The sequence below is a fragment of the Microvirga rosea genome (assembly GCF_020595095.1).
Lineage (GTDB): Bacteria > Pseudomonadota > Alphaproteobacteria > Rhizobiales > Beijerinckiaceae > Microvirga > Microvirga rosea.
On sequence record NZ_JAJDOP010000022.1, the window covers coordinates 1 to 41,291 of the forward strand.

Below are 41,291 nucleotides of genomic sequence, written 5' to 3' on the forward strand. Positions count from 1 at the left end.
TGGCCGAGCCCAGGAGCACGATGGCGCCGTCGGCGACGTTGGCAAGGTTGATGTTGAGGGTCTGGCCCGGGGCTGCCGAGAGGAGGCTGGCGTTCACCAGGCTCAGGGGATTGGCCAGGGTTGCGATACCGGTGATGTTGGAGCGCAGATGGCCGCCGTTGAGGGTGACGCCACCGCTGCCCAGCGCGGCGCCATTCTGGATCTCGAGGGTGCCGGTGAGCACGCTCGTGCCGCCAGAATAGGTGTTGGCGTTGGTGAGGGTAGCGGTGCCGGGGCTGGTCTTGGTGAGGGCGCCGGTGCCGGCGAGCACGCCGTTGACGGTGCCGGCCTGCAGGTCGAACGCGGTGCCGGCATTGATCGTGGCGTTAGCGGCGACGGTCCCGTCCGTCATCTGGAACTGGCCGACATTCATCATGCCGGTCCGTATGGTACCGCCGGCCATGTTGAGCGTGGCTTGGGTTTGGGTCGTGCCGCCCAGATCGAGCACCGAGCCGAACTGAAGGGTGGTGGTGTTCGAGCTCGCACCGAGCGTGCCGACCGAACCCAACCGCAGCGTCCCCTCCGATATCGTCGTGCCGCCCGTGTAGGTGTTGGCACTCGTCAGCCTCAGCATACCGTTTCCGGTTATCACCAGCGTGCCCATGCCGCTGACTTGTCCGGAAACGGTGAAGTCCGGTTTGCTATGGGTGTCGAACGTGACGTCACCAACTCCATTCAGCACAACCGGGTTGTGGAGCGTCAGGCTACCGTTGTCCACCCGCAAGCTGGTGCCCGCATCAAGACTAACGACACCGAAGCCCAACGCAGTAGAACTCAGAAGGCCGATCGTGGCGCCACCGGTCACGTAGAATCCGCCGGTGGAATTGTTCGTGCCTAAAAAGGAGTTGTTGCCGCCGATCTGTCTGATGGAGATTGCGCCGGCGGTCTGGTTGATCGTGCCCGAGTAGACGGCGTTGCCGCCGACGCTGGTCAGGTTCGCCAGCGCACCACTAGTGTTGATGATTCCGTCAGAGCCATTGAGAAATGTCGCACCGCCGAAAAAGCCGACTTGCGGCAGCACGACGGCGAGCCCGTTCAGATCCAGGTTGGCCGCGTCGGCGGCCTTAGGGGCCAGCAGCGCCAGCGCTCCGGCAAGAGCTGTGCTGGCAAGCAGCAGATAATCGCCGCGTCCGGCAGGTTCGCACTTGCCTCGCGGCGCATCCGTGATCGATGCCTCTCCCTCCCGGTTGGAATCGGCCAGGGTTTCGCGGCGAGCGAATCGGTGATGGGCCATGCCGTCTTCTCAAGTGTGCCGAGGAGCCACTAGGCTCTCCCGAGGTTATGGGAGTCTTAAGAAAAAAACCTTAAAATGCACCTGGCGTCAAAGGACTCAGGGCAAATTCACGCGCCATGTCACCAAACGGCAACGTCCAACCTCGGCGTTATGTTGGATCAACTGCCGGTCCAGACCGAACTCCTAGCCTGCTGCAGGGACTCGCCTTCGAAGCGAGCATCAGCTGGGCGGTGCGGTCATGTAGTGCTCACTGCGCCATTGCGCTGCACAATGCTGCGCCGCCATTCCGGCGAACTGTTGCGATACGAACCCGACTGACCCAACGCTGGCTCATAGCGCAGTCTGAGACCGTCCTCGATCGCGATTTCGTACGTCCGAGATCACGTTTGAAGGCGCGATTATCGGGCCGGGTCATCATCCTCAACGCATGGACCCGTCCCGATTGCGATCGGCGAAACTTTCAAAGCGGGGTCCTTGTCTCGACGATGGTGTCGGCTCGTAGGGGAGGGCGATGAGAGTTCGGAAACAAGGTATGGCCATTCTTGCGGGGCCCGTGCTCCTTGCATTGGCGCAGCAAGCGGCCGCTGCCGATGCGGCCGGTGTGCGTCGGATAGAAATCCCGTCGACGGCCCGCGATAGACCCCTCAATGTGACCGTCTGGTATCCGGCTTCGGTGGGAGGCGAAGCGGTCATGCTCGGGGAGAGCCCGTTTTTCGTGGGGACGTCTGCGATGCTGGACGCTCCTGTCCTCGAACACCGCTATCCGCTTGTGCTGCTCTCCCACGGTGCGGGGCTTGCGGGCAGCGCCGAGGCTATGAGTTGGATCGCGGCTCCCTTGGCAAAGCGGGGTTTTGTGGTCGCGGCCCCCACACACCCGGGAAACATCGGCCTCCACAGGTCCGCTGCCGAGACGATGAAGCTCTGGCTTCGACCTGCCGATGTCTCGCAAACCCTCGACGCAATGGAGAAGACTTCCTTCTTCAAAGAGCACATTGAGCCCGGTGAGGTTGGGGTCCTTGGTCTTTCAATGGGCGGCAGCACCGCTTTGGCCTTGGCCGGGGCGCGGTTCGACCCGCAGCGGTTGGCGGCCTATTGCGACACGGACGCGCTTAACCCTTCGCTTTGTGGTTGGCTCCGGCAAAGCGGCGTCGACCTCCGTGCCATGGACATGAAGGAGGCCGACCGCGACAACCGGGATGCTCGTATCCGCTTCGCCATGGCGATCGATCCGGCTCCTGTCGATGTCTTCGATTCCAGGACTTTCTCGCAGATCGAGATTCCCGTCGAAATCGTTAACCTCGGGCGGACAGGGGAGATTCCCGTGTCGGCGCAAGCTGCGGACGTCGCCAAGGCCATTCCAGGTGCTCGTTACATCGAGATTAAGGATGCCAGCCACTTCAGTATGTTCGCGGAGTGCAAACCCGGTGCAATGGAACTTGCTGAGACTGAGAAGATCGAAGAGCCAATCTGTTCGGATGGCTACGGGCAATCGCGCCGCGCAATTCATGCACAACTGATCGATCTCGTCGCGAGGGCATTCCGCCGAACGTTGAGGTCAGATCATTGAATGCCAGGGGACAGGCAGCCTCGTGACAGTCGTCCCTCGACGATTTAGCTGGAGACGATCGGAAACGAATTGTCGCTCCGGCTCGTTCGCATAAAATGGCCAGCCTTGTCGCTATGACTGTGCAGGGAGGGTGAAGATTGACCCGAACTCTCCCAACCCTTCGCAGGTGAATGTCACCACCCGTCCGGCATCACGCCGAACCCAACCCTTCTCAAGCAGCCGCGACAGGATCGCGGCTCCCAATGCGCCACCAAGATGGCTACGCCGCTCGCTCCAGTCGAGGCAGGCCCGGCACACCGGACGGCGGCCTTTCTCCAATTGGTTCAAATCAATCCCGAACTCGCTGAAGAAAGCTCTTCCCCTGTCGGTCAGGGCCAACTGCTCCTCGCCAGCGATGAACCCCTGCTGGCTGGCTCCGTTGAGCAGCTCGACCCCTCGTTCGCCCGCCAGGTGATCGTAGCAGACGCGGGCTGCTCGCAATGCGGCATCCTTCGGACCTGTCCGGACCCGGGTGGCACCCGTGCGCTGGGCGAGGCCCATCAATGCCTCCAAAACCTGCGCTACGTCCGGGTCCGAGAGCCGGAAATACCGATGCCGTCCTTGCTTCTCCGCCGTAAGCAGATTAGCGGCGTCGAGTTTCGACAGATGGCCACTGGCAGTCTGTATGGTCACGCCTGCGGCCTCGGCGAGCTCGCTGACCGTCAGGGCTCGCCCGTCCATGAGGGCCGTGAGGATGTTAGCCCGGGCCGGGTCTCCCAGGAGTGCGGCCACGGAGGCGATAACGGGTCCTTCTTTCATACTTCGACCGTAGCCGAAGCAACGCGGTTGCTCAATCGAGTAAATATGAATTCTCACGGATTTTAGAAGGACGCCTAAGCATGATCACCTGCTTCATTCGCTACGAGATCGACCCGTTCAAGGTCGCCGCCTACGATGAGTACGCCCGCAACTGGGGTCAGGCCATTCCACGCTGCGGCGCCGACCTCATCGGCTATTATTCTCCCCATGAAGGATCGAGCACGGTCGCCTATGGTGTTTACAACATCAAGAGCCTGGCCGACTATGAGGCCTATCGCGAGCGTCTGCGCAACGACCCGCTTGGGCGAGCCAATTACGAGTTCGCCAAGAAAGAACAGTTCATCCGCCGCGAGGACCGCATCTTCTTGCGTCTGGCTTCGGCACCGCATGCCGAGCTCATCTAGCCATGATTGCAGTGATTTTCGAAGTGCGCCCCGCCGAGGGCGAGACGCAGCACTATCTGGATCTTGCGGCCACGCTCCGAGAGGATCTCGTCCAAATTGACGGGTTCATCTCCATCGAACGTTTCCAGAGCCTGAGCGAGCCGGACAAGATCCTGTCGCTCTCGTTCTGGCGAGATGAGGAGGCGGTACGGCGGTGGCGCAACCGTCCTGGCCACCGCGCCACCCAGGTGAAGGGTCGCAACGGCGTCTTCGCCGATTACCGTTTGCGGGTTGCCAGCGTTATTCGCGACTACGGCCTGCACGACCGGGATCAGGCCCCTACCGACAGCCGCAATGTGCATGAAGGGAAGCGCCATGACGTCTAAGGCTGCTGATCAGGGAGGGGATCGCTCGCGCTATCTCGTTGGGGCACTGTTCGGCCTTGCCGCAGTGAGTATTTGGGCGGGTTGGATGCCGATCACGCGCCTGAGCGTGACGACCTCGCTGACACCGTACGACCTCGCCATGCTGCGATTCGGAACGGCCGGACTCCTGCTCCTTCCCGTGTTGATCCGCCGTGGCCTGGCCCTCGACCGTCTGCGGTGGTGGGAGCTTCTCGTCATGGTTGTTGGCGCTGGCGCGCCGTATTCACTAGTAGCGGCCAGCGGACTCCGGTTCGCTCCGGCTGCCGATGCTGGGGTTCTGACCCCGGGCGTCATGCCGTTGGTCGTGGCCGTGCTCGCGTCGGTGGTCCTGAGGGAAAGGATTATACTTCGGCGCAAAGTCGGTTACGGCCTCATCCTCCTCGGCGTGATCGTCATCGCCGGACTCGCGGCGCTGCTTCCAGGCCTGCAACGGAGTGTGGGCCATCTGCTGTTCCTCTCTGCTGCCTTCATGTGGGCGTGCTACACGATCATCCTGCGCAAGGCGGCCCTGGCACCGCTCCATGCGGCCGCCATCGTGGGGGTCGGTTCGGCTGCGGGGTTCACGCCGATTTATCTTGCGACCCAGGGCATGCACTTCACGCATGCTCCCGTGAAGGAAATCGCCTTCCAGATGATGTTCCAGGGCATCGTGGCGACGATCCTGTCGCTGTACCTGTTTGGAAAGGCGGTCTCGATTCTCGGCGCATCCGCGGGGGCAGCCTTCGGAGCGCTGGTTCCGGCGATGGCGGCTCTGTTGGCCATCCCGATCCTGGGGGAGGCACCGTCGCCGGGTGACTGGGGTGGAATCCTGGCCGTGTCTCTCGGCGTGTATCTCTCCAGCGGAGGACCTCTGTGGCGGCGAACACGGATGGTTCTTCCCGTTGATGCCACCGAAGGAACATGACCGTTCTCGTCACAGGTGGAAGTCTCATCTTCATTCAGCAATCCGTGAGCGAGCTTCATTTGCCTCGGCGTCTGGTTCGAGATCGTGAACCTGGTGTATTTTGCTGTCGTCATCACGACGGTAATTCAGCTCAGGGGAGGATCCGTGTTCGACCGCTTCATCCCGACCTCCCTCGCAAGGGCGAGCAGTATCGGCGTCGTCGTGTGCGGGACCCTCATCATCCCGTCCGAAACCCTCAATGGGCAGCCGTAATTCGATAAGGATCAGGAGGAACCATGGCACTGAAGGTCGCGCTAATGCGCAGCGTCGTCATCAATGGACAGCGTGTGAAAATGGCGGATGCCCGGGCATTGGCGGAGCGCGTCGGCGGAACGGACGTGCAGTCCGTGATCGCGACCGGCAATCTCCTGTTCCGCTCCGGCAAGGCCTCCCGCGTTCTCGAGCGGGAGCTGGAAGCCGAGTGCGGCGCGTTCTATGGCCGGGCAACCGAGATCGTGGTCAAGACTGCGGAGCAATGGCGCTCGCTCCTCGCGGCCAATCCGTTCCCGGGCGAAGCGGGCCGAACCCCGTCACGGCTGCTGGTATGGGCAATGAGGGATCCTATACCGGATGCCGGCATCGCGCAGTTGCGTCGGCGCGCGGCCGGCGACGAGCGGGTCGAGCGGACACCCGAAGGAGACTTTTATATCTGGTTCGGCGATGCCCCGATCTCGGGATCGAGGATGGCATCTGGCTTCGGCCTCAAGGCTCTGGGCGCGGTGGGAACGAACCGCAATTGGAATACGGCCATTAAAATCTCGCGGACATTGGATGCGATGGCCGGATGAACGCGGAACTATGGCGACGATCGATCGTCGGCTGGAGAGGCTTTCTTGTTGCAGGTCCGGAAGTCGGATCGCCTGGAACGGAACCGCGAGGGTTTCGTTGAACGGCGCAACCAACGGAGACGCGCATGACCGATGTTCACCCTGTCACCCCAATCCCTTCGCTTGACCTGAACCGCTACCTCGGCAGGTGGTACGAGATCTGCCGCCTTCCCCTGAAATGGGAGGATGAGGCCGCTACCGACGTCACCGCCCGGTACAGCCTGGAGAATGATGGCACGGTGCGCGTTGATAATCGCTGCTTCGATGCCGAGGGCAAGCCTACCCAGGCCGTCGGCGAGGCCACGCCGATCAACGAGGGCAAGTCGCAGTTGAAGGTGTCCTTCCTGCCGGAGGGCCTGCGCTGGGTTCCGTTCACGAAAGGCGACTACTGGGTGCTGAAGCTCGACCCGGACTACCGACTGTCCCTCGTGGGAACGCCCGAGCGAGATCACCTCTGGCTGCTGGCAAGGGATCCGCACGTCGATGAGGCGGAGAAGGAAGCCTATCTTGCCGAGGCGCGGCGGCAGGGCTTCGATCTGGGTCGGCTGATCTCGCCACGGCAGACAGGACGGGAGGTCACAGACGAACTCCTGTCACTTTAGGCTGTGGCAAGCTCATCCCAGTGATCGGCTCCCGATCACTGCGCATGAGCGCGATGGCATATCTAGTCCGGGACCTGCGCCAGTCCCGCGAGGAGACACTTCAGAAGCGTGTGGACCTTGCGCGGGACAAACCACCTTGGCGGATGTGCCGCTTCAGCGATCTGCCGATCACAACGGAAGTCGGCGCAACTCGTGCACTTCGTCTGTCTATATGTTTCCGCTGTTGGAACTACGAACGAGGATCGGGGAAGTCTTTGAAGCCTCGCAACAGCTAAGGTCAGCTCCGAGGCAGAAGCTGACCTTCCTGACTTTGGGTTCAGTTTCGCAAAAGCGACTAGGGAACAAAGCTGTCGTCTCCCATAGAATGCGGGGCTCGCTAAAATTCACGCTTGAAATCCCGGTGCAAAGATACGCAGCAGGCTCTCGACCTTTCGGCTCGTTTTGTCGTTAGGCTTCAGATGTTTGTGGCGGTTGTAGAACTCCATGAAGCCGCTTACGACCTTGTTGAACTTGAAGGCCCGCACGTCCCGGTCGATCTGATCCTCGAAGGCCGGCAGGTCAATCGGGTCGGTGCCCCGGTGCGCCAGCCACCGCCGCATCCGCGACAGGAACCGACGCTGGCCAGCAATGTGCTCGTCCGACCACTCTCCGCCCTCGGAGTAGGGGCCGATGAACATCAGGTATAGCCGCAACTCGTCGGGATCGTAGTCGTCGGGGCTAACCGCGTTCCCCTTCGACTTCGACATCTTGGCTCCGTCCTTCCTGATGATGCCCTGGTGGATCACCTTCCTGAATGGCTCCTCCTGCGGGACGATCCCCATATCGAACAGCACCATGTGGATGAATCGGCTGTAGATCAGGTGCATGCAGGCGTGCTCGGCCCCGCCCACGTACAGGTCGACCGGCTGGTAGCAACTTTCCGGCAGGAACTCGGTGTCGCTGTCGGTCAGGTACCGCAGGTAGTAGAACGAGGAATCAACGAAGGTATCCAGGGTGTCCGTCTCGCCCTCGACCGGGATCGGACAGCCCCATGCCCGCTGTCGCGAGACGCACCAGTCCCTCTGGCCGGCCAACCACGCCCGCTGCATCCGCTTGGTGGAATCCGGCATGCTGATCCTGTCCAGGCCAGCGATCAGCCGGTCCCGGTAGTCCGTGATCCGGAAGTACCACTGGTTCATGTCCCGTCGGTCGACCGCGCGGCCGCAGCGTTCGCAATGGCCGTTGATGACCTGCTCGTTGGCCAGCACCGTCTCGCAGGACGGGCACCAGTTCACGTCGCCCCATGCCTTATAGGCGAGCCCGCGCTCGCGCAGGCGCGTGAAGATCCACTGCGTCCACTTCATGTAAGAAGGATCGCAGGTGACGAGGCGCTCCTCGTAGCACGTGTTCATGCGAGCCATCTGGGTCCTGAACTGCTTGATGTTCTCGTAGGTCACGTCGGCTGGGTCGCGCCCGACCTTGCGGGCGTAGTTCTCAGCCGGCAGCCCGAAGGCGTCATAGCCGAAGGGCTGAAAGACGGTTGTGCCGCGGTGCCTCAGCCAGCGGCAGTAGGAATCGATGATGGCATAGTTGTAGTAGTGCCCCAGATGCAGCCCGGCCGCTGACGGGTACGGAAACATCACGGCACAGTAGAAGTTGGCTTTCATGGCTCAACTCTCTGCGTTCGGACGAACGCGTGAGAGGAGCGTCGCCCAGACTACTTCGCGAAAACGACGAATGACCCGGCCGTCGAAACGACCGGGAGGCGAAGTCGCAGAGTATGGGCGAATGCATTCATGGCTTTAACGTAACAATGGCTCTTGTACCGGTCAAGGTGCGGCCTGGGCAAACCCATTGGGAAGTATCCATCGTGCCGGACTGAGGGTTCAGTGCTGGGCCAGGGAATGTCTTTGCTGGACCACAAGTTGACTTCTATCAGAGGGGAGGAGATCTCTTGAATTCGCGGATCGTGGGTGAAGCTCTTGCGGCAAATGTGCTCATTCTGTTTCATGAGAAGCACGGACATTTTCAGCTGCGGCTTTCCCCGGATCTATGAATGCCCGGCACCCGGGGCATCAAGGCCGAACCGGTCGAGGGCGAGCATCGGCCCTACAGCTTTCTGACCTGCGAGCCGAATGCCGAGGTGAAGCCGATCCATCCCAAGGCCATGCCGGTCATCCTCACGACAGCGGAAGAATACGACACAGGGCTCAATGCACCGATGGAGGAAGCGCTGAACCTCCAGCGACCATTGCCGGAAGGTGCCCCCGAGCTTCGGGTTAAATTTCGGAGAGGGCTGTTTATAGAACCGGATAGTGTGTTGTTTCAGCATATTCGGAAAATTTCACAGCGACCAGATTGAGTGGGCAGCAAACAGGCACTCTAACTGGCTTTCCGGTCGGGCCCGGCTCAGGCATGAATACTTACAGAAGCTCTAGTGTGAGGCGGGGCATGACGACCGCGGTTCCGCCTATCACGACTCCACGGCTGATCCTATGCCTCCTAGAGATTGCCGACGCGACGGCCGTGCAGCAGCGCTTTCCTCATTGGGAGATTGTGCGCTTCCTCCCAAGGAGGGTCCTTGGCCGTACCCGCCGGATGGTGCCCTGACATTCATTCGAGATCATGCGCTCCCAGCCATGGAAAACGAAACAGGGTGGCGCTGGTCGATCAGGCCAAAGGCTGAGCCGGAGCAGCTTATTGGCGTGATTAGCCTCATGGATAAACCAGGCAACAACCGCGGGTTCTGGATCAATCCCCGACTGGCAAGGGCAAGGCTTGATGTCAGAGGCCAGCTCCGCGGTCACAGACTTCTGGTTCGAGACGTTAGGGCGGCCTGTCCTTCAGGTGCCAAAAGCTATTGCAAACGAGCGCTCTCGTCGCATCTCCGAGCGCCAGGCAATGCGGATCATAGAGAGGTGCGAACGAGACTAGGTGTCGGGCCGCTTTCTTGCGGAAGTATGGGAGATTACTCGTGACGAGTGGCGAAATCGCCGCGATAGAAGTCGCCTGATCGAGACCATTTCTGCTCATTTCTATCCAAAATGGGATCTTGCGCTGGTTCACTTTCCTCCGGCAGGCCAGAAATCATTCGAAGGCATCGGCCAACCAATAGAACATCTTAGTGAGGACACGAGCAGCCAAAAGTTCATCGCCGTCACACGTTACTTGACCCTACCTCTATCCTTTATCATATTCCCGGTCATGAAAGTCGCTCCGAGTACCATCTAGATCCGGCTTCCGCACTCCGCTGCGTGAGGCCCGAGCGTGGGTAACATAATGCTACCCACCGTCATCCGCTTGCTCAAAGCGGATCGCCGCTGCGTGCGCAGCTCAGGACATTGGTACTTTTATGACAAACTACTTTGAAAGTCCCTTCAGGGGCATCACCCTCGATAAGCAAGTCACCAACCCAAACCTTATCGTCGGGCGCTACAGTTACTATTCCGGCTACTATCACGGACATAGTTTCGAAGACTGCGCTCGCTTTCTCCTCCCGGATGAAGGCGCGGACAGGCTCATTATCGGTAGCTTCTGTTCGATTGGATCAGGTGCTGCCTTCATCATGGCGGGCAACCAAGGTCACCGGCACGACTGGATTAGCACCTTCCCGTTCTTCTGGATGCCCGAGGTACCGGCCTTCATCGGTGCCAGTAACGGCTATCTGGCATCGGGAGATACGGTCATCGGGAATGATGTCTGGATCGGCTCCGAAGCGATCGTCATGCCCGGCGTGAAGGTAGGTGACGGTGCAATCATTGGAACTCGGGCCTTAGTGACGCGAGATGTGGAACCTTACACCATCATTGGCGGCAACCCTGCTAAGCCAATCCGGAAGCGTTTGGATGAAGCTTCCATAGACAAACTGCTCGAGATGAAATGGTGGAACTGGCCCGATGACGAGTTGCAGAAAGTGATGCCAATTCTGACAAGTGGCGACGTTGAAGCTCTTCATAGCCATTGGCGAAAGGCCGCCAAGGAGAGCTGACAGGACATCATCTGCTTCTGCCCGTCCGCGTCCAATAGCGGGCGGGCAACTGTTTACCTTCGATCAGGGTTCTTTATATCGGCTTGTCACGACGGAAGCACTGAATGTCACCGAATTTGGGTGAGCTAGGATGGTAAACTCGCTCACATTGCTTAGTACAGCCTAGAATGCTGGTAGCACTATTGGTTCTTCCTCAATGGTAGTCACAATGAATGATGATCCAATCACCATTCGCGCAGCCGGTGTGGTCGACGCAGAGGCAATCGGCCAGGTTGTGCTGAGCGCACTCCGGTCCAGCAATGCCAAGGACTACACGCCCGAGATCATCGCGCGGGTAGCAGAGAGCTTTTCCCCTGCTGGCATGGCCACCCTCATGGCGCGGTGTGAGGTTCTTGTGGCCGTCGAGGGACCCAGGATTGTCGGGACAGCCAGCTTGGACGGCAAGGTTGTGCGAACCGTGTTCGTGGCACCTGATTGTCAGGGCAAAGGGGTCGGGGCGGCGCTGATGCGGGAGCTCGACCGTCTAGCTCGTGCAAAAGGCAACACCACGTTGGCGGTTCCGTCCTCCGTGACGGCCGAAGGCTTCTATGCCAAGTTGGGCTTCAAGGCCGTTCGTGACAGCTATCATGGGGACGAGAGAACCATCATCATGGAGCGCTCGCTTTAGCAACTTCGGCGAACGGGTCTTATGGAATTCCCTTAGATGGGCAAGATGGACGACCTGTGGGCGCGAGGACCTTGATCCGGCTCAGGATTTCCAGGAGATTGTCTGGCCAGACCGTTTCAGATGTTTGAGCCAGCTCCGCCATCGACCACCAACGATGAGCTGCCATGACCTCACGCTCTTCATGCGTCCAGCCCTCACGGGACAGGTCCGTATGCTGAGCCCGAACCACAAAGAAGCGTTCTTCCGCCATAACATGCTCCCCATCGGAGAGCTGCAGAACGAACTCTCGGGTCGCTACCTCCGGCCCGATGGTCTCTATGTGGAGGCCGGTCTCTTCCCTGAGTTCACGGATGGCCGCCTGTTGAAAGGTTTCCCCCTCTTCGAGGCCACCTCCCGGTGTCGCCCAGTAGGCTTGACCTGCCAGTGGCCCTCGCTGGTGCGAGAAGTGGAACAACAGCACTCGTCCGGCTGTGTTGAGGACGAGCAATCGGGCTGAGGGACGACGACGCATGGAACGCTCCTCAAAAGTGTCAGAAGACAGTCTAAGGAAACTTAAGCCGTTAGCGTCAATAGGCAAATTACGTAAGTAAGGTCTCCGAATCAGCCGGTAAATCCATAAATACTCTCCATGCGAATGCTAATGGAAACAAAGCTGTTGAATCACCAAACTCTGCTCTCCCGAATCTATTGCTTCAGAACCGGAAGTGACCCAGTGTAACCGAGTTCGCGTGACTGGTGAGAAAGGTGGACTACCATTAGGGAGCGCGAACTCCACAGACGCCGCTCGCCTGGGCACTCTCAAGATTTGCACAGAGATGCCCATGCCTGCTGCCCGACATCAAGATCCTGGCCCTAACCTCAAGGCCACCCTTGGCCGCCTCGATCATCTGACCAATTGGGAGAGCCGACCGCGCGGAAGCATGCGGGTTAGGCTCGAACCCATGCTCGATTTGCTTAAGCGCCTCGGCAACCCTCATCACGCCTTTCGATCCGTGCATGTGTCCGGAACGAAAGGGAAGGGCTCAGTTTGCGCTTTGGTTGACGCCGGACTGCGACGCGCCGGGTGGCGCGTTGGCCGATACACCTCACCCCACGTTGAGCACGTGACGGAGAGGATCTGTCTTCTCGGGAAACCTGTCCGTGAGGACGTGCTTGCGGCTGCCCTCGCCAAAGTGCTCAATGTCTATGAGGAGGCTAAAGCGCTCACATCGCCCGCACGGGATGCGACTTGGTTCGACATCCTGACTGCTGCGGCCTTTGTGGTCTTCAAAGACGCGGATGTTGAGATTGCAGTTGTCGAGGTTGGCCTTGGGGGGCCGGCTCGACTCGACCAATGTGGTGAAGTCAACCGTTGCGGTCGCTACCAATGTGGAACTTGAACATGCCGAGATCCTGGGGACTACCCGCGAAGCGATCGCGCAGGAGAAAGGAGGCATGCGGCAGGCGTAGACCTGCCGCAGATCCGGGATGGTATTTTCTGGGATTCCTGGAAGGTCGGACAGCCCCACGGTTAATGAGAAAGTCTTGTGGGTGGCGGAAGGGAAGTTCACCCCGTTAGAAAGGAAGAACTATCCGTGCCGCCACAACTGTGGTGGGAAGCGAAGTTCCGTCGGTGGATCCTCTAAGCTATTGAGATCGATCGTGGGCCAATAGGTGCGTTCGGACTGAGTTGCTGCAATGCCAGGTGAAGCCCTGCCGCAGATCAGAGTTGGTAAGCGAGCGCTCAATCGAGAGCAGCGTCCGAATGGCAACGAACAGCGGACATTCAGATGGTCATGTTCTTCATCTCCGTTCGACCCGATGCAGAGATACGCCGCGCAAGAAATCCGTCAACTCCACGGCGCACAGCCTGATGAAGTTGCCTTCTCATCTGCGTTCTCGTCCTTCGTTTGAGCGCATCTTGTCACAAATGCCGCTATGCGGGCGGAGGACAGGAGGAACGCGGCACTAACGCCAGTCGCATTGCCCGTCAGTAACTCCGCGCAAAGGCGCCAGGCGTTACCCCCACATACCGGGTGAATGCCACGTTGAAGGCGCTGGCCGAGGCATAGCCGACCCGCGCGGCAATCTCGATAAGCGGCGCCTTTTGGCGAAGTAGCATGTCCTTAGCGAGTGCCATGCGCCAGCTCGTCACATATTCCATGGGCGGCACGCCCACCTCGCGCCGAAAGCGGTCGAAAAAGGCCGAGCGTGACATCGCGGCCGCTTCAGCCAGCTCCTCGACAGAAATTTCACCGGCTGGGTTCTGATGGATGCGTCGCAGGGCAGGAGCCAGTCGGATGTCGGCAAGACCGCGTAATAATCCGGGAGATGCCATCGCACTACCCGCGCTGCGCAGTGCGTCAATGAACAGCACCTCTAGTAACCGGGTCAGGATCATGTCTCGCGCCACCAGCAGACCGACTGTCTCAGCATGGATCATGCGCACAAGTTCCGCGAGCCTGCTCATATTCTGAACATGAACGATGTCCGGCAGCAGCGAACTCAGCAGCCGCTCGTCATTCGCCCCGAAGGCACAATGACCCACCATGGCTTTCACCTCGACCACCGCCCGCGGATCGCCCAGGCGGAAGACACCGGGGCTCATCTCCAGCCGTTGCGGCAGCGTACCTCGCGGCGGTTGCTGAAGGCTGCTCATGGTAAAGGCATGGATTTGCGGGACCAGAACAAAATCCCCGGCTGCGAGCCTGATTGGCGATCGGTCGCCGATCGTGAGCAGACAATGTCCCTCTACAATCGCACAATAGAAAGGGCTTCCGAGCTCCCTACGCTCCACGAGCCAAGTACCGCCCGCCATCACCAGCTTGGCAATCGACGGGATGGGCTTGAGAAGCGAGACGATTTCGGCCAGCGGATCCGACATCTTTGGACGCTCGCTAAATAAACATGGATGATTGAATATAGATCGTCCGATCGATCGCGTCCATCTTGATGCTCTTTGCAGGAGCCTACCAATGACAACTAATAACCTGATCGATATCGCACTCCATATCCCGACCCCGGGCGCCGCTCTCACTGTCGCCTACTCGCCGATCCGCCTCGATCTTGCTGGGCGGCAGCCTTTGGAATTGCGTCTGACCGCCCCAGCGAGCGGTCACAAACTGCCTATCGTTATCCTATCGCATGGCTATGGGCCTTCAAATTATCTTCCGTCCAAGGACGGTTACGCGCCATTGGCGCAGTTCTGGGCGGAGCGCGGTTTCGCCGTCATTCAGCCGACGCATGCGAGTTCCCGGGTCGGCGGACTTCCGGCCGAAACAGAAGGAGCCCCGTTCTTCTGGCGCGAGCGTGTCGAGGAGGTGAGGGCAATCCTCGATCGGCTGATTGAGGTCGAAGAGCAAGCGCCGGCCGTGGCGGGTCGGTTGGATCATGGAAGCATCGCCGCAGTGGGGCATTCCTTGGGGGGCCACACCGTCAGCCTGCTCTTGGGCGCGCGTCTCCATGGCGAGGTATTTGGCGACTCCCGTATCTCGGCCGGCATCCTGCTCACGGCGCCAGGCCGGGGCGGAAAGGATCTGACGGAAGAGAATGAGGCACGCTTTCCATTCTTCGATCTCGATTTCGCTCACCTGGCGACGCCAAGCCTTGTCGTATGTGGGGCAGACGACAATCCACGTTTCACGCCGCGTGGTCCTGAGTGGCATGCCGATGCTTATCACGATGGGCCGGGGGCACGAGCGCTGCTCACCCTTCATGGCGTTGGCCACGGCTTGGGTGGCATCGCCGGACTCGATGCCAAGGAGACAGAGGTGGAGGTGCCGGATGGACTTGAGGCAACGAAGCGGATGACCCTGGCTTGGTTGAGGACCGCGCTAGGTTACGATGCTGCGGCCTGGGCTTCCGCTTGCGCAGCACTAGCCGGCCCAGCGAGCACCCTTGGACAAGTCGAAGAAAAGTCCTCCGGGTGACTTTAATCTGCTGGATGGAAGTAATGGCGGCACTGCTTCAAGTGCCGTCTGACCTCTTTCCATTGGTCAGGTGAGGGAACTCCGCTCTGTGACAAGCCTGACACCGCTCGAGGACGCAAACACGAGCTGCCTCCGGCTTTCTGCATGTCCGCTATTGGCACGTTTCAGACATAAGCCGAATGTCTGCCCGTGAGACGAAAGGGGACAAACGTTAGTTGTGTTCGCAAAAGAAAGGCCGCCTGAGTGGCGGCCTCCTTTAGAGTCGGTTGCGGCAAAGAACGCTCAATTGGGCAGAACTTTGCCTCTCATTTCATCATCAACCAAGTCGGCATACTCAGCTGCGCCCGGTTGTCGATCCGCGCCTCTAGTAATTTGGGCACCTCGCAAACTGCTCCACACCCCACTGTGCAAAGTGGGTGAGTAAGTACTTCGTGTTCTTTTGAGGCACAAAAGTCGAAACTCAGGTCATCCTTTGCGAGCATTCACAGCCGGGCTCTGTGCCATCAGCGGATTATAGGACTCCTTGCCTACATTGTCCAGTATGTCACAATATGGAGCAAGAATCACATCCAAATGCGAAGCGCTCAGGACTGAAGGGAAGGGCCTTTTTATGTCATCCGAGAAGAAACTAAATATTGCCCCCCCAAAAAGCCATTACGAACTCGACCTTGTCTCTCCAGCTATCGCTGACGGATCTTTGTCTACAGAAGCTGAGGCACTGTCGCACAGCCTGTCCGCTTCTTCCGTCATTTCTGGCACGACTGGTGGGGATTCACTCACTGGCAGCTCCAGCGCGGACGAGATCCACGGATATGGATCGTATGACAGCAATGCCCCAGACTGGATTCGCGCGGGCGATGGCAATGATACGATCTATGGAGGAACCGGATATGAGAACCTATTTGGCGATGCCGGAAATGATGAATTTCGGTCTGGTCTTGGCACTGGGTTCCAGTACGGTGGCGAAGGAGATGACATATTCCATGTGACCTCCTTCGGGGCGACGGGGGGATTCGACGTAATCGACGGGCAAGGTGGTTCTGATACAATTATCTTCGAACTCGGCGATCAGATCGGGACAACACAACAAAGCATTGGCCTGAAGCAAGTTCAGAATGTTGAGCTTATCCGAGGCAGCACCGCTGGCAATACAGACATTCGTGGTGATGATGCTGGTTCGATCTTGGACCTTCGCGGGACGACGCTTGAGAACATCAGACATATTGTCGGCGGCACGGGCGACGACACAATCTACCTGTCTGGCACTGATCAAACGGACCCCACATCCACCACTCGCAATGATACTGTCTTGGCTGGTGGCGGTAACGATACTGTCTACGGTGGATATGGCGACGATAGTATTGTCGGCGGAGCCGGGAACGATGTACTTGTCGGCGGAATTGGCAACGACACCCTCGATGGAGGCGCCGACTTTGACGTCGCGCGTCTTGCTGGAGACGCCAGTGAGTGGCAGCTTAGTCAAGTGGTCGGCAAGCCATTTACCTGGCAGTTCACACGGACAGACACGTTAACAGGAGCCACAGAGACAGAAACCCTGATTGGGATTGAGGTTGCGCAGTTTGAATCAGGCGCAAGCGTTGTCCTGAATCAGTCCCCTACCGCTCCCGTTGATAGTGACGCTAGTGCGAATGAAGTCTCTGAGAATGCTACGAATGGTACCTATGTCGGTATAACTGCGTCCTCATCGGACCCTGACTCGAGTATTCCTGTAACGTACTATCTGATCAATAGCGCCGATGGGATATTCTCGATAGATCCAGTTACAGGCGCAGTATATGTCGCCGACGCATCTCGCCTAAATTATGAGGATCGCACAGCGTATACAATTGTTATTGGCGCTTCCGACGGTTCTAGTTCGAGTAGAACTACCTACCAAATTAACGTTCTTGACGGGAGTGACATTATACACGGCACGTCAGGTGACGACTCAATAAACGGCTCTCAGTTCGATGACACCATTTTGGGCGGAGCAGGGAATGATACCCTCAACGGCGCCAATGGAAATGACGTGTTCCTTGTTGGCGGCGCTGGGGACGGGTTTGACGCCATTAATGGCGGTTTCGGGAACGACACCATTCGAGCAACAGCCAACAATACAGTTATAGGGCTTGCAAGTCTCGGTCTTATTGAACGAATTGATGCAGATGGTTTCACGGGAGTTACAATCAAGGGCAGCGACGACAGCAACCTACTGTCGTTTAGCGGGATCACCCTCACCGCTATCAGTCTCATCAGCGCCGGAAGAGGCAACGATAGTATCACTGGAAGCACAGCAAACGACATTATCTCTGGCGATCAGGGAAACGACTTCTTAGACGGAGGTCTTGGAGACGATACATTCCTGTTTTCCGGCGACGCAGATGGATTTGATCGAATTAGCGGCGGAGGCGGATACAACTCCATAAGAGCAACCTCTGACAATACTGTGATTGGACTCACCGATTTCACCTCAATCGCAGAGATCAGTTCCGGTGGCTACACCAACGTCTCAATCTCGGGAAGTGATGCCGGCGACACCTTGAACTTCGTCTCTGTCACGTTGAACGGCATTACACAAATTCGCGGCGGTGCTGGAAACGACGCCATTACTGGCACCGCAGTTGCTGACATCATCAGCGGTGACTCTGGCGACGACACGTTGATCGGTGGAGGCGGCGATGACATTTTCCGCTACACTGGGCAAAGTGATGGCTTCGATAGCGTCGTGGGTGGCATCGGAACGGATACCATTATGGCTATGGTCGATAACACGGCCATCGGGTTGAAAGGCGTCGCAGTCGAGGAGATTTCGTCGAATGGGTTCGCAAACGTCTCGGTCCAGGGAAGTGGTGGAGCGGACGTGCTGAATTTCTCGTCCACCACGCTAACAGGCATCTCTCACATAAGTGGTGGGGATGGGAACGATACAATCACTGGAAGTGCGGCAAGTGATACCCTTTTTGGCGATGCTGGGGTCGACTCCTTGAGTGGCGGCTTAGGCAACGATACCATCATCGGTGGATCCGGTGATGACTGGTTGTATGGCGACGCTGGCGACGATGTATTCTATTCGGACGCGGCCGAGGGATACGATTATGTTACCGGCGGTATCGGGTTTGACGCCATCAGAGCGACTGCGAGCAACTCGGCGATTGGGCTCCGTGGCCTCACCGGAATTGAGGAAATTAGTGCCTCAGGCTATAGCAACGTCATAATCCAGGGAAGTTCAGGTGCTGATACCCTAAACTTCACCGGCGTGACCCTATCCGGCATCAGCGAGATTGATGGGGGCGCCGGCAATGATGCAATTATTGGAAGTGCGACAAATGACACGATATCAGGGGGAGCCGGAGATGACAGTCTCAACGGCGATCTCGGGAATGATATCTTTCTAGTGTCAGGGAATGCTGACGGTTATGACATTGTGCAAGGCGGTGCCGGCCATGACATTCTTAAGGCAGTTTCAGACAATACCGTTATTGGCCTGAAAGGCATCTCAACGCTTGAAGAAATCAGTGCCGACGGTTTCGCCAATGTCATGATTTCCGGAAGCTCCGGTAAGGACAACTTAGACTTTTCGACTGTCGTTCTGACAGGGATTGCACAAATTGATGGCGGAGCCGGAAACGACACTATCATTGGCGCAGTCAGCAACGACGTAGTCCTCGGACAATCTGGGACGGACTCTATCAGCGGAGGAGGCGGCTCAGACACATTGGTCGGTGGTCTCGATGACGATTTTCTGAACGGAGACGCTGGCGACGACGTTTTCCTGATGTCAGGCTCATCGGATGGGTTCGATTTTTTCAACGGTGGCGACGGTTACGATGTGATCCGAGCCACTGCTGATAACACGGTTATTGGGATTAGGAGCCTTCTAGGGGTCGAGGCGATACAGGCAAACGGCTACGCCAGTGTCATTATTTCTGGCGGCAATACTGCCGACACATTGAACTTCAGTACCATCACCCTGGATGGCATCGGCCAGATCAATGGAGGCGCTGGGAATGATACGATTACTGGAACGAGCCAGGCCGACACTATTTCGGGAGACGCTGGGAATGATCGGCTCGATGGCGGCGCCGGGGACGATGTCTTCTTAGTAGCAGGCTCTACCAACGGCTTCGACAATATTAATGGTGGCTCTGGTTACGATGTTGTCAAGGCGGCGGCGGCCAACACGGTTATTGGTTTGACCGCGGTGGGAGCGGTAGAAGAAATCTCCAGCGGCGGCTTCTCTAACGTCTCCATATCAGGAAGTACCGGGAACGATAGCCTCGATTTCTCGACCGTCCTGGTCACCGGCATTAGCGAGATTCTGGGTGGCACAGGGAATGACACAATCTTTGGTAGCGCTGGGGATGATGTTATCTCGGGCGGAGCCGGAGCAGACGTCCTCACAGGCGGTGGAGGCTCAGACACAGTCTCATATGCGTCCAGTACCGCGGCAGTGACAGTAAATCTCAGTCTTGCCGCCCAGACTGGTGGCGACGCGCAAGGCGACACACTGAGCGGATTCGAGAATGTCACGGGAGGCAATTTCGCTGATACAATAACAGGAGACGTTGGTAGCAACGTTCTATCAGGCGGTGGGGGAGCCGATCGCTTGACGGGAGGCGCCGGGAACGACTTTCTGTTTGGAGGGGCCGGGGCGGACGCCTTCGTTTTCCGCACAGGCTTTGGAAGCGATACCATCGAGGACTTCTCTGTCAGCTCAGGCGACGTGATAGAGTTGGGTGGCCTAAGCGGCATTACAAGCTTTGCCGATCTGATTGGCCGAATGACTGAAACTGCAGGGGCCACAGTCCTTTCATTCGATGATGGAAACTCGATTCTCTTGAAAGGCGTCCTGCAAGCCTCCCTTTCCGCAGATGACTTCCGCTTCACAGCGTAGCCGAACTTAGCTATGTGGCCGGAGTCTTGATAACAGGCATCCGGCCAAGTACGGCCTCGATGAGGCCCTTGGGATTTGAAGGATTGACAATCGGGCCAGAGAAGCTGGCGGTATCACCGTAACTCCAGTTGGATGCACTGCTGCAGCTGGGCCAGCAACCATCCATACTGGAACACCCCTTAGTGATTTCCGACTTCTATGGCGCTGAGGCCGATCGATCTTTAACTTAAGGCCACTACACGCCGTCCAATTAAGGAAAATAATCTTACATTTCAGTAGATATCTGCCCAAGAATAAGCAGGCTTTTAGGGCGCCAGAGGTGCAGCCAAAAGGCATGAGCGATGATCTGGGGTAATAGGCGATGGCACTTGCTTAGGAGACCGCTCTGCGTTGAGCGGTGCAGATCGCTTACTTTCCGGCGATGGCTATCGAAACAGGTTCGGCAGATCGTCTCGATGACGGCACGACCGAGAATCTTCTGCAAGGCCAGCAGATCTGCAGCAATTGCGCAGATGTGGGACGTAGTCGCGCCACACCGCGCGTTCAGAGGAGGCCGGGCCTGAGCCGCAGTTGTTTACTTGGCCTCCAAGAGAGTACTCGACACGACTGGAACTTTTCACCGTTCCGGATTCAGTGGAACAGCGAAGATGAAGGTAGGCCGTGCGGCACCGCCTTTTGTGATGTGGTGATATGACGAGATGGTAGGTCGTCCGCAATGGAAGACTTCTGTTGCAAGAGCAACCAAGCTGCTGTGCTTCCTGCCCCGATTACCAATCTAGTCGTCCGTACAACAACGCAACAGCGAATAGCACAGCTTCGCGCAAGCTTCCGATTGTACAAGGAGCCAAATAGCAGGTTGAGATCACAGTCCAAAAGACCAGTAACTCAATTGCATGATGCAATCCTGCTATACCGGTGCAAGTCCGGTATGTCCCTCAATTTTGAAATCAATGGGATGACCAATGCTTAGGTCTGTCCCGCAAAACTTGCTCACTCAAAGGGACAGCCCATGTCTAGCCTTCTGACAAACACCTCCGCCATGACCGCCCTGACGACGCTGAAAAGCATCGCAGGTCAGCTCGACCAGACCAGCAGCCGGATCTCCACCGGTCTGAAGGTGAATGACGCTTCGGACAACGCAGCGTACTGGTCGATCGCCACCACCATCCGCGCCGACAACGGCTCGCTCGGTGCAGTGAAGGACGCTCTCGGCCTTGGCGCCGCTTCGGTCGACACCGCCTTCAACGGCATGAACCGCTCGATCGAGCTGATGAAGGACATCCAGGCTAAGCTCACGGCCGCGATGTCTCCGAACGTCGACCGCGCCAAGATCCAGACCGAAATTGACGCCAAGCTGAAGGAGCTCAAGCAGACCTCCGACGCTTCGGTCGTGTCGGGCGAAAACTGGCTCTCCACCGATTCCTCGGCGGGCAACTACGTTTCCGATCGTAAGGTTGTGGCTTCGTTCACCCGTATCGACGGCAACATCACAGTCGACACGGTGACGATTTCCGTCAACGACACGAAGCTGTACGACAAGACCACCACGGCTGCTTCCGGCACTGCCACGAACGCCGACATCTCGGCCGCCAAGGCAGCCTACACGACGGCCGAAGCGGATTGGGATGCTGCTCAGTCGACTTGGGACCGCAGTGCTAAGGACGCGGCTGCCAAGACGGCTCTCGACACCGCTCAGACCACCTTCAACACCGCCAAGCAGACCTATGCGACCGCCATCGACACGGCGAACAAGACCGCTCAGGCCAAGATCGACGGTGAAGGCGGCATTCTCAACAAGGAATGGGGCGTTCTCGGCAAGGACGAGGATGGAGCCTACAAGGCCTACGAGGTGTCGATCGACAAGATTGATATCTCGAACATCCAGAACCAGGACCTTTCCAAGCTGCGCGCCTACGTGGCAGCCGTGGACAAGGCTCTGGGTGCGATGACCGACGCAGCGACCACGCTGGGTGCGAACAAGTCGCAGATCGCTTCGCAGACGACCTTCGTCGAATCGCTCATCAAGGCGAACGAGCGCTCGATCGGCACGCTGGTTGACGCGGACATGGAAGAAGAGTCGACCCGCCTTAAGGCTCTGCAGGTTCAGCAGCAGCTCGGCGTTCAAGCCCTCAGCATTGCCAACGGCAGCACGCAGAGCATCCTCTCGCTCTTCCAGGGCTAAGCGCGATTATATAAGGAACAGAGAACCACGCTTCGTACGAAGCGTGGTTCTATTTATATTCGGAAGAAACAACCTGTCCCACGTTGGGACAGATCTATTGCAAACAGATCTTGTTCAGCAGGGTGCACCAACACGCTGAAGTGATCGCTATAACTCCGCCCAATTCAGTCATAGCTCGGCCAAAAGCAAATTTCCATTAGCATTGCCAGCCGAGCTCTAAGAGGTATTTATGTCTGCCTCACGTGATCTTTTGGTTACAATATCATGGCTGCAACCTCTCGATATAGCAGCTGCATCAATGATACGGCGCGGCCTAGAATTGTCGCGAAACGTTCTCGTGCTGCTCAGAGGGAAAGCGCTAGCACCTTCAGCACATCTCAATCTCTTCACAGCTCACGAGCGCACAGAGATGCTCCGCTCCGCGTTTCCAAAGGAAATGGAGACTGGTCGGCTGATAGTGCGCGCACTAGAAGACGAATTTTATCTCGATCACTTCTGGGAAAGAGCTGTGCAAGCTCATGTGGACCAAGTCCTTTCAGATATCGGCGGTGCGACGAAAGTTGGCCTTCTGGGCGACGTAGATGGAACTCTATCAACCTACACGCACCGGTTTCCTGATTGGGCAAGCCACAGTGTGAGAGTTCCAGGCCTTGCAGAACTTCCCAGTGCATCGAAGCTGCGCATCTCATACCTCGCAGAAAAACCTGAAGATTTCATCTTAGCGTGCCCTAAGGCTGTAGAACCCTTGCTTCATGAGCACATGAAATCGGCCCGTTTCCGCTGGTTGCGTGAAGACGCGAAAGCGCTACAAGAATTTCGAGAGAGCGAGGAACTCGCACTCAACGCGTCGCCTGCTTTAACTGTCAATACGGTTTGTGAGCAGGCGGGGGCCGTCCTCCTGATCAAAAAGCGCTCGTGGCCTGGCCGGGGTCTCTACGAGCTTCCCGGCGCCCCTGCGATATCCAAAGAGAGCCTCAAAACAACTGCTATACGGGCTCTTCAAAGGCAAACGGAGGTCGCGGACCAGCGTGGCCCAATTCCTGAGGGCATTCTTAGTCGATACGTTGCTCGATCAGCGTACTTCGACGATGCGGATCGGGATGGTCGGGGCAGATTCATATCCCAGGCATTCTTGGTCCAGTTTCCACGAGGGAAGACAAGGTTCACCATCAATGGTTCCAATGCCGACGCAGATCCGCATTGGGTGCAATTCTCCGACATTGATCGCGTACAACTATATGGAGACCATCGCATGATCATCCGGAATTTTCTCTCCATATAGTGCATCGACCAAACAGAATTGGTTGTCCCCGACATTTGGTCCACTGCTCAACACAGCAAGTTTAGCTGATAGAGCGCTAGATCATGTCCTGGCATGAGCGAACAGCTGTTCTGCGATCGCAACCCGTTGCCGGCTCAGCCCCGCGCAAGGTTGCTCTCTTAGGTTGGAAGTAGTCTCCATCTCATCAGTAATCACCGTCGCTGTACTAAATAAGTCAGACCCGTTAGCGTGATGCGAGTGTTAATGGCGGCGCCTTGAATTCCAAGATGGTGCTCTTCCAAAATGAAGGTCGTAATTCTTGCGGGTGGACTGGGCTCGCGCCTAGCTGAGGAAACAGGAGTCCGACCCAAGCCGCTCGTAGAGATCGGCGAGAAGCCTATTCTTTGGCACATCATGAATATCTACGCTGCGCACGGACTGACCGATTTCATAGTCTGTGCCGGTTACAAAGGCTATATGCTCAAAGAGTACTTCGTGAACCTCGTTCTACATCATAGCGACGTCACGATTGATCTCGCTACAGGTTCGATCACCCATCATGTGGGGAAGCGGCCGAGCTGGCGGGTAACAGTCGTCGACACGGGCCTGCACTCAATGACGGGTGGTCGCCTTGGACGTGTGCGAAGCTATCTAGATCCAGACGAGCCGTTTTGCCTAACGTATGGTGACGGCGTCGGCGATATCGACATCGCAGCAGAAATCGCGTTTCACAAGCAACACGGCCTGAAGGCTACGATGTGCGCTGTGATGCCCCCAGGCCGCTTCGGAGCGGCCACTATCGATGACTACAGAGTGAGCGCGTTCATTGAGAAACCTAGAGGTGATGGGCAGCGCGTCAACGGTGGATTTTTTGTATTGGATCCCTCGGTCTTAGATTTGATTGAGGGGGACGATACAGTTTGGGAAACGGGCCCACTTGAAGGGCTCGCATCATCCAAGCAGCTGGCGGCGTTCAAGCACGACGGCTTTTGGCAGCCGATGGACACTCTCCGCGACCGGATGATGCTTGAGGAACTCTGGAACTCCGGCAGGGCGCCATGGAAGATTTGGGACTAGATCGCTACTGGAAAGCGCGTCGGGTCTTCATGACCGGAGCTACAGGGTTCAAGGGAGCTTGGCTCTCACTCTGGCTTGAGAGTCTTGGTGCAGACCAATACACTGTGTCGCTACCTCCTGACTCCTCATACCCATTATATGAGAAATTCGACCTTCCACGAGGTGGTAGTCATCACTTTGCAGACATTCGGGATGCGGTGACCTTAAGTCGTCATCTGGACGCAGCGCAGCCGGAAATAGTGATTCATATGGCTGCGCAGGCTCTCGTCCGACGATCCTATTCTGACCCGATCGAAACATACACGAGCAACGTGCTCGGTACCGTCAATCTCCTCGAAGCCGTCAGAAAGTCATCCTCAGTCAAGGCTGTTCTAGTTGTTACATCCGACAAAGTGTACGCCAATGATGAAAGCGGGCGTCACTTCTCGGAAGGAGACAGGCTTGGTGGTAAAGATCCGTACAGTACCTCCAAGGCGTGTACAGAGCTAATTTGCGACAGCTATCGAGATGCCTTCTTTCGCGACACGCAGATCAAGCTTGTGACAGCGCGTGCGGGGAATGTGATCGGGGGAGGGGATTGGGCAGAAGAAAGGCTGGTGCCAGATATTGTGCGGGCCTCCGCCAAGGGTGACACTATCCTTTTGCGCTTTCCTCACGCCACTCGACCTTGGCAGCATGTTCTTGAGCCGCTGTCGGGATACCTCAGGTATATCCAGGCGCTTGCAGAGAGTCGTCCTGGCGCAGTTCCAAATAGCTTGAATTTTGGACCTTCAAGACGCAACGCCGTGTCTGTCTCGACACTCACCACTGCGTTCCAAAAAATGCTGGGCCTTGAAGCTACCTCAGAACAGGACGTCGGCGCCCATCCCCGCGAAGCGACATTGCTCACATTGAACTCACAGCTGGCCTCTGACTCCATTGGGTGGCAGCCACGTCTCACGCTCGAACAGACGGTCGAGTGGACCGCAGAATGGTACCTTGCGAACCGCGAGGGACATGACATGCGGGAATTCACGCTCCAGCAAATTGCCAGATACGGAAACCTAGCATGAAGGCCCATAGCTGCAGATTCTGCAACACGCCAACTACATCCGTTTTCGCGGACCTCGGATCGACCCCGCTGGCGAACTCTTATATTGCGGCGGATCAGCTCTCAGATGCGGAACAATTCTTTCCTCTCCGCGTCCTCGTCTGCAACGAGTGCTGGCTTGTACAAACAGAGACAGTTGTAGAGCCTGAGGCGATTTTTAGCGAATACGCCTACTTTTCGTCTTATAGCGACAGTTGGGTAGAACATGCTCGTCAGTTTGCGCTGACTGCAATCGACCGCTTTGACCTTACGCCTTCGTCACAGGTGATTGAAGTTGCCAGCAATGATGGCTACCTTTTGCGTCATTTCGTGAATAAGGGCATCCCAGTCTTGGGGATTGAACCTGCGCGCAATGTCGCCGAGGTAGCGCGTGACGCAGGTGTTCCTACGGATGCTGTCTTCTTCAATCAATCGAGCGCTGTCGACTTGATCAGACGAAACGTCCTTGCTGACCTCCTCATTGGGAACAATGTTCTTGCACATGTTCCAGATATAAATGATTTCGTCGGATCTCTGGCTAAAATTCTCAAGCCAAACGGCGTTCTTTCAGTCGAGTTTCCTCATCTGATGAAACTCATCAAGGAACGTCAGTTCGATACAATCTATCATGAGCATTTCTATTATCTTTCGGTGACCGCCGTAGAGAAAATTTTCGAGAAGCATGGCCTCCGAATTTTCGACATCGAAGAGTTGTCAACGCATGGCGGGAGCCTGCGTGTCATGGCGTGCAAACGTGATTGCACAGCGCATCACACTACTACCAACGTCGCGAAGTTCCGCGACCAAGAAACTCAATTCGGGCTCACTGATCTCGCTACCTATACGCACTTCCAAGCTGATATTGCGCAGGTCCGCGACGACCTCATGTCGTTCCTCAAGAGCACAAAGGAGAGTGGGAAAACTGTGGCGGCCTATGGAGCGGCTGCTAAGGGTAATACGCTCCTGAATTTCTGCGGGATCGGAAGCGATCTCATCGAATACGTCGTGGACAGAAATCCATACAAGCAAGGGCGCCATCTGCCGGGTAGTAGGATTCCAGTGCACACACCCGATCGCTTTGCGCAGACTAAGCCTGACTATATTCTAATCCTCCCATGGAACCTCGCTAGTGAGATAACTCACTCCAACCAGCACGTGCGTTCCTGGGATGCGAAGTTTGTGGTGGCAGTCCCTAGAACAGTTGTCTTGTCGTGAAGTTCCTCGAAACAGCCGTTGCCGGAGCCTTCGTCGTTGAGCCCAGCCCAAATGTAGATGAGCGCGGCAGCTTTGTACGCACATTCTGTGCCAAGACGTTTTCCGAGAAAGGGCTCGCGAACGTGTTCCCACAGTGCAGCCTTTCATCCAATACTCGTCGTGGCACACTTCGGGGAATGCACTTTCAGGTTGCCCCTCTTGAGGAAGCAAAGCTCGTTCGCGCGACCAAAGGAAGGATCTTTGATGTTGCTGTCGACTTGCGACCGGGATCTGAATCGTATCTGAAGTGGTGTTATGTCGAGCTCGATGCAAGAAAAGCCAACGCAATCTATATTCCACCCGGCTGCGCCCACGGCTTTATAACGCTTGAGGACGACTGCGAAGTCTTCTATCAGATCTCGGTTGAACATGATCCGAGCTTGGCGCGGGGTGTCCGATGGGACGATCCGCTGTTTGCAATTGATTGGCCGATCCGTCCGAATGTCATTAGCGCGAGAGATGCGACATATCCGGACTTCGAGCCTCCAGTGAAACATCGGAAGAACCGGACGTCCGCCTGCGCAAGCAATTCGTCGAAGGAAGAACCTTCGACCCTAGGTGCTCATGTAACGTGAGCTGCCGGTTCAAGTGAAACGCCATTCTCACGCCTCGCTCAAGCGAACCCCGGTGGAATAGCAAGATTAAGACTGAAGGATTTTCTATGAGCGACGTTAAGCTTAGCATTTGCATACCGACCTACAATCGGGCCCCATTTCTACGCAAAGCGCTGACCTACTGCGAAGCATATGCGTTTGACTTCCCGTACGAGATTATCATCTCGGACAATGCTTCAACGGATGAGACCACCGAGGTCGTTGCGGAGTTCGTCGCCAAGGCGCTTCCAATTCGTTATTATCGCAGAGCCACCAATGGTGGTGGAGCTCCAAATCTAGCGTGTGCATTTCGGGAGTCGCGCGGTGAGTATGCCCTCTACTTGGCGGATGACGACTTGCTTATTCCTGACGCAGTGCAGGAGGCTGTTCGGTATCTAGACGCTAATCCCGACGTCACGGCCTGCTATGCCCCATGGTATATGTATGACGAAGTGCAAGGCGTTGACGTTATGCCCTTTTATTCGGTCGATCAGGATTGCAAGTTTCCGCGCGGCTCATTTTCCGATATGTTCGAATTTGTTGTAGGGAGGCATGTCTTTCCTGAGATTGGAATATATCGCTCTTCCGCCTGGCGTTCGATCTTAATACCCTACGAGTTTTGTTTTTGGGCCTTTGTGTATCTCGCGCACTTCCTCGACCATGGTTCCGTCGCGTTCCTCAGAAGGCCCTTCTATCGATCAGTCACAAACTCCCTTGTTGCCCATCAACGGCCCCAGGCCGGTGCCGAGGAAGTGATGACGGCGTGGGATCGCTATAGGGGAGGACTGGAGTATCTCCTGCACGTAGGGAACAAGCGCTGGGGTTTGGACATGTCGTCAGGACAACGTGTCCGTTGGGAGCAGATGTGCAAGATCTTCACTCTCACTCGAATGACCGTGGCGCTCAGGTTCTGGATCGCAAAGAAGGACTTCATAAAGGCATACGAACTTTACACCCGTATCACCGTTGGTGGATTGGGTGATCACCCTGAGGTGGCGAAGGTTCGGGACACGCTTCCATTGATGGTGGCAGTTCAGAACCTGGCTTGGCAGGTAAACTCGGTAGCGGGTCTAAAGCGCGTTGTCTTGAGCGGCGTTGACGATGCCGGTTCTCTTGAGGGGTTATTGCGGGAGCTTGGCCTTAACCCTGATATTGAGGTGCATGGGGATGGATTGGTCAAAGGATCCGCAACAATCGAGACAACCGCGGTTTTCGTTCCGAATCCAGAAGATCGTACGCCATTCCTGGCGCAAGGTTACCTGCCGAACCTTGTTTTCAGCGAGGAAGATCTTGTTCGCAATACGGTGCTGTGAGCAGTGAACCACTGCCACACATCCGCGCCAAGAGGTTGTGTGGCACTGCTAGTGGCTCCTTGAAGAGCCATTGTAGCTTTACGGCTTGATCAAGTACGCTCCCGGAGCGTTCGCCCAAGGAAACCTTTTGAGAGGGGCAGTGATACCTCGGGAGCGCGAAAACTCATCCCAAGCCTTTGCCTCACCTGGCCACTTCGAAGTTCCGTATTCATCTAGTATGAGTACGCCGCCTGGCACAATTCGGTCCCAAGCTTCCTCAAGTGCAACTTTCGTCGGTTCGTAGAGATCGACATCCAAGTTCAACAGACATATGCGAGCCTCTGGGTTGTCGAGGAGCCATTTCGGAAGCGTCTCACAGACATCCCCCTTGACGACAATCCCGCGACCGGTAGGCAATACCCCGTCGCTATTCTGGAGTGCGAGCAGGGTCTCAAACTCCTCAAGGAAGTTCTCTGAGCTTAATCCTCCCACACTTTTTTGAATACTAACGTCTGCGTCCCCATCCTCTACCGCTAACTTTGGGAACCCCGCGAAGCTATCGAACCCGATAACCTTTTTGTGCGTGGCCGTCGGTGTCAGGACCTCGAGATACTTGTGCCAGCTAAAGAAGGACTTGCCATAGTAGACTCCGACGTCGACGTAATGTCCCGGCAACTCCATTGTGAGTTTGAAAAGCTCGTAGTGGGCAAGTTGCCGTATGAAGGAACGCCGGCTGGCATATACTGGGAAGAGATCAAGATAGTGGCGCACCTCATGAGGCCAACGCTCAGTGATGCTGGCGAGCTTCTGGTAGTAGGTTTCCTCTCCACCAGAAGGATAAAAGAATGTGTCAGTCATTAGACGTTCCTAAAGCCAGTTCTATCGCTATACGCGGCGCAAAAACCCATCAGCTGAAGCTGTGATGACAATCTTATGCTCAATGGTCTTGTCGTATTCGAACTTGAGACGTCCACCATCTGCCGCCGTTCTGCCCTCTTCCGACAGTCTCCTCATATACTCCCATACCGCTGTTTTGGGATTGTTGCCTTTCCCCCAGGGACGGTCTGCACACATTTGGTCCGGTAGATCTTCGACACCCGTGTCCCAAACGACGCAGTAAGAGCCTTCCGAAGTAAGCGGAGCATATTGCTCTAATTCTTCGAGAACGTGATCATGGGTGTGATTGGAATCTAGAAATACCATGATGCGTTGGTAATTTCGCGCGATATCTTTAACTTGCTGGACGATGGACGGTTCGATTGACGACCCCTGAAGCATTTGGATTTTGTGGCTGAGGGGATGCTCTTCAATCGCCGCTTTGTTGTGAGCCCGAATATCGATGTCGATGCCAAGGACTTTGCGCGCACTGTGCTGTGGATGGAGAGCCGTGCCAGTAGCCACTGCGTCACAGTAGTCGAGCAGGGCAAGCATTGACGCGCTCATGACCAGGGAGCCGCCATGGGCAATACCCGTTTCAATGACGAGGTCAGGACGACACGCCCAAATCAACTCTTGGATCGCATAGACATCTTGCGGCACCTGGATAATTGGCCGCCCTAGCCAAGTAAAATTCTGCGCATATTCGTGACGAATTGCTTCTCGGACCCATACGCTCGAAAGTCCAAGGAACGCTTTGTCTTGGCCGAGCCCCTCAATGTTTCGGGCAACGCGCTCACGGAATTGTAGTGACGGATTCACACTGTATCCTTTTCTCAGAAATGGTTAGTCCTTCCAGCAGTAAAGAACCGTCTCCATCAGCCGAGGAGAATGATGTCTCAGCGCGAAACGGTAGTCTGGTACTAGCTGGCGGACGAAGTCGGTAATCTGTGGGATGTCTGACGGGAGGTGATAGACGCATATTGCGAGTTTCGGCGTGTGGCATTTGATAGTCGCCTGAGCGCCGTGAAGTAGCTGCATTTCCATGCCTTCGACGTCAGCCTTTATGAAGGTCACGCTGCGACCCATAAGATAGTCGTCAAGAGCAACTGTGTTTACGTCTCCGCTTCCCAGGGAGAGGGCTAAGCTCTGTAGGTCGGTGTTGGATGATATGGTCGACGCGCTGCTTGCCTGATCTGATAGACCCATGGGCTCAAGGACTATATTATCGCTGTCAACGGCCCATTCCGTCGAAAGGCGAGCGCATCGTGTGGTAAGAGCCTCGAACTGACGCCGCCCTGGTTCAAAGGCATAGATTCTCTCGAAGCTCCCTGCACTTGCCCAGAGAAATCGCTCGACGGTGTCCCCAACATAGGCGCCGGCATCAATATAGATGTCCCGTTCGGAGCCTCGGAACCGAGGCAGACAGAAATATTGGCTGGGCTCGAAAACTGTTTCTAGAGAAGTTGTGCGGCCGCGCAGCATGCTGGCCATGACTGCGCGGAGAGTCTCTTGGGACCGTGCGTCGTTTAAGATAAGGTCATGAACCTTCTCGAATGCGAAGAACTGCGTAGCGACGTAGTACGCGTCTAATGATACTCCGAGGACGCCCTGCTCTTTAAGGATTGCAGACACGGCATGAACAGCATGACGTGCTGTGATGAGCACGAAGTCGAGAGCAAATGCGCCTAGATCAGATGGACCGTGAATCTGCACTTCGAGGAGGCGCGACCCAATTTTGCTCGGGTTAGTATCGAAGCATGCAACGGGTTCAATTCCATTCTGCCTAAGCCAATTTACGGCCCATGTTCCAAGGAATCCGGCGCCATAAATGCCAATACGCATTTTGGAACTAAGTAAGCCTGCTGGGACTGCGCTCAGTAATCGGTGCGCTTCGTCCTTTAGCTCCACCATTGACGGAACAGTCACGATGCTCTCTCCAAAGGAACCCCGTATACGACCGCGCCGGTACCGCACCAACTGTGAAGACGCATTAGAAAGCGATAGTTTGGAAGGTTCTTCATCATGTAGTCGGGGATCTGCCAAATCCCATCTTCGTTGTGATACGTTGTGACAGTGACAATTGGGCGCTTTGAAAGGATCGTTTGAAGGCCGCCCTGAAGAGCTGCAAGTTCATGCCCCTCCAAATGTAGCTTTAGAAAGGTCGGAGAGACCCCCATGCTATCGATCGTCCGTGTCTGCATATCTTCTTGACCGGTATCCGAGAGCTGTGATGCGTAACCTAGTCCTGAGTGGAACTTCCGTGAACGCTCGACTGCGTCAAGCGCATAGGGAGCAAGCTTGATTTTGCTGTGACTGCCCTCTACCTCGGCACGAAAACGACCCTGAAATACCTCTCGACTATCAGCATCGGGTTCAACCGCGTAAATCGCTTTGTAGGTTCCGCCAACTGCGTCTATAAATGAGCTGATTGCCTCGCCCCGGTGAGCGCCGCCGTCGAGAAACACCTCACATTCACTGAGACAGCTCAGCACTTCTGGAATGAGGTAGCGGTTACCAAGGGTAACAGGCGCGGACGCGAAGAACCACTCCTCTCTTAGAAGCCTCCAAGCCAAGAACTGGAGATGATGGGCTCGCGACGTGTCGTCATGCCAAGCGCGGAGAACTGCTTCTGTTTTCCGTATGGCGTCGGCGCCCATTTTCTCGGCGAACCACCCATTCGACAGAGGGTGCTTGTATCGCAGAGTCTCAGCAATGTCATAAAATGGTACGACATCGGTCCACCCGTCGAGCCTCAACGAAGATTCAATCGGTGTAAATGGACTTGTTGCGACGGTCACGCCGAGCAAAGCCGATTCCTTGACCACGTCCGGTACTTGGTCTGGGGTCATAACAGTCACGCCCGCCCAACGTGAATCATGCCGAAGTTGGTCTGCGGCCCGATCGACCACTAGATCTAAGCTGATCTCAGCTGCTCTCAGGACACTGATGGCAAGTTGTCCGAATGTGCCGGCGCCATAAATCGCCAGCGGCTTACGAGCCTGCCTCGGCGCATATCGGCATATTCCACCATTAAGTTGAGATAGCAGAACTACGGCTTCATCTGCCGTTGGCGGACGATCAAAATGCCTTGTGGTGTGTGGCACCTCACGCTTCAGTTGATCCGCGATTTGCTCTCCTGCATGTGTCATTAAATACCTGCGAGCGATTCGTCTCGTTATTTAAGTTCAGCCTTTAGCTTAGAAAGCAGTCGCAATGCCTGCCGGATACTGCACAACTAATAGCCTCAAGCTTTCGCGGGCCTTGTCATGAGCATCATCGTCCTCACAGGGGGTACGGGGTTCGTTGGACGTCAGATCCATAAGGCCTTAGTTGCTGCAGGTAAATCTGTGCGCCTAGTAGTTCGGCCGGCAGCGAAAGCTCGGCTCGAATCTCAGTCAAGCACAGCTGAGTTGGTCGAAAGCGAAGACCTTTTCGCAGAGCAACCTGAATGGTGGGAGAGGATTTGCCAGGGGGCGGACGCCGTTATTCATGCCGCGTGGTATGTGGAACCAGGGCGATATTTGGGTGCCACGGAGAATATTGCGTGTGTTTCGGGAAGTCTAAGCTTGGCACAGGGCGCGCTTGGCGCCGGAGTAGGTAAGTTTATCGGTCTTGGAACATGTATGGAATATCGGCTTCCGTCAAGTAATTTGTCAGTGGACTCTGAGCTTGATCCAAATACACTGTATGCATCATCCAAACTGTCAACTTTCTACATGTTGAGGGAATTGTTCCGAGATACTGACGTTGTTTTTTCCTGGTGCCGACTATTCTACTTGTATGGTGAAGGCGAGCATCCGAACAGACTCTTTCCATATGTCCGTCGGCAGATCGAGAGCGGCCAGATCGCCAAGCTTTCTCATGGTGCTCAAATTCGCGACTTCCTCGACGTCGCTGACGCCGGAAGGATGATCGCACAGGTTTTGGAAACTGGTCAGCCTGGCGCAATCAACATCTGCTCAGGTATCCCGATAACCGTTCGGCAGTTTGCAGAGCAGATTGCCGACGCCTATGGCCGCCGTGACCTTTTGGAGTTCGGGCCCCATGTGGGGCACTCGTTTGATCCGGCTGCTGTTGTGGGTATATGCAACCTTGTTTCTAGCAAGGGTATCGGAGAAAGACCATGAAGGCGCAGCTGAAGCCTCGCATCAATCTGCATGATCGCACGCCGCTAGAAACGGTTATCCCGCTAGAGACTCCCTTTATTATCTTTGTCGATCCAGCAAGTTCTTGCAATTTCAAGTGCACCTTCTGTCCGACGGGCCACCGGGACATGATCGCTGAGACTGGTCGCTTTCAAGGCGCAATGAAATACGAACTCTTCCAGAAGATCGTTGATGACCTTGGAGACTTTCAAAAGCCCATCAAAGTCCTTCGCTTGTATAAGGACGGCGAGCCGTTTTTGAACAAGCGTCTGGCAGACATGGTTGCGTACGCGAAGAAGAGCGGTGTCGTCGACTATATTGACACAACCACAAACGGCACTTTTCTGACGCCGGAGCGAATGGCCCCAGTCATCGAGGCCGGACTTGATAAAATCAACATCTCCGTGGACGGAATGACGAACGACCAGTATCGGGAGTTCACGGGCTTCAATTTCAATTTTTCTAAGTTCGTCGAGAACGTTAAGTGGCTGTACGCAAACAAGGGCGATCTTGAGATCGCGATTAAGATCCCGGGCGAGCTAATCACCCATGAACAGAGACAGCAATTCTTCGACACCTTTGGAGATTACTGCGACCGTATTTTCATCGAGAATTTCGCTCCATGCTGGCCTGAATTCGATATTGAGAAGCACACAGGCGTTAAGATTGAAAAGGGTATCTATCAGCAGGAGATCGGCACTACGGACACCTGTCCCTACATTTTCTATGGCTACTCCGTGAACGCTGACGGTCTTGTCAGCTCTTGCTTTTTGGATTGGGGCCGAAAGCTCGTGATTGGAGATGTACGGCAGCAGTCGATGAAAGATATCTGGAACTCGCCGCTCATGAATGCGCTACGGCTGCAACATCTTCAAGGACGTCGCTCGGAAAACAGCACATGCGGCAACTGTGGGCAGCTAACCCATTGTCTCCCTGACAATATAGACGCGCATCGTCCGATGTTGTTGGAGAAGTTCCAAAACATAATTCCTCTAGATCCAAGTGTTGCGGCTCCCGGCGGTTTGAAGATGCCTCACGCAACTGCAGCCGAATGAATATTCTCCATATAACTCCGCATCTCGGCGGAGGAGTTGGGAAGGCCCACTCTGCGATTTACCCAGCATCGGCTCGGCGCATCCGGCGAGAGTACATTCTCCTTGAGGAGCCGCGCGACCGCCGGTACGTTGAGGTACTCGAGAGTGCTGGCGCAGCCATTCGGGTGATGCCGGGTGTGAAGGAATTATTCGACCGCGCGCAGTCAGCTGACATTGTACAAATCGAGTGGTGGAATCATCCTCGTGTTTATGAGTTTCTCTGTCGCGTGCCGCTGCCTGCCATGCGCACCGTATTCTGGTCTCATATCTCTGGCATCTGTTCGCCGTATATTCCGTCACGGCTTATCGAGACCGCACATCGCTTTCTGTTCACGTCTGAGTGTTCCCTCAACGCGCCCAATGTCGCGTCACTTTCAAAGGACGTCCTTGCGCGGCTTGATGTCGTCAATAGCGGCTTTGGATACGGTGAATCTGCTGATCCTCGTGCAAGGACGGATCATGGCGTACCCACAGTAACATACTTGGGTACTGTTGATTTTTCCAAAATGAGCCCGCTCCTATTTGACGTTGTTGACCGGGCGCGCGACGAGAACCTGAAAGTGTCGGTCTGGGGAAACATGGATTCCTCTGGAGAAGTGTCTGCTCGTGTTGCGAAGATGCGCGGAGCGCACCGCGTTCAGCTGATGGGACACACACAAGATCCGCGCTCAGTCCTCGATGCGACCGACATCTTTCTTTATCTGCTGCAGCCTAACCATTTTGGCACTGCTGAGAATGCTCTAATTGAGGCAATGTCGCTCGGATGCGTACCACTGGTCCTGTCGAATCCTGCTGAATTGGCGATTGTACGACACGGTGAGACGGGCTTTGTTGAGAGCGATCTGGACGCTGTCGTGGCTAGACTCGACTGGATGATGGCCAATCCCGATCTTCTAACAAAGATCGGCCAGCGCGCTGCTGCGGACGTAAATAGCACGAGAACGCCCAAGCTCGCGGCACTTGCGCTTGAAAGAAACTACGAACAAGCAATGGAATTCGAAAAGCAGCAACTCGACTACTCAGATGTTTTAGGGCGGACGGGCTTAGATTGGTTTCTATCAACCCAGACATTAGACCCCATTCAAGACATCGCAGTAATTAACTATCATCAACGGAGCCGCAATAAAGGTTCGCTCCTTCATTTTGTAGATTGTCTTCCAGAAGATTCTGCGCTGATCGATTTCGCTGCAAGCTAAGTCGGATGCAAATTATGATTTTGTCTGTTTGAAACTTGAGAGAGATTAAGGGTACGAAATTATATACTCGAATTTAGTACGTCAGGTGCATCTGCATTGAGCTGGGAGTGGAAGCAAGTACTTTTGAATATTTCGTGAGAAGCTGCTTAAAGAGCTTGTTTACTATAGATAAGCGCGCGTTGATGGCGAGATTGACAAGGCTCGATCTCTTTGTCACTGTTGCTGTGCCTCGGACATATAGGGGATCAATCCTAACCCTGTCCTTAGGTATATAGCAGGTTGAGCGCTTCTGCCGGTTTGGCATTGCTCAATTGCATGATGCAATCCTGCTATACCGGTGCAAGTCCGGTATGTCCCGCCAAAACGTGTTGCTTATTTTAGGGACAACTCACATGTCTAGCCTTCTGACGAATACCTCCGCCATGACCGCCCTGACGACGCTGAAAAGCATCGCAGGTCAGCTCGACCAGACCAGCAGCCGGATCTCCACCGGTCTGAAGGTGGCGGACGCTTCGGACAACGCAGCGTACTGGTCGATCGCCACCACCATCCGCGCCGACAACGGCTCGCTCGGTGCAGTGAAGGACGCTCTCGGCCTCGGTGCTAACTCGGTCGATACCGCCTTCAACGGCATGAACCGCTCGATCGACATTATGAAGGACATCCAGTCGAAGTTGACTGCGGCTCTGTCCCCGAACGTCGACCGCGCCAAGATCCAGACCGAAATCGACGCCAAGCTGAAGGAGCTCAAGCAGACCTCCGAAGCTTCGGTCGTGTCGGGCGAAAACTGGCTCTCCACCGACTCCGCAGCCGGCAACTACGTCTCCGATCGTAAGATCGTTGCCTCGTTCACCCGTGAAAATGGCCAAGTCTCGGTCGACACGGTCACGGTCTCGGTCGACGACACGAAGCTGTACGACAAGAAGACCACGGCTGCTTCCGGCACTGCCACGAACGCCGACATCTCGGCCGCCAAGGCAGCCTACACGACGGCCGAAGCGGATTGGGATGCTGCTCAGGCGACCTGGGATAGCAGCTCGAAGGACGCGGCTGCCAAGACGGCTCTCGACACCGCTCAGACCACCTTCAACACCGCCAAGCAGACCTATGCGACCGCCATCGACACGGCGAACAAGACCGCTCAGGCCAAGACGGACGGTGAAGGCGGCATTCTCAACAAGGAATGGGGCGTTCTCGGCAAGGACGAGGATGGAGCGTACAAGGCCTACGAGGTGTCGATCGACAAGATTGATATCTCGAACATCCAGAACAACGACCTTTCCAAGCTGCGCGCCTACGTGGCAGCCGTGGACAAGGCTCTGGGTGCGATGACCGACGCAGCGACCACGCTGGGTGCGAACAAGTCGCAGATCGCTTCGCAGACGACCTTCGTCGAATCGCTCATCAAGGCGAACGAGCGCTCGATCGGCACGCTGGTTGACGCGGACATGGAAGAAGAGTCGACCCGCCTTAAGGCTCTGCAGGTTCAGCAGCAGCTCGGCGTTCAGTCGCTCAGCATCGCCAACGGTAACACTCAGAACGTTCTCTCGCTCTTCCGCTAAGAGTACGTTAAGTAGCAAACACTAAAGGTAGGCCGCGCCCAAGTTGAGCGCGGCCTATCTGTTTCTTAAGACCGATCTCATTGCTAAGATATGTGACTTGCAAAGACTGCGATATGCAGGTCGCGGTTGCTAGGCCAACTTTCCTAAGTCTTCACAAGCCGACACCCTTAGGCTCCCAGTAGTCGCTAAGGCAGCCTCGCGCAGGCTCCGGTCTTCATAGTTAAAGATAAGGACAGGACAGAGCCAGATATCAACAATGAACCGACACCAGAGGCGCCAACTCGCGAGTAGGGCGAAGGTCCGAAATGACCTTGTATCCCTAGCAGAACATTGTCTCAGAGCCGGCAAGCTGGAAGATGCTGAACTCACATTCCGGCAAGCTCTGAAAGAGGATCCCGACAATGCGTCCGCATGGCATTCCCTCGGTCTCGTCTGTAACCGTCTCGGCCGTCCAGCAGATGCCGTAGGGCCACTTCAGAAGGCGATAAACCTAAGTCCGGAAACGCCTGCTGCGCATACTAATTTAGGAATAATCCTGCTTGCCCTCGGTGACCACCAAGCGGCGCTCACCGCATGCACCAAGGCCATTCAACTTGATCCAAATTTCTCGCTCGGCCACAGAAATCTCGGAACGGTCCTAGCAGAGCAGGGGAGAAAAGACGAAGCTCTGGCTGCCTACCATAGGGCAATAGCTGTTGATCCGAACCCGCCGGACGCTTCTTTCCTTTCAAGTATTGCGGGACTACTGCAAGAGCTCAAGAAGTTCGACGAGGCAATCATCGCACGAAAGATGATTGTCATGATTGAGCCCACTAGCGCGGAGGCGTTCTATCACCTCGGTGAGGCGCTTTACAACGCTAAGAGCTATCCAGAAGCTTTCGATGCGTTCAAAAAAGCGCTCGACCTTGATGGAACATATACGAAAGCAGCTGTCGAGATATGCATTCGTCGTCGATATTTGTGTGATTGGGACGGTCTTGAAAATGATGATGCGCGCTTGCTGCAACTGATTCGAAACGAGTCAGTGAACCGACCGCCTCATCCTTTCCCAATGCTGATGCTGCCAACTTCCGAAGAAGAACGTCTTCAGATCGCCCGCAACTGGTCTAAACAGTTCAACGTACCCGCGAATCAGCTCTTTTGTTCCCCAACGCGTCAGCGCCCTAGGGCGAACGCTGGACGCATTCGGGTTGGCTATTTATCGGCAGATTATTCTAACCATGCCACAACCTATCTTGTTGCGGAGCTACTTGAACTTCACGATCGGGACAGGTTCGAGATCTTTGGGTATTCAATTGGCCCTGACGATGGAAGCGATATTCGCAAGAGGGTCGTTCGAGCATTCGATACATTCGTCGATTTGCAGGATCTCAGCGACTACGACGCCGCAAAAAAAATCTACGATGATCAGGTTGATATACTCGTAGATCTGAAAGGCCATACCCGGTGGGCGCGGACCCACATACTCGGAATGCGACCAGCGCCCATTCAGGTTAATTTCGTTGGTTATCCTGGCACAATGGGGAGCGACTTCATTGACTACGTCATTGGTGATCCCATTGTAACTCCAGCCTCCTGCCAGCCTTATTATTCGGAAAAGTTGGTTCAACTTCCGCATGCTTACCAACCGAACGATACAAAGAGGGCTATTTCACCTCACACTCCAACCAGGAGCGATTGTGGTTTGCCGGAGGAAGCGTTTGTATTCTGCTGCTTTAATGACTCCTACAAACTAAGTCGAACGTTCTTCAGCACTTGGATGCGGCTGTTGGCATCGGTCCCGGGAAGCGTCCTTTGGCTGCTTGATGTCAATGAGGCCCCGCGGGAAAATCTCCGGCGCGAGGCAATTGCCCATGGAATTGACCCAAGGCGGCTGGTTTTCGCACCGAAAGTGTCTGTGCCAGATCACCTCGCACGCCACCACCTTGCTGACCTTTTCTTGGATACGTTGCCATACAATGCGCATACTACTGCAAGTGACGCGCTTTGGGCCGGGCTCCCTGTTTTGACATGCATGGGAGGCGAATTCCCTGGGCGAGTTGCGGCAAGCTTGCTCACGGCGATGGGCTTGTCTGAGTTGATTACACAATCTCTCGAAGACTACGAGTTACTTGCGCGCTCGCTCGCAGGTGATAAACCACGCCTGGATCGTATCAAGAAACAACTTATCGAAACACGGCTTTCGATGCCGCTGTTCGATACGAAAACCTATACAACTGATTTAGAAGAGGCGTACGTACATATGGTGAAGGAGAAATTGTAGGGGTTGTTGAGGCGAGCCAAGTGGAGTGGTCCGGCCGCTGTATCAGTTGATCCACAATTCTCTTGTCAAGAAAAGAGTTTAAGTATTCGCAGGATACGATCTGCGCTCTATGATCGACTAAATCATTGTATTCATAAGTCAGGTGGACCTGCACCACCGCCGGACGACCTGATGCGGCGGGCAGCACCTTGGAGCATATGTTTACCGTTGAACGGAGTAGGGTGCCTGCTCTCCGCACTCTAGATGCGAAGGCTCAGGCAGCTCGTCGAGGAGATTGTGTGGCTCAACAAGTTGACAGCGAGCTTCAGCCTCAACAAACCGTTGTTGCAGAAAGTGCCGCCGAGAAGCAGCCCTGACTGACGCCTCAGGGCATGGGATGCGGAACGTGTATGCGTTCCAGGAGCCACGGCGAGCCTGGTGCTAGCGCTTTCTCACCTAAAGGTACCATTGGAAGAAGAGTCTGCTCCCGCGATGTGCGTTGGCAATCCACCTTGAAGTTTAGGGTGAAGTCTTGGTTCTAGTGACCATAGTTCAATTTGGGACTACTCAAGCCATATAGAAAAAGATAGTTTCCTGGGCGGCTGGTCCCGCCTTGAGGGGGTATGCGGTCGGCGCCTACCATATCGGCATCCGAAATGTGCTGGATAAAGTGCTTCAAACTAAACGCGCCAGCTTTGCGCAGGGCCATGTTTTAGGTGGAGGTGGCAGATGATCACAGGCGCAGTTTTCATTCCAAAGCACGATAATCGTGCCGTTGTCCCGAAGGCCCCTAAACGCCACAGTATCTATAGGCGCCTCATTGCGACTTCTATCAGTGTCTCAGAGGCTACGAACCAGCAGATAGAAATGGGGCCTTCCCCTCTGGAGCGGGATCGGAGTGCATTCGAACTGTTCCAGTTCTCCGCTTGGCTCCACTCATCTCTCGATGCTGTCATCAGGCTGGATCTGAGTGCGGCATCCTCCTGGGCCGATAGCCAGTACACCGACCTAGATGTCCGTCCCAATCACGCCGCCCGTGTGTGATCATGTTCATAGATACATCAGGACGAGAGATGACGCAGGCATCGAAAAGGCAACGGGAAGAAAGCACAGAGGTTTATGACGCTCTGAAAGCTTGCAGCCCTTCATTCATTGGCGTCGCGGTGTTTTCCGCGGTGGTCAACATTCTGG

At 55.9% G+C, this 41,291-nt stretch carries 35 protein-coding genes and 1 riboswitch; of the genes, 26 read left to right on the forward strand and 9 right to left on the reverse strand.

Translation table 11 applies throughout. From position 1 onward, the window contains the following. Positions 1–1,273 (reverse strand): autotransporter-associated beta strand repeat-containing protein (locus LJD17_RS23155; protein ID WP_227386563.1); only part of this gene is annotated, 1,273 nt, incomplete at its 3' end. 532 nt (positions 1,274–1,805) lie between these two features. On the opposite strand from LJD17_RS23155, the gene LJD17_RS23160 reads away from it, so the two are divergent. Next, positions 1,806–2,840 carry an alpha/beta hydrolase family protein gene (locus LJD17_RS23160; RefSeq protein ID WP_227386564.1) on the forward strand — a complete coding sequence of 345 codons (1,035 nt, stop codon included), beginning with the start codon at positions 1,806–1,808 and terminating at the stop codon, positions 2,838–2,840. A 111-nt stretch (positions 2,841–2,951) separates the two neighbouring features. Here LJD17_RS23160 and LJD17_RS23165 read toward each other — a convergent pair whose 3' ends face one another. Then, positions 2,952–3,638 carry an ArsR/SmtB family transcription factor gene (locus LJD17_RS23165; protein WP_227386565.1) on the reverse strand — a complete coding sequence of 229 codons (687 nt, stop codon included), beginning with the start codon at positions 3,636–3,638 and terminating at the stop codon, positions 2,952–2,954. A gap of 80 nt (positions 3,639–3,718) precedes the next feature. On the opposite strand from LJD17_RS23165, the gene LJD17_RS23170 reads away from it, so the two are divergent. The 6 genes from LJD17_RS23170 (at position 3,719) to LJD17_RS23195 (ending at position 6,818) form a co-directional block, all read left to right on the forward strand. Further along, on the forward strand, positions 3,719–4,042 hold the full coding sequence (locus LJD17_RS23170; protein ID WP_227386566.1) for an NIPSNAP family protein: 324 nt from the start codon (positions 3,719–3,721) through the stop codon (positions 4,040–4,042). A 2-nt stretch (positions 4,043–4,044) separates the two neighbouring features. After that, entirely contained in the window at positions 4,045–4,407 is a 363-nt protein-coding gene (locus LJD17_RS23175) for an antibiotic biosynthesis monooxygenase family protein (protein WP_227386567.1), read from the forward strand. Then, the gene (locus LJD17_RS23180; protein WP_227386568.1) at positions 4,397–5,350 is read left to right on the forward strand and encodes a DMT family transporter; all 954 of its coding nucleotides are present in this window, start codon (positions 4,397–4,399) and stop codon (positions 5,348–5,350) included. Before LJD17_RS23175 ends, LJD17_RS23180 begins: the two co-directional genes overlap by 11 nt. 84 nt (positions 5,351–5,434) lie before the next feature. After that, positions 5,435–5,602, forward strand: a complete 168-nt coding sequence (locus tag LJD17_RS23185) for a hypothetical protein (protein WP_227386569.1) — start codon at positions 5,435–5,437, stop codon at positions 5,600–5,602. 23 nt (positions 5,603–5,625) lie between these two features. Beyond that, positions 5,626–6,177 (forward strand): DUF1697 domain-containing protein, encoded by a 552-nt coding sequence (locus LJD17_RS23190; RefSeq protein ID WP_227386570.1) that lies wholly within the window; start codon positions 5,626–5,628, stop codon positions 6,175–6,177. A gap of 125 nt (positions 6,178–6,302) precedes the next feature. Beyond that, on the forward strand, positions 6,303–6,818 hold the full coding sequence (locus tag LJD17_RS23195; protein WP_227386571.1) for a lipocalin family protein: 516 nt from the start codon (positions 6,303–6,305) through the stop codon (positions 6,816–6,818). Between the two features lie 383 nt (positions 6,819–7,201). Here LJD17_RS23195 and LJD17_RS23200 read toward each other — a convergent pair whose 3' ends face one another. Beyond that, a complete protein-coding gene (locus tag LJD17_RS23200; RefSeq protein ID WP_227386572.1) occupies positions 7,202–8,464 on the reverse strand; it encodes a class I tRNA ligase family protein in 1,263 nt (420 codons plus the stop codon). A gap of 389 nt (positions 8,465–8,853) precedes the next feature. On the opposite strand from LJD17_RS23200, the gene LJD17_RS23205 reads away from it, so the two are divergent. From LJD17_RS23205 to LJD17_RS23220, 4 genes are all read left to right on the forward strand, one after another. Further along, positions 8,854–9,159, forward strand: coding sequence for an SOS response-associated peptidase family protein (locus LJD17_RS23205; RefSeq protein ID WP_406600870.1), 306 nt, complete (start codon positions 8,854–8,856; stop codon positions 9,157–9,159). A gap of 392 nt (positions 9,160–9,551) precedes the next feature. Further along, positions 9,552–9,731 carry a GNAT family N-acetyltransferase gene (locus LJD17_RS24440; RefSeq protein WP_227386595.1) on the forward strand — a complete coding sequence of 60 codons (180 nt, stop codon included), beginning with the start codon at positions 9,552–9,554 and terminating at the stop codon, positions 9,729–9,731. Positions 9,732–10,149: 418 nt separating this feature from the next. Beyond that, positions 10,150–10,785 carry a type B chloramphenicol O-acetyltransferase gene (gene catB / locus LJD17_RS23215; RefSeq protein ID WP_227386573.1) on the forward strand — a complete coding sequence of 212 codons (636 nt, stop codon included), beginning with the start codon at positions 10,150–10,152 and terminating at the stop codon, positions 10,783–10,785. A gap of 208 nt (positions 10,786–10,993) precedes the next feature. Then, on the forward strand, positions 10,994–11,452 hold the full coding sequence (locus LJD17_RS23220) for a GNAT family N-acetyltransferase (RefSeq protein WP_227386574.1): 459 nt from the start codon (positions 10,994–10,996) through the stop codon (positions 11,450–11,452). A 19-nt stretch (positions 11,453–11,471) separates the two neighbouring features. Here the strand turns inward: LJD17_RS23220 and LJD17_RS23225 are convergent, their stop codons facing one another. Further along, complete coding sequence (locus LJD17_RS23225; RefSeq protein ID WP_227386575.1) at positions 11,472–11,963, reverse strand: NUDIX hydrolase; 492 nt, start codon at positions 11,961–11,963, stop codon at positions 11,472–11,474. A gap of 207 nt (positions 11,964–12,170) precedes the next feature. Continuing rightward, positions 12,171–12,253, forward strand: a riboswitch (ZMP/ZTP riboswitch). A 20-nt stretch (positions 12,254–12,273) separates the two neighbouring features. Between LJD17_RS23225 and LJD17_RS23230 the strand changes: the two genes are divergently transcribed. Continuing rightward, complete coding sequence (locus LJD17_RS23230) at positions 12,274–12,831, forward strand: folylpolyglutamate synthase/dihydrofolate synthase family protein (protein WP_227386576.1); 558 nt, start codon at positions 12,274–12,276, stop codon at positions 12,829–12,831. Positions 12,832–13,421: 590 nt separating this feature from the next. Here the strand turns inward: LJD17_RS23230 and LJD17_RS23235 are convergent. After that, a complete protein-coding gene (locus LJD17_RS23235; protein WP_227386577.1) occupies positions 13,422–14,315 on the reverse strand; it encodes an AraC family transcriptional regulator in 894 nt (297 codons plus the stop codon). A 91-nt stretch (positions 14,316–14,406) separates the two neighbouring features. On the opposite strand from LJD17_RS23235, the gene LJD17_RS23240 reads away from it, so the two are divergent. The 9 genes from LJD17_RS23240 (at position 14,407) to LJD17_RS23280 (ending at position 29,003) form a co-directional block, all read left to right on the forward strand. Continuing rightward, positions 14,407–15,360 (forward strand): alpha/beta hydrolase family protein, encoded by a 954-nt coding sequence (locus tag LJD17_RS23240; protein ID WP_227386578.1) that lies wholly within the window; start codon positions 14,407–14,409, stop codon positions 15,358–15,360. 523 nt (positions 15,361–15,883) lie between these two features. Then, positions 15,884–20,254, forward strand: a complete 4,371-nt coding sequence (locus LJD17_RS23245; protein WP_227386579.1) for a beta strand repeat-containing protein — start codon at positions 15,884–15,886, stop codon at positions 20,252–20,254. A 1,009-nt stretch (positions 20,255–21,263) separates the two neighbouring features. Next, positions 21,264–22,436: a flagellin N-terminal helical domain-containing protein gene (locus tag LJD17_RS23250; RefSeq protein ID WP_227386580.1), complete on the forward strand. Its 1,173-nt coding sequence runs from the start codon at positions 21,264–21,266 to the stop codon at positions 22,434–22,436. A 409-nt stretch (positions 22,437–22,845) separates the two neighbouring features. Then, positions 22,846–23,718 (forward strand): hypothetical protein, encoded by an 873-nt coding sequence (locus tag LJD17_RS23255; RefSeq protein WP_227386581.1) that lies wholly within the window; start codon positions 22,846–22,848, stop codon positions 23,716–23,718. A gap of 282 nt (positions 23,719–24,000) precedes the next feature. After that, on the forward strand, positions 24,001–24,774 hold the full coding sequence (gene rfbF, locus LJD17_RS23260) for a glucose-1-phosphate cytidylyltransferase (RefSeq protein WP_227386582.1): 774 nt from the start codon (positions 24,001–24,003) through the stop codon (positions 24,772–24,774). Further along, entirely contained in the window at positions 24,765–25,826 is a 1,062-nt protein-coding gene (gene rfbG, locus LJD17_RS23265) for a CDP-glucose 4,6-dehydratase (protein WP_227386596.1), read from the forward strand. Before rfbF ends, rfbG begins: the two co-directional genes overlap by 10 nt. Continuing rightward, positions 25,823–27,058, forward strand: a complete 1,236-nt coding sequence (locus LJD17_RS23270; RefSeq protein WP_227386583.1) for a class I SAM-dependent methyltransferase — start codon at positions 25,823–25,825, stop codon at positions 27,056–27,058. The genes rfbG and LJD17_RS23270 overlap by 4 nt, the downstream gene beginning before the upstream one ends. Then, positions 27,055–27,672 (forward strand): dTDP-4-dehydrorhamnose 3,5-epimerase family protein, encoded by a 618-nt coding sequence (locus tag LJD17_RS23275; RefSeq protein ID WP_227386584.1) that lies wholly within the window; start codon positions 27,055–27,057, stop codon positions 27,670–27,672. The genes LJD17_RS23270 and LJD17_RS23275 overlap by 4 nt, the downstream gene beginning before the upstream one ends. Positions 27,673–27,758: 86 nt before the next feature. After that, entirely contained in the window at positions 27,759–29,003 is a 1,245-nt protein-coding gene (locus tag LJD17_RS23280) for a glycosyltransferase family 2 protein (protein ID WP_227386585.1), read from the forward strand. Positions 29,004–29,081: 78 nt separating this feature from the next. On the opposite strand, the gene LJD17_RS23285 is transcribed toward LJD17_RS23280, so the two are convergent. The 4 genes from LJD17_RS23285 to LJD17_RS23300 are packed head-to-tail and all read right to left on the reverse strand — an operon-like array spanning position 29,082 to position 33,010. Next, entirely contained in the window at positions 29,082–29,840 is a 759-nt protein-coding gene (locus LJD17_RS23285) for a TylF/MycF family methyltransferase (protein WP_227386586.1), read from the reverse strand. Positions 29,841–29,867: 27 nt separating this feature from the next. Beyond that, positions 29,868–30,680 (reverse strand): cephalosporin hydroxylase family protein, encoded by an 813-nt coding sequence (locus tag LJD17_RS23290; protein ID WP_227386587.1) that lies wholly within the window; start codon positions 30,678–30,680, stop codon positions 29,868–29,870. Positions 30,681–30,704: 24 nt separating this feature from the next. Continuing rightward, on the reverse strand, positions 30,705–31,787 hold the full coding sequence (locus tag LJD17_RS24310) for an FkbM family methyltransferase (RefSeq protein ID WP_227386588.1): 1,083 nt from the start codon (positions 31,785–31,787) through the stop codon (positions 30,705–30,707). After that, on the reverse strand, positions 31,784–33,010 hold the full coding sequence (locus tag LJD17_RS23300) for an FkbM family methyltransferase (RefSeq protein ID WP_227386589.1): 1,227 nt from the start codon (positions 33,008–33,010) through the stop codon (positions 31,784–31,786). Before LJD17_RS23300 ends, LJD17_RS24310 begins: the two co-directional genes overlap by 4 nt. A 117-nt stretch (positions 33,011–33,127) precedes the next feature. On the opposite strand from LJD17_RS23300, the gene LJD17_RS23305 reads away from it, so the two are divergent. From LJD17_RS23305 to LJD17_RS23325, 5 genes are all read left to right on the forward strand, one after another. Next, the gene (locus tag LJD17_RS23305; RefSeq protein WP_227386590.1) at positions 33,128–33,988 is read left to right on the forward strand and encodes an NAD-dependent epimerase/dehydratase family protein; all 861 of its coding nucleotides are present in this window, start codon (positions 33,128–33,130) and stop codon (positions 33,986–33,988) included. Then, entirely contained in the window at positions 33,985–35,061 is a 1,077-nt protein-coding gene (locus LJD17_RS23310; protein WP_227386591.1) for a radical SAM/SPASM domain-containing protein, read from the forward strand. Before LJD17_RS23305 ends, LJD17_RS23310 begins: the two co-directional genes overlap by 4 nt. Further along, entirely contained in the window at positions 35,058–36,296 is a 1,239-nt protein-coding gene (locus LJD17_RS23315; RefSeq protein ID WP_227386592.1) for a glycosyltransferase, read from the forward strand. The genes LJD17_RS23310 and LJD17_RS23315 overlap by 4 nt, the downstream gene beginning before the upstream one ends. A 392-nt stretch (positions 36,297–36,688) precedes the next feature. After that, positions 36,689–37,858, forward strand: coding sequence for a flagellin N-terminal helical domain-containing protein (locus LJD17_RS23320; protein WP_227386593.1), 1,170 nt, complete (start codon positions 36,689–36,691; stop codon positions 37,856–37,858). A gap of 256 nt (positions 37,859–38,114) precedes the next feature. After that, a complete protein-coding gene (locus LJD17_RS23325) occupies positions 38,115–40,121 on the forward strand; it encodes an O-linked N-acetylglucosamine transferase family protein (protein WP_227386594.1) in 2,007 nt (668 codons plus the stop codon). The last annotated feature ends 1,170 nt before the right edge of the window (positions 40,122–41,291 follow it).

Coding starts and splice junctions, on each gene's coding strand:
- LJD17_RS23315 (WP_227386592.1), top strand. CDS start 35,058: ATGAATATTCTCCATATAACTCCGCATCTCGGCGGAGGAGTTGGGAAG.
- LJD17_RS23310 (WP_227386591.1), top strand. CDS start 33,985: ATGAAGGCGCAGCTGAAGCCTCGCATCAATCTGCATGATCGCACGCCG.
- LJD17_RS23305 (WP_227386590.1), top strand. CDS start 33,128: ATGAGCATCATCGTCCTCACAGGGGGTACGGGGTTCGTTGGACGTCAG.
- LJD17_RS23180 (WP_227386568.1), top strand. CDS start 4,397: ATGACGTCTAAGGCTGCTGATCAGGGAGGGGATCGCTCGCGCTATCTC.
- LJD17_RS23195 (WP_227386571.1), top strand. CDS start 6,303: ATGACCGATGTTCACCCTGTCACCCCAATCCCTTCGCTTGACCTGAAC.
- LJD17_RS23240 (WP_227386578.1), top strand. CDS start 14,407: ATGACAACTAATAACCTGATCGATATCGCACTCCATATCCCGACCCCG.
- LJD17_RS23235 (WP_227386577.1), bottom strand. CDS start 14,315: ATGTCGGATCCGCTGGCCGAAATCGTCTCGCTTCTCAAGCCCATCCCG.
- LJD17_RS23280 (WP_227386585.1), top strand. CDS start 27,759: ATGAGCGACGTTAAGCTTAGCATTTGCATACCGACCTACAATCGGGCC.
- LJD17_RS23255 (WP_227386581.1), top strand. CDS start 22,846: ATGCTCCGCTCCGCGTTTCCAAAGGAAATGGAGACTGGTCGGCTGATA.
- LJD17_RS23200 (WP_227386572.1), bottom strand. CDS start 8,464: ATGAAAGCCAACTTCTACTGTGCCGTGATGTTTCCGTACCCGTCAGCG.
- LJD17_RS23270 (WP_227386583.1), top strand. CDS start 25,823: ATGAAGGCCCATAGCTGCAGATTCTGCAACACGCCAACTACATCCGTT.
- LJD17_RS23300 (WP_227386589.1), bottom strand. CDS start 33,010: ATGACACATGCAGGAGAGCAAATCGCGGATCAACTGAAGCGTGAGGTG.
- LJD17_RS23325 (WP_227386594.1), top strand. CDS start 38,115: ATGAACCGACACCAGAGGCGCCAACTCGCGAGTAGGGCGAAGGTCCGA.
- LJD17_RS23170 (WP_227386566.1), top strand. CDS start 3,719: ATGATCACCTGCTTCATTCGCTACGAGATCGACCCGTTCAAGGTCGCC.
- LJD17_RS23165 (WP_227386565.1), bottom strand. CDS start 3,638: ATGAAAGAAGGACCCGTTATCGCCTCCGTGGCCGCACTCCTGGGAGAC.
- LJD17_RS23175 (WP_227386567.1), top strand. CDS start 4,045: ATGATTGCAGTGATTTTCGAAGTGCGCCCCGCCGAGGGCGAGACGCAG.
- LJD17_RS23320 (WP_227386593.1), top strand. CDS start 36,689: ATGTCTAGCCTTCTGACGAATACCTCCGCCATGACCGCCCTGACGACG.
- LJD17_RS23225 (WP_227386575.1), bottom strand. CDS start 11,963: ATGCGTCGTCGTCCCTCAGCCCGATTGCTCGTCCTCAACACAGCCGGA.
- catB (WP_227386573.1), top strand. CDS start 10,150: ATGACAAACTACTTTGAAAGTCCCTTCAGGGGCATCACCCTCGATAAG.
- LJD17_RS23160 (WP_227386564.1), top strand. CDS start 1,806: ATGGCCATTCTTGCGGGGCCCGTGCTCCTTGCATTGGCGCAGCAAGCG.
- LJD17_RS23250 (WP_227386580.1), top strand. CDS start 21,264: ATGTCTAGCCTTCTGACAAACACCTCCGCCATGACCGCCCTGACGACG.
- LJD17_RS23220 (WP_227386574.1), top strand. CDS start 10,994: ATGAATGATGATCCAATCACCATTCGCGCAGCCGGTGTGGTCGACGCA.
- LJD17_RS23205 (WP_406600870.1), top strand. CDS start 8,854: ATGCCCGGCACCCGGGGCATCAAGGCCGAACCGGTCGAGGGCGAGCAT.
- rfbF (WP_227386582.1), top strand. CDS start 24,001: ATGAAGGTCGTAATTCTTGCGGGTGGACTGGGCTCGCGCCTAGCTGAG.
- LJD17_RS23230 (WP_227386576.1), top strand. CDS start 12,274: ATGCCTGCTGCCCGACATCAAGATCCTGGCCCTAACCTCAAGGCCACC.
- LJD17_RS23190 (WP_227386570.1), top strand. CDS start 5,626: ATGGCACTGAAGGTCGCGCTAATGCGCAGCGTCGTCATCAATGGACAG.
- LJD17_RS23285 (WP_227386586.1), bottom strand. CDS start 29,840: ATGACTGACACATTCTTTTATCCTTCTGGTGGAGAGGAAACCTACTAC.